This is a genomic window from Bacillus sp. 7_6_55CFAA_CT2 (assembly GCF_000238655.1).
In the GTDB taxonomy this organism is placed as follows: domain Bacteria; phylum Bacillota; class Bacilli; order Bacillales; family Bacillaceae_G; genus Bacillus_A; species Bacillus_A cereus.
The window spans coordinates 345,169-402,839 of the sequence record NZ_JH414708.1; the positions used below are offsets into that span (position 1 = coordinate 345,169).

A 57,671-nucleotide genomic window follows, 5' to 3' on the forward strand; every position below is an offset into this window, starting at 1 on the left:
AAATATCTACACCTTTAGACTCTGTATATTTTAAGAAATCAATTGCGCCTGGAAGGGCTTCAGCCTCAGCTTTGTTAATCCAATCATCCCATTTGTAAGGATAGCCTTTGCCTGTTTTTACGCTCATTGCTTGATGAGGACTGTTATCTAAAACAGTTTCGTCTAAATCAAGCACGATAGCAGGTTTTTTCTCTGTCCCTTTTGCAAGAATTGCATCAAGCTTTAATTGACCAATGTTGTACCCTTGGTAGTAAAGTGCTTTCGTTTCACCGGCTGTTTGATACCATAAATCAGCCATTAATTGTTGTTCTGTTAATTTTACTTTCTCTTCTTTTGCCACTGTTTTCTCTGGTGTTCCTGAACATGCTACAAGTGATGTAGATAGAACCGCTACAGATAATAAAGTGGTAATGCCCCTTTTCATCTTCATATGTATCCTCCTTGATGTTAGAAAATCATTTTATATTATATATTAAAATATAATATTTTTATATGAACATTTGCATATTGTCTTTTGTATATATAGTAGTATGTCCTATATTAGAAAGATGAGCAAAATAATAATAGTTGTTTTGACAATTTTTATTGTCGTAATGACAATTATAATTGACAAAAAGAACTTTGTTATTTACAATTTTAACTAAATAGAACAAATGATGGATTCATGACGATGTTTACATATAAGAGGATGAAGTGCGGTGCTATATTTTGTCTTGAATAAACATAGTCTTTGAAAGAGAGTACGAATGATACTAAAGGGGAGGCTTTATACTTGAGTTTACAAATTCAAAACTTAACGAAACAATTTGGGGAATCAAAAGCAGTTAACGGTTTGCAAATTTCGTTACCAAAAGGTGAAGTACTAGGGTTACTTGGACGAAATGGTGCAGGGAAAACAACAACAATCAAAATGCTTCTCGGATTATTAACGCCTAATGAAGGTTCGATTACATGGGATGGAAAAGCATTTGGAAATAGTGGTGTAACAATTGGGTATTTACCAGAAGAAAGAGGTTTATATACAAAAAGTAGAGTAATAGATCAGCTGCGATATTTTGGTAGATTAGAAGGAATGTCGAAGAAAGAAGTGGATCACGCTATTGATCACTGGTTAGAGCGTTTAGCGATACCAGAATATAAATTTAAAACGGCTGGAGAGCTTTCAAAAGGGAATCAGCAAAAAATCCAATTAATTGCTGCTCTTCTTCATAATCCGGAACTTCTCATTTTAGATGAACCATTCAGCGGCCTCGATCCAGTTAATGCTGGGATGTTAGCTAGTATTATTGAAGAACAAGTACAGAGCGGAAAGACGATTATTTTATCAAGTCATCGTATGGAACAAGTAGAGGCTTTTTGCCAACATGTATGTATTTTGAAAAAAGGTGAAGCAGTCGTAAAAGGACAGCTAAGTGATATTAAGAAAGAATACGGTTTCCGTAATTTAACGATTGAAGATACAGTAGAGAATGAAAAGGGATTAGAAGCTATACATGTATCGTATGAAAAACAACAAGGCCTTCTTTATGTGAAAGTACAAGACGATGCGGAAGCTCTCAAGATTTTGCAACAGTTGCAAGAGCAAGGTGTTAGCTTACGACAATTCAAAATGTTAGAGCCGACGTTAAACGAAATCTTTGTAGAGAGGGCGAAATAACGATGCGTAAATTTTCTCACGTATTTTCATTTTATTTTAGGGAAGCATTTTTATCTAAAAAATCATTAATTACGAGTGCGATTTTATTTTTAGTTGTGTTTGGGATTTTTGCATTTAATCATTTTACTTCAGGCGATGATAAAAATAAGGATAAAGATAAAATTGCAGTTGTAGTAGAGAGTTCCACATATAAAGTACAAAAAGATGAGCTAAATAAGCTATTGCCATCAGCAAAAATAACAATTGGTTCAAAGGATGATTTTGATAAACTGCATAAGCAAGTAGAAGAAGGCGATTTAGATGGTCTATTCCATGTGACGGAAAAGGATGGGGCTCCATCGATTACATATATGTATAATGGATTTCCAAGCCAAGCAACTTCTGCAATTATGGCAGGATATTTAAAGCAACAATATACGATGGTGACGATTGCCAAAAATAATGTTTCAACAGAAATTGCACAGCAATTACAAACAGAAATTCAAGTAAAGCAAGAAGCGATAAAAGATCGTACATCTTCTTTCGGAATTGCCTATTTCTTTACATTTGCTTTATATATGTTTATTGTAGCGTTCGGAAATACAATCGCAATGAATATTGCATCTGAAAAGGCGTCACGTGTAATGGAAGTAATGCTTCCGAAAGTGAAGCCTCTTACGATGATGTATGCGAAAATTTTAGCGGTTGTTTCAACGGCGTTATTGCAACTTGTCATATTGGCGTGTGGTTATCTTATTCCATATTTGTTAGGTTGGGTCGATTTAGAAAGTGCCTCACTATTTGGTATTCCAATTGACTTTACGAAATTAGATGCAAAGGTTATCAGCATGTTTCTTGTTTATTTCATTACGGGATATTTACTTTATGCGATGATGTATGCTGCTGCTGGAGCTGTCGTGTCTAAGACGGAGGATTTACAAGCTGTATCTTTCCCGGTAATGATTTTAATTATGGCTGCATTCTTTATTAGTATTAAATCATTAAGTGATCCGAATAGTACTATCGTCGTTGTAAGTTCTTACGTTCCATTTTTTACACCGATGGTTACCTTCTCACGTATTGTAGCTGGTGAAGCAGGTATGCTAGAAATTACGATAACATTAGCAGTCTTATTGGCGACAATTGCGGTATTAAATGCTGTTACAAGCCGCATTTACGTAAACGGCGTAATGAATTACTCAGATAAAGTGAAATTTAAAGATTTAGCGAAATTTATAAAGCGTCAATAATGAGAGAAAAGCATGATTTCCTATTGAAATCATGCTTTTTCTTTATGTATAAATTAAAAATAGTATATAATGATAAGAGTCGTCTTTTAATAGAATGAATAAAAAGGAGGGTGTGCAGATGGGGATTAGTAGTCGTTTTACAGTAGGTGTTCATATGCTGACATTACTTGCGATAGATCGAAACTCTCGCTGTACCTCTGAATGGATTGCCGGTAGTGTGAATACAAATCCAGTTGTGATTCGTCGCATTACAGGAATGTTGAAGAGAGCAGGACTTGTTGATGTACAAGCTGGTAAAGGTGGTACGACACTTGCTCGAGATTTAGAAGAAATTACATTACTTGATGTATATAAAGCAGTGGAAGTTGTAGAAGAAGGACAGCTATTTTCCTTCCATGAAAATCCCAACATTGAATGTCCAGTAGGAGCTAATATTCAATCAGTATTAGAAATTATTTTAATGCAAGCGCAAGAAGCGATGGAAAACGTACTTGCAAATGTAACGGTAGATCAATTAGTTACAAATTTAAAGTCTAAAATGAAAGAATAAAAAAAGCGAGCTTCCTCATAATGAGGGCTCGCCTTTTTTTATTCAGAAATATTGAAAATTCTATTTTTCAGTATTTAAAATGAATTTACCTACGATAGCTGCGAAGATACCACCAAGAATTGGTGCTACGATGAATACCCATAGTTGAGAAAGTGCTTCTCCACCAACAAATAAAGCTGGTGCGATACTACGAGCTGGGTTAACAGATGTTCCAGTTAACGGAATTCCTAATAAGTGAATTAAAACTAATGTGAAACCAATTACTAGTCCAGCTAAAGAAGAACTTCCTTTTTTACCTGTTACAGCAACGATAACTAAAATAAATACGAAAGTTAAAATGAACTCAACTAAAAATGCTCCAGATAAACCAAGAGTTCCGAAACCATTTTGTCCTAAATTATCTAAAGGTGTTTTAGCAGATTTTAAAATTGTTACTAACGTTGCAGTTCCTAATAAACCACCTAAAATTTGAGCTAATACATAATAACAAAGTTCCATAGCGTTCATTCGTTTGTTGATGAACATAGCTACTGATACTGCTGGGTTAATGTGACATCCAGAAATTGTTCCGATGCTATATGCCATAGCTACAATAGATAGACCGAAAGCCATAGCGATTCCTAATGTTCCAATTCCTTCAATTCCGCCGCCAGTGACAGCTACTCCAGTTCCGAATAATACAAGTACAAATGTACCAATAAATTCAGCGATTGCTTTTTTTAACATAATTTACCTCCTATTAATGCGCATGAAACGTATTATAACATAAGTTTTAGTATAAGCAGCCAATGAAATACTATTCTGATAAGGCGAAATAGGGGGACAATAAAAAAGAGTATGGTTCATCTCTATAGAACCATACCCTTTTTTATGCTGATTTTTTCTGTTTAACGACTGGAACAGAACGGTTTAAAATACTATTTGCAACCATTCCTAACATGATAATAATCATTCCGATGAGAGAAAGTCCTCCAGGGAGTAAACCATTTAAGAAAATGATTTCTCCAAGTACGGTAAAGACCATCGTTCCAGCTTGTGTTGCTTCAACAGCTCCAAGTAGAGCGAGGTTATCTTTTGCTAAGTCAGTAGCAAAGAAAAATGTCATCGTTGCAATAACGCCGGAACATAATGCTAACAAAAATCCTTGAAGTATTTGGTTGGATGTTGGAATGCCAGTAGTAGAAAATCCGTATATACCAAGCAAGATTGTTATAGGAAGACTTCCAATTGCCATTCCTAATACACGTTGGAACGTATCAAGGCGTCCACCAACAAGCTCCATCATTTTTCGGTTACCGAACGGATATAAGAAAGCGGCTAATACGACAGGTAAAAAACCTGAAATGAACTGAGTCATTGTAATATGGCCTGCGGCAGTTGCTTGCATACAAATTACACCAAGTAAAATAAATAATGCAACATATAAGCTACGAAGTGGAATTTTTCCACGTACAAGTTTCGTACCTGATTTTGTTTCTATTTTCACGAAAAATAGTGGTGATAGTAGTAAACCAGCTAAAATCGTAACTTGCCAAGTTCCAGCAACGAGCCAAGCTGGAGAAAAGACAGCTGCGAAACTTAATAAAGAATAAAAACCAATACCGGCAACAGAACCCCATCCAATCCATGCCAATGGATGTTTTTTTAACTCTTCCCATAATCCCCTAAAGTTTTTGCGAAATAAAACGATAAGGAATAAAATAGGAAGAGCAAATAAAAAACGGAAGGAAGCTGTCCAAGCCCAGCTCGTTCCAGATACATTCATTGCTCTATTAATAATAAAGGTTGCAGAAAAAAAGGCCGATGATAAAAGACCTAATAAAATTGCGCGCATGAAGTATAACACTCCTTTCGAAAATAAATAATTATGTATATTATGATATACTTTTAATTATTAAAAGTAAACTATTTTATACTTTAAGGTGGTTTTATATATGAAAGAAAATGAAGATATGCAAACGAAAGAAGTCATTCAACAAGTTGGGCAGTTATTGAGACAAATTCGAAATGAACAGAAATTAAGTTTAGAAGAATTAGCTCATAAAACAGGAGTTAGTAAATTAACATTAGGAAAGATCGAAAGAGGGGAAACAAATCCGACACTAGCTGTCATTTGGAAAATAACGAAAGGGTTATCAATTCCTTTATCCAGATTAATGGTTGTTGGAGAACCTGTAGCTGTTGCGCGCTGTGGAGAAGGATTTGCAGTAGATGAAGGACAAGCGTGGCATTTAGAAACGATGTTCCGTTATACGAAAGAAACAGGGATGGAAATGCACCGTGCTTGTTTACGATCAAATAGTATATATGAGCCAGAAGCTCATCATGAAGGTGCGATTGAGCTTGTAACGGTAATGAAAGGGAAAGTGTCTATTCAAGTGGAGAATGATGTATACGAATTAAATGAGTTTGATTCCATTCAATTTGAAGCGAATAAGAAGCATATTTATAAAAATGAAGAAGAAGAAGTGGCGGTATTACATTTAACGATGAAATATTCTTCATGAAAAAATCACCTATAGGCTTCTATAGGTGATTTGCTCTTCTTAAGTATGTGAAATGATGCCGTTAGTACGAACGGGGCATAAGTAATAAACAAATGAAATAAACTAAAAATCCTGTCCCAAAACATAAAACAGCAATAACCCAAATGATACGAATAAGAGTAGAGCTAATATCAAAATATTCTCCTAAACCACCACATATACCAAATAGCATTTTATCAGTTTCGGATTTACATAACTTTTTTGACATATTCCAATCAACTCCTTTTTATATCAAACTGCATACTTTTATTCTATATGGAAATTTATGAGAAGACTATGGGGTTGTATTACATTTTTTTGTGAGAAGTGATCGTATTAATTGTCTTAATTTTCAGTGGATATTAAACTTGTAGTTATGAGGTGATTTTTAATAAAGGGTGGGGAAATAGAGATGACAGTATATTGGTTGACTAACGTAATGCTTGAATCAGGATATACATATGAAGAAGAGAGAATTTCACAAACAGAAACAGAATTATGCAGTTTACTTATTGAAGATGGTCGAATTAAAAAAATTATAAAAGGGATTGTTCAAGAGGAAGATATAGTAACTTTTGATGCTAAGCACTTATTAATGTTGCCAGCTTTCAAAGAGATGCACATTCACATTGATAAAACATATTATAGTGGCCCATGGAAAGCTTGTATGCCAGCAGAAAGTATTTTTACACGTTTTAATGAAGAAGAAAAAATTTTACCAAAGCAATTAGCGACTGCCAAAAATAGAGCGGAAAATATGCTAGAGTTACTACTGCAAAATGGTGCAACGAATATTAGAACGCATTGTAATGTCGATCCGATTATTGGGCTTGGTAATTTGGAGGCGACGTTAGCGGCATTAGAAACATATAAAAATCGAGTATCTAGTAGAATTGTTGCGTTTCCGCAACATGGATTATTGCGCAGTAATTCTGTACAACTCGTGAAAGATGCGATGCGTATGGGTGCTCATCTAGTCGGAGGAGTAGATCCAGCTACAGTGGATAATGACATCGAAAAGTCATTACATACAATTATGGATATCGCAGTAGAATTTAATGCGGATGTTGATATTCATTTGCACGATGCGAATAATCTTGGAACGTTTACGATGAAGAGATTGGCAAGTTTAACAGAAGAAGCAGGATGGCAAGGCCGTGTAACGATTAGTCATGCACTTGGACTTGGTGGTGTTACTGATAAAGAGGCTGAAGAAGTGGCAGAAAGACTCGCAAATGTAAATATTGATATTACTTCAACAGTGCCAATTGGTAAACAAGTAATCCCAATTCCGTTATTAGATAAAAAAGGTGTTAAGGTTTCATTAGGCAATGATAGCATTACAGATCATTGGTCACCGTTTGGAACAGGTGATATGCTTCAAAAGGCGAATCGATTAGCAGAGCGTTTTGGGTGGAGTGACGAAAGATCTTTAGGAAAAGCACTCCGCTTTATTACAGGAGGAAAAGAAACGTTAAATAATGAAGGGAAGCGAGTATGGCCGAATGTAGGGGATGAAGCGAGCTTTGTTTTGACGAATGCGACATGCGCTGCTGAAGCAGTAGCGCGTCAAACAGAAAAACGTTTAGTCGTGTATAAAGGAAATATTGTTGTTGGAAGTTTAAATGAGGTGGAATTAAATAATCTTGTGTAGAAGGATCGTTTAAATATTTTGAGGAGGGTTCTAATGGTGAGTATAGAACTCTTCTTTTTTATTCTTACAATATATTTTTATAGGAAAGCTAGAAGGGATGAAAAAATTGGACAATCAACATAACCAAAATCATATTATGGGAACTTTGCAATGGTTTATATTTTTATTAGCAAATTCAATCGCACTACCAATTGTCGTTGGCGGATTATTTCATCTTACGACGGAAGAAATATTTTATTTAATGCAGCGTACGTTTTTTGTAGTTGGTATATCTTCTTTTTTACAAGGGTGGCTTGGGCATAGACTGCCAATTGCGGATGGGCCGGCTGGATCTTGGGTTGGTGTATTTACCGTACTTGCTTATGCAACGGCCGGACAGGATCAATTACATAGTACACTGCAAATTTTAGAATTAGGAATGATAATCTCCGGTGTTATTTTAATAGGATTAGGAGTAACTGGTTTTATAGGACGTATTTTATTTTTATTTACGCCGCTTGTGACAGGGACGTTTTTACTTTTATTATGTTTACAATTAAGTGGTGTATTTTTAAAAGGAATGTTAGGAATTACAGCTACTATTTCTCAAATCGACGGATTTACAGCAATGATCGCGTTTAGTATATTTCTGTTCGTTATTATACTATCTAATTTTGGAAAAGGCTTTGTCAAAAGTTATGCAGTTTTAATAGGATTAATTAGTGGGTGGATTATTTTTCTCATTGCAGGAAAAGTGACAATCCCATCTCAAGTAACTCATTTTGTGCAACTTCCACATATATTTGCTTGGGGACTTCCAAAATGGAATACAGGTATGGCTGTATCAAGTTTCGTTATGGTATGTATTTTAGTTTCGAATACGGTGGCAGCTATTATAGCAATTAATCAAGCAACTATTCATAAAGCGACTATTGAACAAAAACAGTTGAAAGATGGAACATGGGTTGGGGGGATTTCACATCTCATCTCTTCTGTATTTTCAACTGTAGGTGTCGTTCCGTTACCAGCAACGGCAGGATTTATACGTTTAACAAAACAAAAGTATATACGATCATTCTTAATGGCATGTGCATTACTAGTCGTAATGTCTCTTTTTCCAAGTATTATTCGTTACTTAGCATCTTTACCATCAGCTGTTGCATCGGCTGTTTTAATGGCTTCGTTCGTACAGTTAATTGGAATTGGATTTAATAATATAAAACAAGTGCCGATGAGTGAAAGGAATGTAACGATCTTAGGCGTTGCAGTATTATTTGGCAGCGGCGTAATGTTTTTACCGTCTGGAGCACTCCAATCCTTGCCGTCTATTATGCAATATATATTCGGTAATGGTTTATTTGTAGGTACGGTTGTAAGTATATTGCTAGAACAAATATGGCGCGTTGGAAAGTAAGTGGATAAAAAGAGTGTACGCACTGTATAAAAGTCTAAAATAACATAGGAAATAAAGCCCATTTTTATTCACCACCTGCACATTTCGTTCATACAATATCTTGACTAAATAAACACCCAACTTACACATACACAGCTCTGGCTTAAGCAAGGAGGGTTATACCAGTTGAAGGAAAAAGCGTATCAATCTAAACCTTTACTCACAAAGAGAGAGAGAGAAGTATTTGAATTGCTGGTTCAAGATAAAACAACGAAGGAAATTGCAGGTGAACTTTTTATAAGTGAAAAGACAGTTCGCAACCATATCTCAAACGCAATGCAAAAGCTAGGGGTTAAAGGACGTTCACAAGCAGTTGTGGAGCTTCTTCGTATGGGAGAGCTCGAATTATAAGAAAGCAGCCGACTTTTATATAAAAGTCGGCTATTTTTTGTTTGCTTCACTTGCTATATGAATGATAAGAACACTCCATACATAAATAGGTAATAAGGAGGGGATATGTTGAAAAGGATACTGTTAGTTTCAACAAGTGCTCATGATATGAATGGACACCCGACTGGTTTGTGGCTGGAAGAGCTCGCAGCTCCTTATCATGTATTTAAAAAGGCTAAGTTTGATGTTGATATTGTGTCAATAAAAGGTGGGAGAGTACCTATAGATAGAGTGTCTATTCCGAATGGTATACCTCGCGAATTCAAGCATGTAGCTTCTTTATTGCAAAATACGAGGCCGATTTCAAATGTTCATTTTTCGGATTATGATGCGGTTTTATTTGGTGGTGGGCACGGGGCGATTGTAGATTTTCCAGGTAATCCATATGTAGCAAATTTGATTGAGAATATGTATAACAATAACCGGATTGTAGCGGCTGTTTGTCACGGAGTAAGCTCTTTAGTCGGTGTGAAAAATAAGGATGGCTCGTTTTTGGTTGCGGGTAAGCGTATAACAGGTTATACAAACGATGAAGAAAGAGCTGTACATTTAGAAAAGCGCGTTCCGTTTTTGTTAGAAAGTAAGTTGAAAGAAGAAGGAGCTTTGTTTTATGTAGCCCCCAATTTTACGCCGCATGTAGTAGTAGATGGTCATTTAATTACAGGACAAAATCCACAGTCTAGCGTGGAAATAGGTAAGGCTATAAAAAGGGCTGTAAATAAATTATCTTCATTTTAATTTCTGCTCATTTCTTCTTATTAATGGGAATGTCTTCTTTTCAAAAAAAGATGGAGCAATGAATATGCACTTTATATAGAAGAAACCGACTTTCTTATAGAAGGTCGGTTATTTTTCTATCTTGCAAATTACGAAAAAAAGGAGCAAAATAAAAAAGGTCCTAGTCTATACATGGGCAAATGAAAATTTTCATACAGAAGCATTTGAAGTGAGCGAACTTAAAGTGTGTAAAATATAATGATAAACATAAAAGATGATGAATGAGAAAACGGGTGATGAAGTTGAATAGAGCAATCGGTGTTATCGATTCAGGAGTTGGCGGTTTAACAGTAGCGAAGGAATTAATTCGTCAGTTGCCGAAAGAGCGTATCATATATTTAGGAGATACAGCACGTTGTCCTTATGGTCCACGTTCTCGAGAAGAAGTACGTCAATTTACGTGGGAAATGACGGAGCATTTACTAGATTTAAATATTAAAATGTTAGTTATTGCGTGTAATACAGCAACTGCAGTTGTATTAGAAGAGATGCAAAAACAATTACCAATTCCAGTAGTAGGAGTTATTCACCCAGGATCACGTACAGCTTTAAAAGTGACAAACACGTATCACGTTGGGATTATTGGAACGATTGGAACGGTGAAAAGTGGTGCATACGAAGAGGCGTTAAAGTCTATTAATAACCGTGTTATGGTAGAAAGTTTAGCTTGTCCACCTTTCGTTGAACTTGTAGAGAGTGGGAATTTCGAAAGTGAAATGGCGTATGAAGTTGTAAGAGAAACGCTGCAACCACTGAAAAGTACCGATATTGATACACTTATATTAGGTTGTACACATTATCCGATTTTAGGACCTGTTATTAAAAAAGTAATGGGAGATAAAGTGCAACTAATTAGTTCTGGTGATGAAACAGCACGTGAAGTAAGTACAATCTTATATCATAGTAAAATGTTGAATGAAGGAGAAGAACAAAGCGATCATCTCTTCTTAACAACAGGAAAAATAGGCTTGTTTAAAGAAATTGCATCAAAATGGTTTGGTCAACCGATTGAAAATGTGAAGCATATTCATTTAGAAAAAGAATAATAGTAGAATTTATATAAGTGAGCTCCTGAGAAATCAGGAGCTTTTGTTTTATCTTGCTATTTGCTGGGTAGTAAGACCCCTGCTGATTAAAGTTTCAATTTATAAGAGGCACAGCTTGTTCTAAAACGTGAAACAGCTCGTATACATAATAGTACAAACTTAGATTTTAGGGGGGAATGGCATGCCTAAATCCACTTTTAAATGGGTTGTTGGTGCTACTGTGAGCGCTGTTTTACTAACAGGGTGTGGCTTTATAAATCAAGAGAAAGCAACTGAACAAATTGATCCGCCAAAACAAGTTACGTATACAGAGGGTGGGAAGAAAGAAGTAGCTAAAAAAGATAAGCAAGGGCAAATGGTAAATAGAGAACTATACCTTGTTGATAAAAATGGTTATGTTGTACCACAAACGTTAGCTATACCTACTCCGAAAGCAAATGAGACTGTGAAGCAAACGTTAGAATACCTTGTGAAAGATGGACCGGTAACGAATTTATTACCAAATGGGTTTCGTGCAATCATTCCGGCGAATACAACGATGACCTTAGATTTGAAAAAGGACGGAACGGCAGTTATTGATTTCTCTAAAGAAATGAAAAACTATGCGAAAGAAGAAGAGCGTCAAATCGTTGAATCTATAGCTTGGACGTTGACGCAATTTACAGAGATAAAACAAGTGCAGTTCCAAATAAATGGTGAGAAATTGGCAAAGATGCCGGTTGGTGGTACACCGCTTGGTGAAGGAGTGAGCCGTGCAAATGGTATTAACTTCGATGATGAACAAGTAGCAGATGTAACAAATACAAAACCAGTCACACTGTATTTTATGGCGCAAAATAATAATAAACAGCAATACTACGTACCAGTCACACGCCGCGTTGCAGAAGGTAAAGAAAATGACTATGCAGCAATTATAGATGAGCTTGTAAAAGGCCCGATCCATCAATCGCTCCTAAATGATTTTAATCCAGGCGTTAAGCTTATTACGAATCCGAAATTACAAGACGGAAATCTTACATTAAACTTTAATGAAAATATATTTGTAAACCCAGATAAAAATATGATTTCAAATTACGTATTGAAGTCGTTAGTTTTATCTTTAACAGAAAAGAAAGGTGTGAAAAATATTTCTATTGAAGTAAATGGAAAAGCAAATCTTATAGATGAAAAGGGCGGAAAGTTAATAAAACCTGTAGATCGTCCAGAAAACGTGAATACAGGTAGTTTTTAATCGTCAATAATTTGATATACTTAAGTAAGAAAGAGGAATTGCTTTTTGGGTTCCTCTTCTTTTATTGTATACATATCATACATTTAAATTTGGCTATACTAACAAGTAGTTATGAGGAGGTTATTTTTATGCGAGTAGATGGTAGAGAGAAAACAGAATTACGCCATATACATATTCATACGAATTATTTAAAACATCCAGAGGGATCTGTATTAATTGAAGTTGGGGATACAAAGGTGATTTGCTCAGCAACAATTGAAGAGCGTGTCCCGCCATTTATGCGTGGAGAAGGAAAAGGCTGGGTAACAGCTGAATACGCGATGATTCCGCGTGCAACAGAACAACGTACGATTAGGGAGTCAAGCAAAGGGAAAGTAACAGGACGTACAATGGAAATTCAACGTCTAATTGGACGAGCATTACGTGCGGTAGTTGATTTAGAAGCGCTTGGCGAGAGAACAGTTTGGATTGACTGTGATGTCATCCAAGCAGATGGTGGAACGAGAACAGCTTCTATTACAGGTGCATATGTAGCGATGGTATTAGCTTTCGAGAAATTATTACAAGCAGAAAAAGTATCTAAAATTCCAGTAAAAGATTATTTAGCAGCAACGTCAGTAGGAATTGTTGAAGAGCAAGGTGTTGTTTTAGATTTAAACTATGCAGAAGATTCTAAAGCAGACGTTGATATGAACGTGATTATGACTGGAAAAGGCCAGTTTGTTGAGGTGCAAGGAACTGGAGAAGAAGCGACGTTTAGTAGAGCGCAGTTAAATGAACTACTTGATGCTGCGGAACAAGGCATTTTCCAACTGATTGATATGCAAAAAGAAGCTTTAGGTGACATCGTATCTCATATAGAGTAGAGGTGGAAAGTATGAAACAAGTTGTTGTAGCGACAAAAAATATGGGTAAAGTACGTGAGTTTGCTGAGTTATTTGAGAGATTTGATTTAGAAGTGAAATCATTACACGATTTTCCGCATATTGAAGAAGTCGAAGAAACTGGTGAAACATTTGAAGAAAATGCGATCTTAAAAGCGGATAGTTTGAGTAGACAGTTGAATGCAATTGTAATTGCGGATGATTCAGGTCTTATTGTAGATGCGTTAAACGGGAAACCAGGCGTGTATTCAGCTCGTTTTGCTGGAGAGCCGAAAGATGATCAAGCGAATATTGATAAAGTTTTACAAGAATTAAATGAAGTAGCGTTTGAAAAGCGTAAAGCTCGTTTCTATTGTGCATTAGCAGTTGCTTTCCCTGAAGGTGATAAAAAGCCTGTCATTGTAAACGGGACATGTGAAGGATTTATTTTAGAACAACGCCGCGGAGAAAATGGCTTTGGATACGATCCGATTTTTTATGTGGAAGAATATAAAAAATCGATGGCGGAACTAAGTTCAGATGAGAAAAATGCTATTAGCCATCGTGGCCGTGCTCTTCGTAAATTAGAAGAAAAAATCCCGGAATGGTTTTTAGGAGAATAAGGGAGAGAGAATGATGAAAGCTTTAATCGTAAGTGATAGTCATAGCTCTGTGAAGGAATTACAGCAGTTGAAAGAGAAATATGAAGGGAAAGTAGATATCATGATTCATTGCGGTGATTCAGAGCTAACGCCTGCTCATGAAGAACTGCAAGGTTTCCGTGTTGTAAAAGGAAACTGTGATTATGCTAACTTTCAAGATGAAATTGTAACTGATGTAGATGGAATTCGCTTCTTAGTTGTGCATGGACATCGCCATAATGTGAAAATGACATTACAAACGCTAGCGTACCATGCTGAAGAAGTGGGAGCGCAAGTTGCATGCTTTGGACATTCTCACGTATTAGGTGCGGAATTAATCGAGGGCGTTTTATTTATTAATCCAGGCAGTATTTTATTACCACGTCAGCGTGTAGAAAAGACATTTTCTTTATTAGAAATGGATGAAAATCAAATGGAAGTTCGTTTTGAAACGTTAGACGGACAACTAGTTGAACAAGCAGTTTTTAAAAGAGGATAAGAAAATTTATCCTCTTTTAAAAAAGGTGTTGACTTTATGTGTGGTTATACATATAATAAATATTGTCGATAGGGCAACGGCGCTAACGAAGAAAAGAAAATAACATATGCGGGTGTAGTTTAGTGGTAAAACAAGAGCCTTCCAAGCTCTGGTCGAGAGTTCGATTCTCTTCACCCGCTCCATGTCCCAGTAGCTCAGCCGGATAGAGCATACGCCTTCTAAGCGTACGGTCGGGAGTTCGAATCTCTCCTGGGACGCTAAAAAAACCTTGTTATCTTTTGATAACAAGGTTTTTTGTTTGTCTAAAATTTGATGTTTGGGTTATAGGTGTAGTTCATTCTTAATATTTGCGACCTTTCCTTTGATATTAAGCAGTTGCATATGTACTTCTTTTTCTTAAATAAAAAGAGCGCCATTTATGCGCCCTATTCCTCTTATTTAATTTAAAGAATCAATAGGTTTATGATGGAACTCAAATCCAAATTCAGATTCTCTTAATTGTTTACTTACAATATTATAAAACTCTTTACCATTCTAGTACGATTGAGCAGCAGTTATCGGAACTTATTCTCGGTAGTGTGTTACAATTAATAGAAGCGGAAAACGAGAATCTCCAATTGACTGGACCTGTGATTGGTTAGATAGTTTAAGAAGGTCGTATAAAAAAGGGAGATGGCGCAAAGATGGCGAGATCAAATGAGAATGATTTAACGGAGAAATTGGCAGAAGGTCACCGAAAATATGGTGATGGCAATTTTACAGTACAGAACATCGGTGATGAAACTAACCCGAATTGGACTGTCGTAAAAAATGTGAGAAAGGGATCGGCAGGCATTCGCGAAGGAGAAGATATATTAAGACTGCGATCAAAATATATAAAATAGTACGGAAATGGGCGGAGCGGGAGTTCGAATCTCTCCTGGGGCGCTAAGAAAACCTTGTTATCTTTTGATAACAAGGTTTTTTGTTTGTTTTAAATTAGTTGTTAATAAACTTGTCAAAGACAAAACCATAATCTTTCACATTATATTGTTTCTTCGTATCAACGAGCCAGTTAAAGGCGATCTCGTTCATCTCTTTAAATTGCTCTGCTAAGTTTACTTGTGCGTTTGAAATACGGCTGAAAGCGTTAGATGCCATATCTAAACTTTTGTGTGCATATTGTAATGTAATATCGTTGTCGTATGAAATTTCTTCGATTTTAAGTAAAGCCTTATATAAATCTTTTAATTCTTCAATATGTTTTTTATGAACATCAATTGAGTAATGCTCATCGCCCATTTGAAACTTAATTTCTACATCTAAATCAATCGTTCCCGCAGTTTCAAGCGCTACGTTTTTGATTTGATATTTACTATAGCTAAAGCGGCGTAGTGTACGTTTTTTACTTGTTGCGCTTGTACCGTCTAAGTGAATTAACCCTTTGTTTGTGAAGCAATATTCATCTGATTTCGATTTAATTAGAAAGTAAATTTTCTCCCCATCTTCATGCATTACATAATCATCGGCATCGACCTTATCATAGTCTTTAGGTGTAATAACAGAACCTACATCGCTTAGTCCTAATACATCTGCGGCCATTTTTTTAAACATATATAATCCCCCTTGTAAATTAAATTCTTAATTGTACAAAAATATATTAACATGATTTTCATCCTTTGTTTTCTTGTAATACGAAAATATCTGAAGGTAAGTTAAGAAAAGTAATGAATAATTATTTTGATCCTAAATTATTTAGTAAATCTATTAGTTTAAGAGTGGATTCTCCGAAAAATAACAAAGAGAAAAAGTTAATTTTGCAAGTGATTATAAATAAATTCCGTGAAAGCACCTCAAGCGATATGAGGTGTTTTTCAATCTCTTTTTGAAATCTTACAATTCTGTAAGGTAACTGTAAGGTAGTTCGATGGTAAGAAATTGCTAATCTTTTATAATGAAGATAACAACGATAAAACGAGGAGGCAGAAATGATGAAAGGATTAGTTGTAACGGGCTTGACGGTTGCTTTTGGATTTGTAGCGTATGAGAAATTAACGTATGTAGTTGATGTTGTGAAACATTTGATTGCTTAGAGAAAACAGCCATGAGAGGGAAAGGGAATGAGTGAATGGATGGAATGGTTATTTGGAATTATAGGTACTTGTAGTGTAGTGTTATTGTTCTTTGTCCCAAGTGGTATACTTAGTTCGACAACAAGTTTGTTCTTCTTAAGTTTGTTTGCTTGTACGATGCTTATTATTATGTTTTTAATGAAGCGAAGTAAACCAATCTTCTATTTTAGCATGATTGTTATGGCAATTATTGTTCTCCAAATTATTACCCTTGTAATATACCCCACAATTATAAAAGCTTTCCATTAATGATGAATCCTCTGCGTTTGTTGCTGGGGATTTTTACTTGTACAATTTTAATTTTTAGTAGAGATTTATTTGTATTGGAATGTAAAAATTGAATATTTTCATATTTCAAACAAATAGTTTTGGGATGTTGTGTTCTCATTACGCATTTGATATATTTACTTTGAACATAATTAAAATCAAGAAAAAGAGGCGGACGTATGGATAAAAAAGAAAATACGGTCGTATTGTTTCCGCAGCTATCAGAGCGCTATGTTGATGAAGGTTTTTTAGCGCTGAAAGAGCGGAAGTTCGAAGATGCATTGCGCTGCTTTGAAATATTACGTCAGTATAATGCGGAAACGGAACAAACGGAATTAGCTTCAGTTATTTGTTTACTCGAATTAAAACGTATGGAAGAAGCGAAAGACAAATGTGAACAGTTGCTTAAAACAGGAGTTGTCTTATTTGGTGATATTCTTGAAACGTACGTGACTATTTTAGTTCAAACAAATGATTATGAAGGTGTTATTGAAACTGTTGAAAAGGTTTTACAAACGAAAGATATAATGCCTGATCAAAAGGAAAAATTAGCGCAGCTTGCTTTATTTGCAGAAGGTATGCTAAATGAGGGAGACGCATCGCTAGTGGATTCAAATTTTGAGTTGGATGAGTTTACTAATGAAATTTTTGGAGAAAACTTTGGACAGAAGCTAAGAGCGATTCAGCGACTTTCGTTAAAAGACTTAGATCTTGCATTACCTGTTTTAAAGAAATTTTTAATAGACGAAGAGCAACACCCCTATTTGAAAACTTCTATTTTGTATAAAATGATAGAAAGTCAGGTAGAAGAGGAAATAGAGGTAGAAAAGTTTGGGAATACGATTAAGGTAATTCCAGCATTTACAGGTCATAATGAGGAGCAATCCAATAACATTATACATAAATTATCAAGTCGATTAGAGCAAAATTATCCCGATATATTTGAAGCGATGGTTACATATTGGAAAGAATTGCAAATTAGCATTTTCCCATTCGCTCTATTAATGGATAAAGAAGAGATTTGGTCAGCTGTTTTAGAGAGAATTGGAAGAAAGCGTTTCGGATTGGCTATTGATGAAGAAGAGCTTATGGCAGCATACAATATCGAATTGGAAGAGTTTCATATTGCCTATCAATGGTTATTACGTGTTGAAAGAGAAGGATATTTGCCCGTATAATTATGAAAAAGAATCGTTCAGTTCTTGAAACGAGCATATTCTATGTTATAATGTAAGGGTTGCAAAAGGCAGAAAACTGCCTGTTTGTAAGAGAAGAGAAGTGTAATTCTCTTACTTAATATGTTTCATATTATTCTCGAACAAAATATACCGTAGTTGTCTTCTGGGCAATTAGTAGATTGGAACATTATATCTGAAAGCTTTTGCTAGAGGATTATTTGTGTATTTGTTATTTCAAAAAAGAGATAATGAAGATCTTAATCTATAGAGGTATGTGCATACATTATTATAGTTGGAGGGAAAGAATAAATGTCTACAAAATGGGAAAAATTAGAAGGTAACGTTGGCGTTTTAACAATCGAAGTTGATGCTAAAGAAGTAAACAACTCTATCGACGCTGCGTTCAAAAAAGTAGTAAAAACAATTAACGTACCAGGTTTCCGTAAAGGAAAAATGCCTCGTCCATTATTCGAACAACGCTTTGGTATTGAATCTTTATACCAAGATGCTTTAGATATCATTTTACCAAAAGCATACGGTGAAGCGATTGAAGAAGCTGGTATCTTCCCAGTTGATCATCCTGAAATCGACATCGAGAAGTTCGAAAAAAATGCTAACCTTATCTTCACTGCAAAAGTTACAGTGAAACCTGAAGTTAAATTAGGTGAGTACAAAGGTTTAGCAGTAGAAAAAGTTGAAACAACTGTAACTGATGAAGATGTAGAGAACGAATTAAAATCTTTACAAGAGCGTCAAGCTGAACTAGTTGTTAAAGAAGAAGGAACTGTTGAAAACGGTGATACAGCTGTAATCGACTTCGAAGGTTTCGTTGATGGCGAAGCATTTGAAGGCGGAAAAGGCGAAAACTACTCTCTAGCAATCGGTTCTGGTACATTCATCCCAGGTTTCGAAGAGCAAGTAATCGGTCTTAAATCTGGTGAGTCTAAAGACGTTGAAGTATCATTCCCAGAAGAGTACCATGCTGCTGAATTAGCTGGCAAACCAGCAACATTCAAAGTAACAATTCATGAAATCAAAACAAAAGAACTTCCTGAGTTAAACGACGAGTTCGCTAAAGAAGCAGACGAAGCGGTTGCAACTCTTGATGAATTAAAAGCAAAACTTCGCACAAACTTAGAAGAAGGCAAAAAGCACGAAGCTGAGCACAAAGTACGTGACGAAGTAGTAGAATTAGCTGCTGCTAATGCTGAAATCGAAATTCCAGAAGCTATGATCAACACTGAGTTAGATCGTATGGTTCGTGAATTCGAGCAACGTTTAAGCCAACAAGGTATGAACCTTGAGCTTTACTACCAATTCACAGGTACTGACGCTGACAAATTAAAAGAGCAAATGAAAGAAGATGCACAAAAACGTGTAAGAATCAATCTTGTTCTTGAAGCTATCATTGAAGCTGAAAACATCGAAGTTACTGAAGAAGAAGTAACTGCAGAAGTTGAAAAAATGGCTGAAATGTACGGTATGCCAGTAGACGCTATCAAGCAAGCTCTTGGAAGCGTAGACGCTTTAGCTGAAGATCTTAAAGTGCGTAAAGCTGTAGACTTCTTAGTAGAAAACGCTGCATAATAAAATAACAAGGCACGATTAAAATCGTGCCTTGTTTTATAAATATAGAAATATATTTATAAAACTTTTCGATGGAGAAGGAAAAGTTCCTTTACAAGTCGAATATACATATTTCAAAAGTTTTAAAAATTTTTTATTTGTACATAACTAGTCATATTATTTGTATTTCTCGCCACGTAGTGACATAATATGTATTTACATACGATACATTTATCGTGTACATACGAAGGCAAGAGGTTAGCACTTTGTAAGGGGTGTGAAAATATGTTTAAATTTAATGATGAAAAAGGGCAATTAAAATGTTCTTTCTGTGGTAAAACACAAACGCAAGTTCGAAAGTTAGTGGCAGGTCCAGGTGTTTACATTTGTGACGAGTGTATCGAACTTTGTACTGAAATTGTACAAGAGGAGCTTGCGAAGGACGAAGAAGTAGAATTCAAAGATGTACCGAAACCGGTAGAAATTCGTGAAATCTTAGATGAGTATGTCATCGGGCAAGATAGCGCGAAAAAAGCACTAGCGGTAGCGGTATATAACCATTACAAACGCATTAATTCTAACAGCAAAATTGATGATGTAGAATTAGCGAAGAGTAATATCGCACTTATCGGGCCAACAGGTAGTGGTAAAACATTACTTGCACAAACGTTAGCGCGTATTCTAAATGTTCCATTTGCAATCGCGGACGCAACATCTTTAACAGAAGCTGGATATGTTGGTGAAGATGTAGAAAATATCTTACTAAAATTAATTCAAGCAGCTGATTATGATGTAGAGAAAGCGGAAAAAGGAATCATTTATATTGATGAGATTGATAAAGTGGCACGTAAGTCCGAAAATCCATCAATTACACGTGATGTATCTGGTGAAGGTGTGCAACAGGCACTTCTGAAAATTTTAGAAGGTACTGTAGCAAGCGTTCCACCTCAAGGTGGTCGTAAGCATCCGCACCAAGAGTTTATTCAAATTGATACAACGAACATCTTATTCATTTGTGGTGGAGCGTTTGATGGCATTGAGCCGATTATTAAACGTCGCCTTGGTGAAAAAGTAATTGGATTTGGTTCTGAGAAGAAAAATGCTGATGTAAATGAGAAGCATGTTTTATCTCACGTATTACCAGAGGATCTTTTAAGATTTGGTTTAATTCCAGAGTTTATCGGTCGTCTTCCAGTTATTGCGAACCTAGAGCCACTTGATGAAGATGCTCTTGTTGATATTTTAACGAAACCGAAAAATGCACTTGTTAAGCAATTCCAAAAACTATTGGAGCTTGACGATGTTGAGTTAGAGTTTGAAGAAGGTGCACTAATCGAAATTGCGAAAAAAGCAATTGAACGTAAAACGGGTGCTCGTGGACTTCGTTCTATTATTGAAGGCTTAATGCTTGATGTAATGTTCGAACTTCCATCTCGTAAAGATATCGAGAAGTGTATTCTTACAAAAGAAACAGTAGCTGATAATGAGCCGCCAAAATTGGTGTTACAAGACGGTACTGTACTTGATACAAAAACATCTGCATAATGCGAAAGGGAAACAGCAATTTTTATAATTGCTGTTTTTCTTTATGTTTAGCTACGTTCCTCCGCGGAAATACTAAGAGATAAAATATTGCGGGAGGAAATAAATAATGAGCTGGACAAATATATTTTTAGTTGTTCAACTTGTTTTTGGTGTAATTGTCGGATTGTATTTCTGGCATTTACTTCGAAATCAACGAACACAAAAAGTTTCAATTGATCGAGAATCGAAAAAAGAATTAGAACAACTTCGTAAAATGCGTGAGATTTCTTTAACAGAGCCGCTAGCAGAAAAGGTGCGTCCTACAACCTTTTTAGATATTGTAGGGCAAGAGGACGGGATTAAGTCGTTAAAAGCGGCTCTTTGTGGTCCGAATCCGCAACATGTAATCATATATGGCCCACCAGGTGTTGGGAAAACAGCGGCAGCACGTCTTGTATTAGAAGAAGCGAAACGAAATCCTAAATCTCCATTTCGTACGAATGCAACATTTATTGAACTTGATGCGACAACAGCTCGGTTTGATGAACGTGGTATCGCAGACCCTTTAATTGGTTCGGTGCATGATCCGATTTATCAAGGTGCTGGGGCGATGGGGCAAGCAGGTATCCCGCAACCGAAAAAAGGGGCTGTAACAGATGCACATGGTGGTATTTTGTTTATTGATGAGATTGGCGAGCTCCATCCGATTCAAATGAACAAAATGTTAAAGGTGTTAGAAGATCGAAAAGTATTTTTAGAAAGTGCGTACTATAGTGAAGAAAATACAATGATCCCAACATATATACATGATATTTTCCAAAAAGGCTTACCGGCAGATTTTCGCTTAGTTGGAGCAACGACACGTTCGCCAGAGGAAATTCCTCCTGCTATTCGGTCACGTTGCTTAGAAGTATTTTTCCGTGAATTAGATACGGAAGAAATTCAAAAAGTAGCGAAAAATGCCGCGGAAAAAGTGGAAATGCAAATAGGTGAAAATGGTATTGAGATGATTGGGATGTATGCAAGGAATGGACGAGAAGCGATTAATCTCGTGCAAATCTCTGCGGGTATGGCGATAAATGAAGAACGTTCTTTCATTAAGGATGAAGATATAGAGTGGGTTGTTCACTCAAGTCAGCTTACACCGAAATATGAAAAGCGCATTTATCCGATTCCAAGGATTGGTCTTGTAAATGGTCTTGCTGTATACGGACCAAATACAGGTGCGTTATTAGAAATTGAAGTAACAGCAATTCCGGCGAAAGATAAAGGATCGGTAAATGTTACCGGAATTGTGGAAGAAGAAAGTATTGGTAGTCAAACGAAATCGATTCGTCGTAAAAGTATGGCGAAAGGCTCTGTTGATAATGTATTAACAGTACTTCGTTCTTTAGATGTGTTGCCAGAAGGATACGATATACATATTAACTTTCCAGGGGGTATCCCAATTGATGGCCCTTCAGCAGGAATCGCTATGGCAACAGGTGTATATTCTGCGGTGCACCGCACGTATGTAAATAATGAAGTAGCGATGACAGGTGAAATAAGTATACACGGAGAAGTAAAGCCTATTGGTGGCGTATACGCAAAAATAAAAGCTGCGAAAAAAGCGGGAGCTAAGAAAGTCATTATTCCTGCTGAAAATATGCAACCATTTTTGTATACGATCAAGGGAATTGAAATTATTCCTGTTCGTAAGTTAAAAGAAGTATTTGAGTTAACGTTTATGCAAGAAAATATGCATAGAGAGCTAGATGTACATACTCACGTAGACGAAACAGATGCACAATCTATGTAAAAATAAACAATAATAAAATTTGCCAGACTTCGTTTAAGTTTGTATGCTTAATCGGAGTCTTTTTCTTTTCGTGAGGTAGAAAAACAAGCTATTTACAATTGCGCGGAATCTCAGCAATTGCATCTAGGTGTATTGTAATATAAAATAGTTGAACAGGAGTTTAATTTATTATGGAGGTGCTATGTCTAGTATGAATACGAACGAAAGAATCGTGCCCCTCCTACCATTAAGAGGCGTTCTCGTATATCCAACGATGGTTTTGCATCTTGATGTAGGACGTGATAAATCGATACAAGCACTAGAGCAGGCGGCAATGGATGAAAATATCATCTTTTTAGCAATGCAAAAAGAAATGAATATCGATGATCCGAAAGAAGATGACATATATAGTGTAGGTACAGTGGCGAAAGTGAAGCAAATGTTAAAATTGCCGAACGGTACGCTTCGTGTCCTTGTGGAAGGTTTACATAGAGCAGAAGTAATAGAGTTTATCGAAGAAGAAAATGTAGTACAAGTGTCTATTAAAAAGGTAACTGAAGAAGTAGAAGATGATTTAGAAGAGAAAGCTTTTATGCGTACGTTACTGGAGCATTTCGAACAATATATTAAAGTTTCGAAAAAAGTTTCAAATGAAACTTTTGCAACGGTAGCTGATGTGGAAGAACCAGGGAGATTAGCTGATTTAATTGCTTCTCACTTGCCGATTAAAACGAAGCAGAAACAAGAGATTTTAGAGATTGTATCTGTAAAAGAACGATTACAAACACTTATTTCAATTATTCAAGATGAACAAGAGTTACTTAGCCTAGAAAAGAAAATTGGACAAAAAGTGAAACGTTCCATGGAGCGCACGCAAAAAGAATATTTCTTACGTGAGCAAATGAAGGCGATTCAAACTGAACTTGGCGACAAAGAAGGCAAGGGCGGAGAAGTAGAAGAACTTCGTGAGAAAATTGAACAGTCAGGAATGCCGGAAGAAACAATGAAGGCGGCCCTGAAAGAATTAGATCGTTATGAAAAGTTACCAGCAAGTTCTGCGGAGAGTGGTGTTATTCGCAATTATATTGATTGGTTATTAGCGCTTCCGTGGACAGAGGCAACAGAAGATATAATTGACCTTGCTCATTCGGAAGAGATTTTAAATAACGATCATTACGGTCTTGAAAAAGTGAAAGAGCGTGTACTTGAATATTTAGCTGTACAGAAGTTAACGAATTCATTAAAAGGACCTATCCTTTGTTTAGTAGGCCCTCCTGGGGTCGGCAAAACTTCGTTAGCGCGTTCAATTGCAACATCATTAAATCGTAACTTCGTCCGTGTATCTCTTGGTGGTGTGCGTGATGAATCTGAAATTCGTGGTCACCGTCGTACATATGTTGGAGCAATGCCAGGACGCATTGTTCAAGGTATGAAAAAGGCGAAAACAGTTAATCCAGTCTTCTTATTAGATGAGATTGATAAAATGTCTAACGATTTCCGTGGAGATCCATCAGCGGCATTACTTGAAGTATTAGATCCAGAACAAAACCATAACTTCAGTGATCATTACATTGAAGAACCATATGATCTATCAAAAGTTATGTTTGTAGCAACTGCTAATACACTTTCAAGTATTCCGGGTCCATTACTTGACCGTATGGAAATCATTTCGATTGCTGGCTATACAGAACTTGAAAAAGTACACATTGCTCGTGAGCATTTGTTGCCGAAACAATTAAAAGAACATGGCTTACGAAAAGGTAATTTACAAGTGCGTGATGAAGCGCTTCTTGAGATTATTCGTTATTATACACGTGAGGCTGGTGTTCGTACGCTAGAGCGCCAAATTGCAAAAGTTTGCCGTAAAGTAGCGAAGATTATCGTTACAGCAGAACGTAAACGTATCGTTGTGACAGAGAAAAAGATTGTTGATTTACTTGGTAAACACATATTCCGTTATGGGCAAGCTGAAAAAACAGACCAAGTTGGTATGGCAACAGGTCTAGCTTACACAGCAGCAGGCGGCGATACACTTGCCATTGAAGTTTCTGTAGCGCCAGGAAAAGGGAAACTAATTTTAACAGGGAAACTTGGGGATGTTATGAAAGAATCAGCACAAGCTGCGTTTAGTTATATACGTTCTCGTGCAGAAGAGCTTCAGATCGATCCGAATTTCCATGAGAAAAATGATATTCATATTCACGTTCCAGAAGGAGCAGTTCCAAAAGACGGACCGTCAGCAGGTATTACGATGGCAACGGCACTTATTTCTGCGCTAACAGGTATTCCTGTAAGTAAAGAAGTGGGTATGACAGGTGAAATTACACTTCGTGGTCGTGTATTACCAATTGGTGGTTTAAAAGAAAAAACATTAAGTGCTCACCGCGCAGGCTTAACAAAAATTATTTTGCCAGCAGAAAACGAGAAAGATTTAGATGATATTCCAGAGAGCGTAAAAGAAAACCTTACGTTTGTGCTTGCATCTCATTTAGATGAAGTATTGGAGCACGCATTAGTAGGAGTGAAACAATGAAAGTAACAAAAGCAGATATTGTAATTAGTGCTGTTAAACCAGAACAATATCCAGACAGTGATTTACCAGAAATTGCATTAGCAGGTCGTTCAAATGTGGGGAAGTCTTCCTTTATTAATAAAATTTTAAATCGTAAAAAGTTAGTGCGTATTTCTTCTAAACCAGGAAAAACGCAAACGCTGAACTTTTTCTTAATCAATGAGATGATGCACTTTGTTGACGTTCCAGGTTATGGATATGCAAAAGTATCTAAATCGGAGCGCGCTGCATGGGGGAAAATGATTGAAACGTACTTTACAACTCGTGAGCAATTAGACGCAGCTGTATTAGTAGTTGATTTACGTCACCAACCAACAAGTGATGACGTGATGATGTATGATTTCTTAAAGCATTATGAAATCCCAACAATTATTATTGCGACGAAAGCCGATAAAATTCCGAAAGGGAAATGGCAAAAGCATTTAAAAGTTGTAAAAGAAACGCTTGCTGTTGAAATTGGCGATGAAATTGTTCTATTCTCTTCTGAAACAGGACTTGGAAAAGAAGAAGCGTGGAAAGCAATTCATAAATTTACAAAAACAAAAAACGCGTGACGAATGTCGCGCGTTTTTGTTTTGCTAAATTTTTTAGCGTACGTTTAATGTAACTTCAATATTTCCTCGTGTTGCTTTCGAATAAGGGCATACACCGTGAGCCGCTTCTACAAGTTCTTGTGCTTCGCTATGTGAAACGCCAGCCACATGTACATCAAGTACAGCAGATAGACCGAAACCACCATCTGTATCTTTTCCGATAGAAACGTGAGCAGTTACTTCTGTACTTTCTACTTTCACACGTTTTGTACGAATGACAAGTTGTAATGCACTATCGAAACAAGCTGCATAACCAGCTGCAAATAGTTGTTCTGGATTTGTTGCTTCTCCGCCTGCACCACCTAGTGCTTTCGGCATTTTTACATCAAGATTTAATATGCCATCATCTGAAACTACTTTCCCATTTCTTCCACCTGTTGCTGTTACTGAAGCAGTATATAATTTATCCATATTTATTCCCCTTTTCCATCATTAATTGTTTTCATTGTGTCAATTAGTTTATTTAGTTGAATTAATAAAGAGCGATATTCTTGCTCTGTAATTCCTAAGTTTGTAGCCATCGTTGTCGGTAATGAACAAGCCTTTTCCTTTAAATCTTTGCCTTGTTCTGTTAATTCAATACAAACTTTTCGCTCGTCTTCTTTGGAACGAACACGTTTTACAAGTTTTAATGATTCCATGCGTTTTAACATAGGTGTTAACGTACCAGAATCTAAAAATAGACGTTCTCCAATTTCTTTTACTGTTAGTCCATCTTGCTCCCATAGTACGAGTAAAGTAATGTACTGGGGATACGTAATACCCATTTCTTCTAAATAAGGTCGATAAAAACGAGTAACCTCTCTAGAGCAGGCGTAAATAGAAAAACAAAGTTGGTTATCTAGATGCAAAGAGTCTTCTGTCATAAATAACTCCCTTCCAATTAAATTGTGCACAATTTAATTTTATAAAACCAATATAACGAAAAAGAAATACAATGTCAAATACATTGTATTGAGAAAGTCTTTGTTACATTTTGGAACAATCATACATATTTTCCTTCATGATGAAAGAAGATAGGGAAGATGATGTTATAATTTATATGGAATAGTTTCCATCACTTGATTATGAGGGCTTTTTTTGGTAACGTACAAATAGAGTTATTAATTTATAATCATTATAAAGTAGAAGTTTTTTTATTAGTGTTACTGAATCTCCTTTATTACATACGGAGAATAATTAAAAAATAATCAGTTGTTCACACGATTGTCAGATTCATAAGAGGAAAGTTGTATTATGATAGTAGATAAAGTGATAAAACGGGTGAAGGGGGACATGCTGCGTGCATATTCTTGTTGTTAGTGTAAATTATCGAACAGCCCCTGTAGAATTTCGTGAGAAACTCACATTTCAGGCAGCAGAACTAGAGCGAGCGATGACTACATTACAAAATCAAAAGAGCGTGTTAGAGAATGTCATTGTATCAACTTGTAATCGCACTGAGATTTATGCTGTTGTCGATCAATTACACACGGGACGGTATTATATTAAGAAGTTTTTAGCTGATTGGTTTCAGCTTGAAATAGAAGAAGTCGCGCCATATTTAACTATTTTTGAACAAGATGGTGCAATAGATCATTTATTCCGCGTAACGTGCGGTTTAGATTCTATGGTAGTCGGAGAAACGCAGATTTTAGGTCAAATAAAAGATAGCTTTTTAGAAGCGCAACAAGTTAAAGCAACAGGCACAATTTTTAATGAATTGTTTAAGCAAGTCATTACATTAGCAAAACGTGCCCACTCAGAAACAACAATCGGGGAAAGTGCGATGTCTGTTAGTTATGCTGCTGTTGAGCTTGGAAAGAAAATATTTGGCGAGTTAACAGATTGTCATGTGCTTATTCTTGGTGCTGGTAAAATGGGCGAACTTGCACTGCAAAACTTATATGGAAGTGGTGCTCGTAAAGTAACAGTTATGAATAGGACGCTTTCGAAAGCAGAAGTAATGGCTGAGAAATATATGGGACATGCAAAATCATTAAGCGAATTACAATGTGCATTATTAGAAGCAGATATTTTAATTAGTTCAACTGGTGCATCGGAGTATGTCATTACGAAAGAGATGATGACAAAGGTAGAGAAAATGCGCTCTGGTCGCCCTTTGTTTATGGTTGACATTGCAGTGCCACGTGATATTGATCCAGCGATTGATGAGCTAGAAGGTTCTTTCTTGTATGATATTGATGATTTACAAGGAGTAGTGGAGGCAAACCGTGCTGAGCGTTTGAAAGAAGCAGAGAAAATTCAATTTATGATTGAAGAGGAAATTGTTCTATTTAAAACGTGGTTAAGTACACTTGGTGTTGTTCCATTAATATCAGCTCTTCGTGATAAGGCACTTGCAATTCAAAGTGAAACGATGGTAAGCCTAGAGCGAAAAATACCAAACCTTAGTGATCGTGAGAAAAAAGTCATTAGTAAGCATACGAAAAGTATTATTAATCAATTATTAAAAGACCCAATTTTAGTAGCGAAAGAAATAGCTGCTGAAGAGGGAGCTAGCGAAAAATTAGCGTTATTTGCGAAGATTTTCGATTTAGAAACGGAAGACGTAGAGAGTTGTGCGGAAGAAGTAGAACATAAAAAAGTGTGGACACCATCCGTTCCATCTTTATAATTTGGAAGGATGATCGGATGAGTTTTTTAAATAACAGTATTATTTATCATATTGCAATTATTTTATATGCTTGTAGCATTAGTTTATATTTTATAGATTATTTCCAAAGTAACCGAAAGGCGAACCGATTTGCTTTTTGGTTACTTGCGATTGTATGGGTCCTGCAGTCTATTTTTATGTTGCTTAGGGCTACAGATTCAGAAACGAATCCAATTTTAACTTTATTATCAGGGATTTATTTTTATGTTTGGTTATTGATTACGATGTCGTTAGTCATTAATCGATTTATGAGAATCGACTTTTTAGTCTTTTTTACAAATGTTGTTGCATTTGGCGTAAGCGCTTTTTCTATTTTTACACCGCTCGGAAAGATGTCGCCAGTACTTGCGGAACAATTAGTTTCAGAACTTGTATACGTGCATGTCGGTATGGCAATTATTTCTTACGCAACGTTTACTGTATCGTTCATTTTTTCTATTATGTACTTATTACAATATCGCCTATTAAAAAAGAAAAAATGGAATGCGAGATTAAGAAGGTTAGGGAATTTACCGAAGCTAGAATCTATGTCTTACGGATTAAATTTATTTTCTGTTCCATTTTTCTTACTAGCAATTTTATTAGGATGTATATGGGGATATACAAAATTGGATAATTTCCATTGGTATGATACGAAAGTAATCGGATCTTTTGTCGTTCTATTTGTGTATTGCACAGGTTTATATTTACGAGCGGCAGATGTGTTGCAAGGTAAGAAAATTGTACAGTGGAATATCGGATCGTTTCTCGTAATGCTAGTAAACATTTTTCTATTAAGCAGTTTATCCAATTTCCACTTTTGGTATTTATAATGAGGAGAGAGAATTATGCGCAAAATTATTGTAGGATCACGAAAGAGTAAACTAGCATTAACGCAAACAAACTGGTTTATTGATCAGTTAAAAGCCCTAGGTCTACCATATGAATTTGAAGTGAAAGAAATTGTCACAAAAGGTGATGTTATTTTAGATGTTACTCTTTCAAAAGTAGGCGGCAAAGGCTTGTTTGTAAAAGAGATTGAACACGCGCTACTTACGAAAGAAATCGATATGGCTGTACATAGTATGAAAGATATGCCAGCCGTACTTCCAGAAGGTTTAATGATTGGTTGTACACCAAAGCGTGTTGACCCTCGTGATGCTTTTATCTCAAAAAATGGAGCATCGTTTAAAGAGTTAGCGGAAGGTGCTATTTTAGGTACGAGTAGTTTAAGACGTAGTGCACAGCTACTCGCTGCGAGACCAGATTTACAAGTTAAGTGGATTCGCGGGAATATCGATACACGTTTACGTAAATTAAAAGAAGAAGATTACGATGCGATTATTTTAGCGACAGCTGGATTACAAAGAATGGGCTGGGATGATGAAGTTATTACAGAACATTTAGATGAAACGTTATGTGTACCTGCTGTAGGACAAGGTGCATTAGCGATTGAGTGTCGTGAGGATGATAAGGATTTATTGCAATTGTTAGCGCATATTAATGATACGATAACAGAAAGAACAGTGGCAGCGGAGCGAGTATTTCTTCATAAACTTGAAGGTGGATGCCAAGTTCCAATTGCTGGATATGCAACCCTTACAGAGAACGATGCAATCGAATTAACAGCTCTTGTTGGCTCTATGGATGGCTCTGTTTTATTAAAAGAGACAGTAGTGGGTACTAATCCTGAGGAAGTAGGATTAGAGGCCGCGGACCGTTTAATTAAGCAAGGCGCCCAAGAACTCATTCTTGCTGCAAATAAGGAGCAACAATAAATATGAACGCTCTCGCTGGAAAAACGGTATTGATTACACGTGCCCAGCATCAAGCGAAACAAATGAGTGTAGCAGTGAAAGAAAAGAGCGGAATTCCATTGGAAATTCCGCTTTTGCGTATGGAAGGTATGTCTCATAGGCAAATTCAACATATTGAAGAGCAGCTACATTCATACGACTGGGTTATTTTTACGAGCAGAAATGGTGTAGCTTTTTTTCTAGATAGTTTAAAAAAGAAACTACCACTAACCATTAAAATCGCTGCGGTAGGTGTGAAAACAAAATTAGAGTTAGAAAAAAGGGGCTATCAAGTTCATTTTGTTCCGACTTCATTTGTTGCAGAAGCATTTGCAGAAGAGTTTCTAAAAGAATTAAGTGGAAATGAACGTATTTTATTTCCGAAAGGGAATTTAGCAAGAGAGGTAATTCCGGTTGCACTTCGGGAAATTGGTGTTTCTCTAGATGAGCTAACCGTATACGGTACGAAAGTGAATATAGAAAAAAAGCAAGAGCTTATAGCGGCATTGAAGTTAGGGAAAGTAGACATTATTACATTTACGAGCCCTTCAACTGTTACTAGTTTTGTTCGTTTACTTGAGGGTACAAACTGGAGAGAATGGACAAAAAAATGTACAATTGCTTGTATAGGACCTATTACGGAAAAAGAGGCAAGTCTTTATTTTCCGTCTGTTATTGTGCCGAAAGAGTACACTGTAGAAGCATTACTACAATGTGTTTGTGAATCTATAAAATGAAAGAATGGGGATAGAAATCTATGAACTCTTTACAATTTAATCGTCATCGTCGTTTAAGACAAAGCGGGGGCATGCGTGCGCTTGTGCGTGAAACGTTTTTACATACGGAAGATTTTATTTACCCTATTTTTGTATTAGAAGGTGAAAATGTTCGTAATGAAGTTCCTTCTATGCCAGGCGTATATCAAATGTCTTTAGATTTATTGCAAGCTGAAATGCAAGAAGTTGTTGATTTAGGTATTCGTTCTGTTATTGTATTTGGTTTACCTGCTGAAAAGGATGAAGTTGGATCATCAGCATATTGTGATCATGGAATTGTACAACGTGCTATTCAGCAAATTAAAGGTGATTTCCCTGAGCTAGTAGTAGTTGCAGACACATGTTTATGTCAATTTACAAGCCATGGTCATTGCGGTGTAATTGAAGATGGTATTATTTTAAATGACGAGTCTCTTGCAGTTCTTGCGAAAACAGCTGTAAGTCAAGCAAAAGCAGGAGCGGACATTATTGCGCCATCAAACATGATGGACGGCTTTGTAACAGCAATTCGCCATGCATTAGACGAAAATGGTTTTGGACACGTGCCAGTTATGTCGTACGCTGTGAAATATTCATCAGCATTTTATGGACCATTCCGTGATGCTGCGCACGGTGCACCGCAATTTGGTGACCGTAAAACATATCAAATGGATCCGGCAAACCGTATGGAAGCATTCCGTGAAGCAGAATCAGATGTAATGGAAGGTGCAGATTTCTTAATCGTAAAACCAGCTCTTTCTTACTTAGATATCGTTCGTGATGTGAAAAATAACTTTAATTTACCAGTTGTCGCTTATAATGTAAGTGGTGAATATTCGATGATTAAAGCGGCAGCGCAAAATGGTTGGATTAATGAAAAAGAAGTTGTTCTTGAAAAATTAATTAGTATGAAACGTGCAGGAGCAGATTTAATTATTACGTATCATGCAAAAGATGCAGCAAGATGGTTACAAGAAGGAGGCGCTAAATAATGAAAAAGTTTGATAAGTCAATTGCAGCGTTTGAAGAGGCGCAAGACTTAATGCCTGGTGGCGTAAATAGCCCGGTTCGTGCCTTTAAGTCTGTTGGGATGAATCCGTTGTTTATGGAGCGTGGAAAAGGCTCTAAAGTATATGATATCGATGGGAATGAATACATCGACTACGTATTATCATGGGGTCCTTTAATTCATGGTCATGCAAATGATCGTGTTGTAGAAGCGTTAAAATCTGTTGCTGAAAGAGGTACAAGCTTCGGTGCACCAACAGAAATTGAAAATAAATTAGCAAAACTTGTTATTGAGCGCGTGCCATCAATTGAGATTGTGCGTATGGTTAACTCTGGAACGGAAGCGACAATGAGTGCACTACGTTTAGCTCGTGGTTATACAGGTCGTAATAAAATCTTGAAATTTATCGGTTGTTACCACGGTCATGGTGATTCGTTATTAATTAAAGCTGGTTCTGGTGTGGCGACTTTAGGTTTACCAGATAGTCCTGGTGTACCAGAAGGTGTAGCGAAAAATACGATTACAGTAGCTTATAACGATTTAGAAAGCGTAAAATACGCGTTTGAACAATTCGGTGATGATATTGCTTGTGTAATTGTAGAACCAGTAGCAGGAAATATGGGGGTTGTTCCTCCGCAGCCTGGATTTTTAGAAGGTCTTCGTGAAGTAACAGAACAAAACGGTGCATTGCTTATTTTTGATGAAGTAATGACAGGGTTCCGAGTAGCTTATAATTGTGGCCAAGGTTATTATGGCGTAACGCCTGATTTAACATGCTTAGGTAAAGTAATCGGTGGTGGTTTACCGGTAGGAGCATACGGTGGTAAAGCGGAAATTATGCGCCAAGTTGCGCCAAGCGGACCGATTTACCAAGCTGGTACTTTATCAGGTAACCCACTTGCAATGGCGGCAGGTTATGAAACGTTAGTACAGTTAACGCCAGAATCATATGTAGAATTTGAGCGTAAAGCTGAAATGTTAGAAGCTGGATTACGTAAAGCAGCTGAAAAACATGGCATTCCGCACCATATTAACCGTGCAGGCTCTATGATTGGTATTTTCTTTACAGATGAACCCGTTATTAATTACGATGCAGCAAAATCTTCAAACTTAGAATTCTTTGCGGCTTACTATCGTGAAATGGTAGAACAAGGTGTATTCTTACCGCCATCTCAATTCGAAGGTTTATTCTTATCGACAGCACATAGTGATGCAGATATTGAAGCGACGATTGCAGCAGCTGAAATTGCAATGTCAAAATTAAAAGCGTAATGTATTAGAGAAAATCGCTCTCCATAAGGGGAGCGATTTTTTTTATTCATAAAGTAAGCTTTCTGCACATAAATCTGTAATGACATATAGTTTGGGAGGGGGAAAAGAAGTGGCTGCAGATCATTCATTACGATTTTCATTAAAAGAATCTGTGTGGTTCCAAAAAGGACAGGAAGTCGAAGAACTTTTGTCAATTTCGTTAGATCCAGACGTTGAGATAGAAGAGCTTGATCATGAAGTAATCGTGAGAGGACAATTAGATTTAACCGGAGAGTATGTTGCACGAAAAGATGATTCGGCGTATTCATTAAGAGAACTATCGCCAGCAAAGTCAATTGATTATGTAGAAACAAGAGAAGATGGGGTTAATGAACTTGTTCATTCCTTTCCACTTGAAATATCAATTCCGAGAAATCGAGTGAAAGTAATTGAAGAGCTATATGTATCAATCGAGGAATTTGATTATGAATTAAAGGAAAATGGTTGCTTACAATTATTAGCGGATATATCTATTACCGGTTTGTGTGATGAAGAGAGAGGCGAGGATGAAGTTGAAGAGGAAGAAACGGTGTATGCTGAGTTAGAAGAAGATTCAGCGCAAGAGGATGAAAATAGACCGGCGCCGCATGTAGAAGAACCAGCATATAAGGAATCAGATGAGTGGGAAGATTACGCATTTGAACCGTTCCAATTAGAGGAAAGAAAAGAGCAGGAATTAGAAGAAGAGAAAATAGAAGAACATGAATTTGTGGAACGTGAAGAGGAGCAAGAAACAACGCCGCAATTTGAACTGTTCGGACGAAAAGATTTCAAGAAAGAAAAAGCGAAAAAGCAGGAAGAACAAGAAGAAGAGTACTCACAGCGAGATGAAAATGCGCTTTATTTAACAAAACTATTTACGAAAGAACCGGAAGAAGAATTTACAAAGTTAAGAATGTATTTCGTGCAAGAAGGGGATACAATTGAATCTATTGCAGACCGTTATGAAACGTCTGTACAAAATTTATACCGTGTCAATCAAACAGAAGATATATTTTTAAATACGGGGCAAATTATTTATATTCCCGTTTCAAGGGTAAAGACGAAATAAGGAAGTGAGTGTTTTCACTCACTTCCTTTCTTAGAGGCTATGTTTTGAATAGAAAGGGTTATTCGTATGGATATTGAGTTGCGAAATCACTATGAACCTATTGTGAGGCAATATAGATTGGATACGCAGCATATGGAAGAGCACGGAAATGTAATGAAAATTTATACGAATCAAGGTCCATATGCACTCAAGAAAATAGAAGGCAGAAAGTTAGAGCGGAATAACTTTCTGCATCATATTCAATATTTGAAGGAGAAAGGTTTTTCAAATTATGTACCTATATATCATGCGACGGATGGAAGTTATATTTTAAGTGACGGGACGTATAATTATTATTTAATGCCTTGGTTAGAACGTGCAGAAGGAAACGGTGAGGACAATGATCAATACCATAAAATGTTTCAGACACTTGGAACGTTGCATCAAAAAACTGTGAAGGAAGAAACGTATACGGAAGAAGATTTAGAAAAACATTATACAAGTATATCCGATCGTTGGGAAAATGATGGTGAGATGTTAGAAGAGTTTCTCGTAGAATCTGAATCAAAATGGTATATGTCCCCGTTTGAATTGCAATATTGTACGTACTATCATCATGTAATGAGAGCGCGTGAATTTGCAACGAAGCAATTAAATGAGTGGAACGATGCGATGAAAGAAAAAGAGAAAACGCGTATTACTTTTGTGCATGGTAATGTGTCACTTAATCATTTTTTATTTGACTATGAGCGGAATGGCTATTTTATTAGTTTAGAAAAATCGAAGTTTGCAACGCCTGTGCAAGATATAGTAGGTTTTTATTCACGGTCTTTAAACACATATCCAATCGCAAGAAGTGATCGGTTTGAATGGTTTCAAATGTATCAAAAAAATTTCCCTTTTACGAAAGAAGAGCAACTACTTATGTTTGCGTATATGACGTATCCATCGCAATTTATTCGGCAAATCCAGTCCTATAAGAAAAGAAGAGATAATCGCAACGAGGAAAATGAACTGCGCGGAGTAAAGAGTTTGCAACAATCGCATTGGCTCGTTAGCAATATAGAATATTTCCTGTCACAATTACAAGCTGCCCAGCAAGGGAACGGATAAAGTAAAGGCATTCCCCGCTGATGATTAGCCTTCACCAATTGGGCGTTTACGGGCACCAGGGCTCCCATCTAACTTCTTTGCTTCAGTTGAGTTTTGAGGTGGAGGTCTTACTGCCCGCAAATAGCGGGGGAAAGAAGATAAGTAGAGGATTCTACTTATCTTCTTTTTTTTGCACGAAAAGCTGTAGTTTTAAATTTATCTTGACGAATAAGGTTTCGTTTTTTACACTATTGTATATAATAATTAACAATCATATAAATGCCTTGAAGGGGAAGAGTATAACATGAAACGTCTTCAGAGAGGAGAATCATTAGCTGGGAGATTCTCTAGATAGTTATGTTAGAAGGTAGCCCTGGAGCATCTTTTCTGAACGGAATAGTTCTTATTAGGAAAAGACGGATTTGTCCGTTATCAAATTAAGAGTATAAGCAAATTATGAATTTGTTTGTAAATAAAGGTGGTACCGCGATGTCCCTCGTCCTTTTTGGATGAGGGACATTTTTTATTTTAAGGAGGGAAAATAATGTCAAACACGGAAAAGAATTTACCAACTAAATATGATCATATGTCCGTTGAAGAAGGCCTTTATCAATGGTGGCTTGAAGGCAAATATTTTGAAGCAACAGGAGACGAGAAGAAACAGCCATATACAATTGTAATTCCACCTCCGAACGTAACTGGTAAGTTACACTTAGGTCATGCTTGGGATACAACTCTTCAAGATATTTTAACTCGTACGAAGCGTATGCAAGGATACGATGTGCTATGGCTTCCAGGAATGGACCATGCTGGTATCGCAACACAAGCGAAAGTAGAAGGAAAACTTCGTGAAGAAGGTATTTCACGTTACGATCTTGGCCGTGAAAAATTCCTTGAAAAAGCTTGGGAGTGGAAAGAAGAATACGCTTCTCACATTCGTCAACAATGGGGAAAAGTTGGTTTAGGACTAGACTATTCTCGTGAACGCTTCACATTAGACAAAGGTTTATCAGATGCGGTTAATAAAGTATTCGTTCAATTATACGAAAAAGGCTTAATTTACCGTGGTGAATATATCATCAACTGGGATCCAGCAACACGCACAGCTCTTTCTGATATTGAAGTAATTCATAAAGAAGTTCAAGGTGCATTCTACCATATGAACTATCCGTTAACAGATGGTTCTGGTCACATTCGTCTTGCGACAACTCGTCCAGAAACGATGCTTGGTGATACAGCAGTAGCAGTTCATCCCGAAGACGATCGTTACAAACATTTAATCGGAAAAACAGTTACACTTCCAATCGTAGGCCGTGAGATTCCGATTATTGCTGATGAGTACGTAGAAAAAGATTTCGGAACGGGCGTTGTAAAAATTACACCAGCTCATGACCCGAATGACTTTGAAGTAGGTAACCGTCATGACTTACCACGCATTTTAGTAATGAACGAAGATGGAACAATGAACGAAAAAGCTGGTAAGTATAACGGTATGGATCGTTTCGAATGCCGTAAAGAATTAGTGAAAGACTTACAAGAAGCTGGCGTATTAGTAGAAATCGAGCCACATATGCATTCAGTAGGTCATAGTGAGCGTAGCGGTGCAGTTGTTGAGCCTTATTTATCAACACAATGGTTCGTAAAAATGGCTCCACTTGCTGAAAAAGCAGTAGCGCTTCAACAAAAAGAAGAAGAAAAAGTAACGTTCGTACCAGAGCGTTTTGAAAACACATATTTACGCTGGATGGAAAATATTCATGACTGGTGTATTTCTCGTCAATTATGGTGGGGACACCGTATTCCAGCTTGGTACCATAAAGAAACTGGTGAAGTATACGTAGGTACAGAAGCACCAGCAGATATTGAAAACTGGAATCAAGATAATGACGTACTTGATACATGGTTCAGTTCAGCGTTATGGCCATTTTCAACACTTGGTTGGCCAAATGAAGATTCAGCAGACTTCAAACGTTACTATTCAACAGATGCACTAGTAACGGGTTATGATATCATCTTCTTCTGGGTATCTCGTATGATTTTCCAAGGTTTAGAGTTTACAGGAGAGCGTCCATTTAAAGATGTATTAATTCACGGTTTAGTTCGTGATGAGCAAGGTCGTAAAATGAGTAAATCTCTTGGTAACGGTATTGATCCAATGGATGTTATCGAGAAGTACGGTGCAGATGCAATGCGTTTCTTCTTATCAACAGGAAGTGCACCAGGTCAAGATTTACGTTTCAGCATGGAAAAAGTAGAATCTACTTGGAACTTCATTAATAAAATTTGGAACGCATCACGTTTCGTATTAATGAACATGGATGATATGAAGTATGAAGAAATCGATTTAACTGGTGAAAAATCAGTAGCAGATAAGTGGATCTTAACTCGCTTAAACGAAACAATCGAAAGCGTAACACGTAACATGGATAAATATGAGTTCGGTGAAGCTGGTCGTTCATTATACAACTTCATTTGGGACGATTTCTGTGATTGGTATATTGAAATGGCGAAACTTCCACTATACGGTGAAGATGAAGCAGCTAAGAAAACAACTCGTTCTATTTTAGCTTACGTATTAGATCAAACAATGCGTCTATTACACCCATTCATGCCATTCGTAACAGAGAAAATTTGGCAACATTTACCGCATGAAGGCGAGTCTATTACAGTAGCTGCGTGGCCAACAGTTCGCGAAGATTTACAAGATACGGAAGCTGCGGCAGAAATGCATCTTCTAGTTGATATCATTCGCTCTGTTCGTAACATCCGTGCAGAAGTAAATACGCCAATGAGCAAAAAAGTTCAAATGCAAATTAAAGCAAAAGATGAGGCTGTACTTGCTCAACTTACGAAAAACAGCTCTTACATTGAGCGTTTCTGTAACCCAAGCGAATTAACAATTCAAACGGACTTACAAGCGCCAGAAAAAGCAATGACTGCAATCGTATCAGGTGCAGAGTTATTCTTACCGTTAGCTGATCTTATCAATCTTGATGAAGAGAGAGCTCGTCTTGAGAAAGAACTTGAGAAGTTCGATAAAGAAGTAGAACGTGTACAGAAGAAACTTTCTAACCAAGGTTTCGTAGCGAAAGCTCCTGCAGCGGTTATTGAAGGAGAGCGTGCGAAAGAGCAAGATTACCTAGAAAAACGCGAAGCAGTTCGTCAACGTCTAGCAGATCTTGAAAAGTAAAAATGTTTTTAGAGACTCACTATATTGGTGAGTCTCTTTTCTTTGCGTATAATAGAACTATGAAAGTTGTCTTTTGAAAGGGGAAAAATATACGTGATACATACATACGAAGAAGCGATAGGGTGGATCCATAGCCGATTGAAATTTGGAATTAAGCCAGGATTAGAAAGAATGAGATGGATGTTAGAAGAACTTGGAAATCCAGAGCGTCATATAAAATGTGTTCATCTTGCTGGTACAAATGGAAAAGGTTCAACGTTAACATATATGCGTTACATGTTAGAAGGCGCGAAATATAAGGTAGGAACGTTTACCTCTCCTTACATCGAATCATTTAATGAACGCATTAGTGTGAATGGAACACCAATTGCAGACGAAGAGATTACTGAACTTGTAAAGATGGTAAAACCAGTCGTTGAAAAACTAGATGAAACGGATTTAGGGGAAGCGACAGAGTTTGAAATTATTACTGTTATGGCGATTTGCTATTTCGGTAAAGTCAATTTCTGTGATGTTGTTTTATTTGAAACAGGGCTTGGTGGACGTTTTGACTCTACCAATGTTATACACCCTGTCCTCACGATTATTACGAATATCGGTCACGATCATATGCATATTTTAGGAAATACACTAGGGGAAATTGCATATGAAAAGGCGGGGATTATTAAGTCTGGCGTGCCGGTAATTACTGGTGTACAAGATGAAGAAGCTTTGCAAGTCATTCAAAATGTTGCAAAGGAAAACCATGCAAACTTATACGAACTTAGCAAGCATTTTACAGCGTTACATAAACAGTCTAATGAAGATGGGGAACAGTTTGATTTTACTTGTCCTTTTTCCGCATTTGAAGATTTGCAAATCTCAATGAAAGGCATTCATCAAGTAGGAAATGCAGCGTTAGCACTTATGGCAGTAATGTATGTAAAAACATATTTATCATTTTTAATTGAAGAAGAGGAAATAAGAACGGGATTACTGGAAGCATATTGGATTGGGCGCTTTGAAAAGTTGCAAAGTAACCCGGATATTATTATAGATGGTGCTCATAATCCAGAAGGTATCGAAAGCCTTGTGAAAACAGTAGAAGCGCATTACAAAGATAAAAATGTAATAGTGTTATTTACTGCCCTTGGTGATAAACAATTACATAACATGGTAGGCCAATTAGAAACCATTGCAGATGAAATTATTTTTACAACATTCGCCTTTGATCGTGCTATTTCTGCTGATAAGCTTGCATCATATTCACAGAAAGAATCAAAATTAGTTTTTGAAAATTGGAAAGAGGCAATTGATACAAAAGTTGAAATGATAGCAGAAAATGATGTTTTTATCATAACGGGTTCTCTTTATTTCATTTCTGAAGTACGAAAATATATTCGCGAGAAAAACTAGATAGTCTTTGCTATCTAGTTTTTTTGTTCTACAAATGAAGTCAAATGCATACATATAAGATAAATATATAGGGTTATTTGGCGAATTCCTCTGACAAATATCTCGTTTTTTTATGAAATGAATATGATATGATGCGGACAACGATAAGAGGTGAGGTGTGAGTGTATGGACAAGCAATCACGAACGATCTCAGTGAAAGTGAATGGAACAGAAGCGAAGTATGAGGAAAAAAAGAAAGATGAATTTGAATGGATGGTAGTAGAAAGTGAACGACCGAAAAATGTTGTTCCGTTTCAAAAAGCGAAATCAATGTCTGTGGAAAAATACCGAAAGAAGTGGAGTAATACATTAATTGTAATCGTTGCAACTGCAATCATTATCGGTACGGCGTTTGGAATGGGGATGCTTCATTTACTTACTGGACAAGGAACGACAGGAGGAAGTGAAGTGACAGCTTCAAGGCCGACTGGAAATGGAGAATCAAAGGTGGGTGGAACGGCAGAACAAACACCAGCACCGAAAGAAGAAAAACAAAAAGCACAGACAGGAACGTCATTGGATCCGATGAAATTATTTTTTGTTCAAGGGGGGCTTTATTCTTCTGAAGAAAAGGGACAGGCAGCTCTTGAAGAATGGAAAGGCAATGGGGGCATTGGTGCTTTGAGACCGAGCGGTGATAAGTATGCAATAGTTGTTGGTATTGCTAGCGATGAACAGTCTATAAATCAATTAATGACTAAGTATAAAAATGATGGTGTCTCCGTTTTAAAAAAGAGCTGGGATATAACAGATAAAGCATTGCTGAAAGATGATAAAGAAGTAGGGACATTTTTAACAAAAGTGCAGCCATTATACACTCATTTAGCAAAATATGCTTCTAGCGTACAAGTTGGTGGAAAAAGCAGCCCAAAAGATATAGAAGCAATTGAAAAAGAATGGAAAAAGGTTGAAAAAGAAGGGGAAAGTATGAAACGAGAAGAAGCAAAGAAACTGTATATGTATACGTCGGTAGCTGTACAAACAGTAAAAGATGGAAAGGTGGATAAGGAATCTTTGGCGAAATTAAATCAAGTTATTATTGATGGTTTACTCTCGTATGAAAAAATTGTTTCGTAGAAAGTGAAATGATAGGATAATAAAATGAGTAAGAAAGAAGTACATGTACTTCTTTCTTTTCTTTTGAATTTAGAGCAAAGTGCTTTCTCTATGACGGGAATATAATCGTATGCAATAAAGAAGTTTTATTTTAGTTAGAGAAATTAATATTTCTTTCATTTGTGGGCAAACTATTCCTTTGATACGATTAATATAAATTGTTCTGCTTCATGTGAGAAAGGAAGGAGAAAATATGAGAAAAATAATTTTAGCTTCAGGATCACCTCGGAGGAAGGAATTACTTGAGTTAGCTAGTGTGCCATTTGAAATCGTTGTAAGTGAAGTAGAGGAAACAATTGGTGCATATTCATCGCCTTCTGATATTGTAATGTCACTTGCCTTGCAAAAAGCATCAGCGGTGGCAGAAAATAATAGTGATCACATTGTGTTAGGTGCGGATACAATTGTTACATATGAGTCGCGTATTCTTGGTAAGCCTTCTAATGAGGATGAGGCGAAAGAGATGTTACAATTACTATCAGGGAAAACACATGAAGTGTATACAGGTGTTGCGATTATAGCAAAAGAAAAAACGGTTACTTTTTATGAGCGTACAGAAGTTACATTTTGGGAGTTAACAGAAGAGGAAATTGATACATACGTCGCGTCGAAAGAACCTCTTGATAAAGCCGGTAGTTATGGGATTCAAGGTAAAGGATCTATTTTCGTTCAAAATATTCAAGGGGACTACTATAGTGTAGTTGGCTTACCAATTGCACGTCTCGTTCGGGAATTAAAACAATTTGATATTGATGTAACCCATGCGTAAAATTGCATGGGGTTTTCTTTGAGAGAACAAATAAAGGGGTGGAGAGATGAACGGTATTCGTGATGTTGTAAGAGAAGAACAGCCACGGGAGCGTTTATTGTTAGAAGGTGCTGGAAGTTTATCAAATCGAGAGCTTCTCGCAGTGTTACTCAGAACAGGTTCTAAAGAAGAAACAGTTTTAAAGTTGTCAGATAAAATTTTACACCAATTTGATGGCTTACGTATGTTGAAAGATGCAACATTAGAAGAGCTAATTAGTATACATGGTATTGGGATTTCAAAGGCATCGCAACTTATGGCAGCCTTTGAACTAGGCAGAAGAATGGTACGTTTAGAATATCAAAATAGATATAGTATTCGAAGTCCAGAAGATTGTGCGAAATACATGATGGAAGAAATGCGTTTTTTACAACAAGAGCATTTTGTTTGTTTATATTTAAATACAAAAAATCAAGTTATACATAGGCAAACGATCTTTATTGGAAGCTTAAACACGTCAATTGTACACCCGAGGGAAGTTTTTAAAGAAGCCTTCCGTCGTGCAGCAGCCTCTATCATATGTCTTCATAACCATCCCTCAGGAGATCCCACGCCGAGCCGTGAAGATATTGAAGTAACCAAACGCTTAGTAGAATGCGGCCAGATTATCGGAATTGAAGTGCTTGATCATATTATAATAGGTGACCATAAATTCGTGAGTTTAAAGGAAAAAGGTCATATTTAAGACTATGCTTTTTACTTATTTTGTTTTATAATGTGATTTATGAGTTTTTTGTAGAAATTTATCTACAAAAAGGATAAAGATATAAAAAACGTACTGTTTTTATAATATAAATTAAGAAAAAATGAGTCCGTGAAAACAAGAAAGGAAGATAAATAATATGTTTGGATTTGGTGGATTTACTCGCGATCTTGGAATAGACTTAGGAACTGCGAACACGCTTGTATATGTAAAAGGAAAAGGTGTAGTTTTACGTGAACCTTCAGTAGTGGCGTTACAAACTGATACGAAACAAATCGTTGCTGTAGGTAGCGACGCAAAACAAATGATTGGTCGTACACCAGGGAACGTTGTGGCACTTCGCCCGATGAAAGACGGTGTAATTGCTGATTACGAAACAACTGCAACAATGATGAAATATTACATTCAACAAGCTCAAAAATCAAACGGTTTCTTCTCACGTAAGCCGTATGTAATGGTATGTGTACCATCTGGTATTACAGCTGTAGAAAGACGTGCAGTAATCGATGCGACTCGTCAAGCGGGTGCTCGTGATGCTTATCCTATCGAAGAGCCATTTGCAGCAGCAATTGGTGCAAACTTACCTGTTTGGGAACCAACTGGTAGTATGGTTGTTGATATCGGTGGTGGTACAACAGAAGTTGCAATTATTTCTCTAGGTGGTATTGTAACAAGCCAGTCAGTCCGTGTTGCTGGTGATGATATGGACGATTCAATCATTCAGTACATTAAGAAAAGCTATAACTTAATGATCGGTGAAAGAACAGCTGAAGCATTAAAATTAGAAATTGGTTCTGCAGGCGAGCCCGAAGGTATCGAGCCTATGGAAATTCGCGGTCGTGATTTAGTAAGTGGTTTACCAAAAACAGTACTAATTCAGCCAGAAGAAATTGCAGATGCATTAAAAGATACAGTAGATGCGATTGTAGAATCAGTTAAAAATACGTTAGAAAAAACTCCACCTGAATTAGCAGCTGATATTATGGACCGCGGTATCGTATTAACAGGTGGCGGGGCATTACTACGTAATTTAGATAAAGTAATTAGTGAAGAAACGAAAATGCCAGTTCTTGTTGCAGAAGATCCATTAGATTGCGTAGCAATTGGAACAGGTAAAGCATTAGACAATATCGATCTTTTCAAAACTGCTGCTCGATAATATTGCAAAATAAAAATCAGTGAAATTAAGAGGGTGTGAACGTGCCACAGTTTTTCTTAAACAAAAGATTAATTGTTTTGTTGGTTAGTATTATTCTTCTCGTGGCATTGATTGGAATCTCATTGAAAGAACGGAACAGTTTAACATGGCCAGAGCAGTTTGTTAAAGATACTGTCGGTGTTGTAGAACGTGTATTCCAAAAGCCAGCGAAATACGTAGCTGGATTCTTCGAAAATGTAGAGGATGTAAAGCGCACGTATGAAGAGAATAAAGAATTAAAAGCAAAATTAGATAATTATGCAGGTCTATCAGGGAAAGTAAAACAATTAGAAGATGATAACAAGAAGCTACAAGAGCTAACTGGTAAAAAAGAGTTAAATAGCGGGTATACTGAAATTCCAGCTACTGTTGTTTCTCGTAATCCAGATAAATGGTACGATTTAATTGGAATTGATAAAGGGGCACAGCAAGGAATTAAAAAAGATATGGCTGTAGTAACTTCACAAGGGTTAGTTGGAAGAGTGAAAAGTGTATCTCAGTTTACATCATCAGTAGAATTACTAAGTTCTATGAGCCGAACAAATCGCGTTTCTGCTATTGTACAAGGGCAAGAGAAAATCTTTGGATTGATTGAAGGTTATGACAAAGAAAAGCAATTACTTCTTTTCACAAAGATTGGCTCTGATGCACCGGTAGAGAAAGATCAACTAGTTGTAACATCTGGACTGGGTGATATTTTCCCGAAAGGTCTTGTAATTGGAAAAATCGTTGAAGTTCAGCCGGATGCATATGGCTTAACAAAAACAGCTTATGTAAAACCTGCCGCTGATTTAAATGACGTAGAGCATATTACGGTTGCTAAACGTGCAACACCTTCAGCGCCATTAGAATAGGAGGAGAAGAAGAGATGATGAAGATATTAAAAAGAGCAGCTCTTCCTCTTTTGCTCCTTTTTGTGTTTCTATTTGAAAATATGTTTGCTACTGTTGTTCCAACGGATGTGTTTTGGAAAGACAGCATAGCAGCACCGCATTTCTTTATAATCGTATTATGTTTTATTACAGTGTATTATAGTCCGGTCCAAGGGATTTATTACGGACTATTATTTGGCTTCTTATTTGATACCGTATACACAGAACTTGTCGGGATATATATTTTTGCTTATCCGATTTTAGCTTATTTAGTATATAGTGTGATGAAAGTACTACAATTGAATTTATTTATTGTTGTTTCTATCATATTAGCTAGTGTTGTAGCACTAGAGTATTATGTGTATGGATTCTTAACTTTATTAGGACGTACTCATATGCCAGCGTATGTCTTTTTCACAGATCGTCTCCTTTCTACTTTATTGTTAAATGCTATTTTCTTATTGATAGTTTGTTTCCCACTGAGACGATATATAGTGCGTCTTTCAAAAGCGATGGAAGAAAAAGAAAAAAGGATTTTCTAATTTTATGTCGAATTGAATCGGTGGGGTGAACTTTAGTGGAAGAAAAAAAGCAACAAAATGTAACGATAAAAGGGACAAAAGATGGGATAACGCTTCATTTAGATGATTGTTGTTCATTCTCAGAATTATTGGTGGAATTAGACGAAAAACTTTCTACACATTACTACGATGGTGATGGACGCTCTCTAATTGAAGTGCATGTGAAAGTAGGAAATCGTTATTTAACAGAAGTCCAACAAGAAGAGATTCGTACGTTAATTCGTAATAAAAAGAATCTTGTTGTGGATTCAATTGAAAGTGATGTTATCACTAAAGCAGAAGCAATAGCTTGGAAAGAAGAAACAGAAATTGTCCCTATTTCCAAAATTGTTCGCTCTGGACAAGTTTTACATGTAAAAGGAAATTTGTTGTTAATTGGAGATGTTAATCCAGGCGGAACGGTTATCGCTGGGGGGAATATTTTTGTCGTAGGATCATTAAGAGGAATTGCACATGCTGGGTATTATGGGGATTCGGATGCTGTAATCGCTGCATCTGTTATGAACCCGATGCAACTTCGAATTAGTGATGTGGCAATGCGGGCTCCGGAAGAGAAAGAAGACGGAGCGGAGGCGGCAGAATGTGCGTATATTAATGAGAACAATCACATTGTTGTCGATCGCCTGCAACTTCTCACTCATCTTAGACCTAATTTAACAAAGTTAGAAAGGGGAATTGTATAGCTGTGGGAGAGGCAATAGTAATTACATCTGGAAAAGGCGGAGTAGGTAAAACTACTACATCTGCGAACATTGGTACGGCCCTAGCGTTATCTGGAAAGAAAGTGTGCTTAATTGACACAGATATCGGTCTTCGAAATTTAGACGTAGTAATGGGGCTGGAAAATCGTATTGTATTTGATCTTGTTGATGTCGTTGAAGGGCGTTGCCGTTTACCTCAGGCTCTTATTAAAGACAAACGTTTTGATGATCTTTATTTATTACCTGCAGCACAAACGAGTGATAAATCAGCGGTAACACCTGAACAAATGGATGAATTAATACAAGTATTACGTCAAGATTATGATTACATATTAATCGATTGTCCTGCGGGGATTGAGCAGGGATTTAAAAATGCGGTAGCTGGTGCGGATAAAGCAATCGTTGTTACGACTCCAGAAGTATCCTCAATGCGCGATGCGGATCGTATTATTGGGCTTTTAGAAAAAGAGGATATTGAACCACCGAAACTTGTTATTAACCGTGTACGTAGTCATATGCTTCATGAACAGGATATGTTAGATGTTGATGAAATTGTACGTACATTGTCAATCGAGCTTCTTGGTGTTGTCGAAGATGACGATGAAGTTATTCGAGCTACAAATACAGGTGAACCTGTGGCGTTGCAACCAAGCGGAAAAGCAGCGTTGGCTTATCGTAATATTGCAAGACGCTTGTTAGGTGAGAATGTACCATTACAAGCATTTGAACAAGAAAAGGTATCGGTATTTGCAAAGGTGAAAAACTTCTTTGGAATCCGTTAAGAGCACTTCGCACATATGCGAGGTGCTTTCTTTTTTCTTCACACGAATATCTTTCTTTCTTAGCTCATACATATGTACAAACTGTATACAACTGTTTCTAATGAAATTAGCTTAACGAAAGAAAGGAGACAGTATGAAGAATAGACGCGTAGAAGAAATTAAAAAGCGGATTGCAAAAAGGAAGGCCGAGCAAGAAAGGATGGAGGAAGAGCAGTATTTTAACGGAGGGAATTTTGATAGTGAAGCGGTATTTATTGAAGATGGAGAAAAGGAAATGCATCCTTTATTTCGAAAGGAAGTCTTTTTCTTCAAAGTTTTATTATCAGCAATATTAGTTCTTTCGGTTGCTATTTTATATAAGAATGCTCCTTCTTCATTCAATGGAGCTAAAGCTGTTACAGAAAAAGTGATGAAAGAGGAATTTCAGTTTGCTACTGTAGCGAAATGGTACGAAAAGCAATTTGGAAAACCGCTCGTATTCTATTCGCCGAACGAGAAAAAAGAAGGAAGTATTCAGCAAAAAGATTATGCAATTCCTGCTTCTGGAAAGGTAATGCAAGGGTTTCAAAAAAATGGCCAAGGTGTATTTGTCCAAACAGCTACAAATGCAAAAGTGGAGTCAGTAAATGAAGGGTTAGTTGTTTTTGCAGGCAAGAAAGAGGAACTTGGAAATACAGTTCAAATTCAACATGCAGATGGTACGGAGTCATGGTATGCAAACTTAAACGATATGTCAGTGAAATTATATGATTACGTTTCAAAGAAACAAAAAATTGGAACGGTAAGTAATGATACAAATGATAAAAATGGAAAGTTTTATTTCGCGATAAAAAAGAATGAAAAATTTATTGATCCGATCCAGGTGATATCATTTGATTAAATATAGGGACGTTTTAACGAAAATTTCCGTGCATCCATTATTTTGGGTTATTATTGTCATTGGTATTTTTACTGCGCGTTTTAAAGAGTTACTACTGTTATTTTGTATTGTTCTTATTCATGAACTTGGGCATGCTTTTGCAGCAGCACACTATAATTGGCGTATAAAAAGAATTCAGCTTTTGCCGTTTGGTGGCGTTGCCGAGCTTGAGGAACATGGTAATAAGTCATTGAAAGAGGAACTTGTTGTCGTAATTGCAGGACCGATTCAACATGTTTGGATGATGCTGGTAGGTTACATGTTGTTCGAAGCCGGTTGGCTGAATACAGATTTATATTATTTCTTTATGTGGAATAATATAATTATTTTAGCATTTAATTTACTCCCTATTTGGCCGTTAGATGGCGGGAAAGTATTGTTTAATGTATTATCATATCGTTTCCCTTATTTACAAGCACATGAAAAGATGATGCAATTGTCATGTGTTTTTTTTGGTGTAATATTAGGATGGCAGTTACTCTGGAATAGTAACAATATTATGATGTGGGTACTACTCATATTTTTAGCAGTGTCATTATATCAAGAGTGGAAACAAAGACGGTATGCATTTATGCGTTTTTTATTAGAACGTTATTATGGAAACAAAAGAGGAATCGAAAAGATTGCACCTATTGAAGTGCAAACGGAAGATCGTTTATATACGATCTTCACAAAATTTCGTAGAGGATATAAGCATTCTATTATCGTCCGTGGAAAATATAAAGAGCATTACACATTGGATGAAAATGAATTGCTCTATGCATATTTTACTGAAAAACGAACAACTTCATCAGTTGAAGAATTAATCGGTTAGTGTTGACGATAGCACTAACCTTTTATTATTGTAAAAGCAAAGAAGATTATAAAGTGAGGAAATAATTTTGAAAACGTTATATGTGAATTACGCTGGTTCGGAAAAGCGGGTTGCAATTGAAGAGAAGAAAAAAATTGTTGAGTTTTTATGGAAACGTAATGAAGAGCAAGAGATTGTTGGGCATATTTATGTTGGACGTGTCGTAAGAACAATTGCTGGAATGAATGCAGCTTTTGTAAACATCGGTTTAGAAAAACATGCTTACCTTTCATACGATGATGTACCATCTTCTTATCGTATACATGAAGGGCAAGCGATACTCGTACAAGTTGTAAAAGAGGCAATTGATACGAAAGGGCCTAAATTGACAGCGAATATAGAATTTACCGGGAAATATGTCGTTTATATGCCGTTTGATGAGATGCGCGCTGTTTCTCGAAAAATAAAAAATAATAAAAGAAGACAACAGTTACTCCAAATTGAAATAGAGGGAACGGGGGGATACATTTTCCGTTCTGCTTCTGAAAAAGGAGCAATTGAAGAAATACAAGCTGAAATGCAAGAGTTACAACAGTTGTATGAAGAGTTAAAAAGAAAAGAGGGCCAAGGAAAGGCGCCGTTATTACTTCATCGACCGGCGACCTTTTTAGATCGTGTATTTCAAGAGAACCCAATTGAAACCATTGAAAAAGTAGTTGTAGATACAAGAAGTATAGTAAAAGAATTAGAAGACAAAATTGGAAAAGAAAAAGTATCTTTTTATAATGAAAAGTCTTCGATGTTTAACCATTTTGGAATAGAGCGTGAAATTGAGAAAGCACTTCAAAAAATTGTTTGGCTTTCAAATGGTGCTTATTTAATTGTAGAACAAATGGAGACGATGACTGTAATTGATGTGAATACGGGCAAGTTTACGGGAAAACAAAATTTACAAGATACAGTACTTCGCACAAATGAGATGGCAGCTGAAGAAATTGCACGCCAATTAAGACTTCGTGATATTGGTGGTATGATATTAATTGATTTTATTAATATGAAAAAAAGAGAAGATAAAGAAAAGGTAAGAGAATGTCTTATAGCTGCTATGCAAGATGACCGCACATATACAAGGGTGCTCGGCTTTACGGAGCTAGGGATTTTGGAAATGACACGTAAACGTAAAAAGCATTCTTTACGGGACGTATTATTAAAAGAGTGTGTACCTTGCAAAGCGACGGGTTATGTGATGTCGCATGAAACAATTGCGTATGAGTTAGAGAGAGAACTAATCACATATGGCAATATAGAAGATGAAGCGGTATTAATCGCTGCGCCTAAAGAACTGCAAAAACAGTTTTTGCAAAAAGAATTACAAAAAATATTCCATTTGAAATTTATTTCAAAGATGATAATATCGAAAAGTATGCTATCGTTCGTTTTGGAAGTAAAAAAGAAATTGTAGAGCGGAAAAAATAGTTAGCAGAACATTTATTGACAACCGTCTATGATTCATGATAACATCTTTATGTTATAGTTTATAGCACCTAAACGGCTATATGCTACAACCGCACAAGACAGGTTCCCTAAAGGCATTTATGTCTACCTCGTTTTTGGCGAGTCTTAGTAATTAAGAGGAGGTGCAAGTATGTACGCAATTATCGAAACAGGTGGAAAACAAATTAAAGTTGAAGCTGGTCAAGCAATCTACATTGAAAAATTAGATGTTGAAGCTGGTGAAACTGTTACTTTTGACAAAGTTCTTTTCGTTGGTGGCGAAAACGTTAAAGTTGGTAGCCCAGTTGTAGAAGGTGCAACAGTTACTGCGAAAGTTGAAAAACAAGGTCGCGCTAAGAAAATTATCGTTTTCAAATACAAAGCGAAAAAGAACAATCGTAAGAAACAAGGTCATCGTCAACCTTACACTAAGCTAGTTGTTGAAGCTATCAACGCTTAATTCTGGTTAACATGATTAAAATTACGATAAGTCGCACGAAATTAGGAAGTATCCAATCATTTAAAATGACTGGACATGCCGATTATGCGCCACATGGACAAGACCTTGTCTGTGCTGGAACTACAGCGGTTGTGTTTGGTTCTATAAATGCAGTGGAAGAACTTTGTAATGTGCAAGCAACTATTGAACTCGGAAGTGATGGCGGATTCTTAACGTATGAATTGCCTAATGATTTAGACGTTCATACAGCAGAAAAAGCACAAACGCTTTTAGAAGGATTAGTTGTTTCGCTTAAGACGATCGAACTTGATTACGGAAAGTATATCCGTTTAATAGAAAAAGTGCAGGAGGTGTAACGTATGTTAAGATTAGATCTTCAGTTTTTCGCATCTAAGAAAGGTGTAGGTAGTACAAAGAACGGTCGTGACTCTCAGTCAAAACGTCTTGGTGCTAAACGCGCAGATGGTCAAACGGTTACAGGTGGTTCAATTCTTTACCGTCAACGCGGTACAAAAATTTATCCAGGTGTTAACGTTGGTCGTGGTGGCGATGACACTTTATACGCGAAAGTTGACGGCGTAGTACGCTTTGAGCGTCTTGGTCGTGACCGCAAACAAGTGAGCGTATATCCTGTTGCTCAAGAAGCATAAGAACTCACGGAAAACTCTAACCTGAGTGCAGGTTAGAGTTTTTCTATATTAAGGGGTATCTAAATGAATGAAAAATGGACAATTATAGATGCATTGCGCCATTCAAGACATGATTGGCTCAATCGTATGCAGATGGTGAAAGGAAACCTTTCCCTTGGAAAAGTGGAAGAAATTCATAGTCTCATCGATCGTTTTGTCCAAGAAGCGAGACAAGAATCCAATCTGATGGGGCTATCAATGCCTTTATTTTCAGAGTGGATTTTAACATATAATTGGAAACAGCAGCCGTGCTTATTGGAGTACGAAGTATTAGGGAAATTACATAACTTATCTCACTTAGATGAGACTGTATGTACATGGACGAATCAATTTTTCTCGATGCTTCAGCATAGTTTAGACGTATATGTTGAAAATTATGTTTGTATCACAATTGAATGTGACGCGGATAATGCTCGTTTCTTTTTTGATTTTCGTGGTAAGCTAACGAGTGTAGAAGAACTACAGAATTGGCTTGCGATCCAAAACAATAAATGGTATTCCATTTCTTATACAGTGCGAGACGAAGAAGTCTCAGTTATATTACAACCAATTGAAAAAAGTGTGGTGAAATAATGTTTGTAGATCAGGTTAAGATATATGTAAAAGGCGGCGACGGTGGTAATGGTATGGTTGCGTATCGTCGTGAGAAGTATGTACCAAAAGGTGGCCCAGCAGGTGGCGACGGTGGTAAAGGTGCAGATGTTGTTTTCGTAGTTGAGGAAGGCTTACGTACATTAATGGACTTCCGCTACCAACGTCATTTCAAAGCTGATCGCGGTCAGCACGGAATGAGTAAAGGTCAGCACGGACGTAAGTCTGAAGATTTACTTGTAAAGGTTCCGCCAGGAACAGTAGTAAAAGATGAAAAAACTGGTCAAATTCTTGCCGATTTAGTAACGCATGGACAAACTGCTGTAATTGCAAAAGGTGGCCGCGGTGGCCGTGGTAACTCACGTTTTGCAACAGCTACGAACCCAGCGCCAGAAATCGCTGAGAACGGGGAACCAGGTCAAGAGCGTGATGTTATTCTAGAACTTAAAGTACTAGCAGACGTTGGACTTGTTGGATTCCCAAGTGTAGGTAAATCTACATTATTATCTGTTGTATCATCAGCGCGTCCGAAAATTGCAGAGTATCATTTCACAACAATCGTTCCAAATCTTGGTGTTGTTGAAACGGGTGATAACCGCAGCTTCGTTATGGCTGACCTTCCAGGACTAATTGAAGGCGCACATGCTGGCGTCGGACTTGGACACCAATTCTTACGTCATATTGAGCGTACACGTGTAATCGTGCATGTTATTGATATGTCTGGTTTAGAAGGCCGTGATCCATATGAAGATTACGTAACGATTAATAATGAATTAAAAGAATACAATCTTCGCTTAACTGAGCGTCCACAAGTTGTTGTTGCAAACAAAATGGATATGCCAGATGCAGAAGAAAACTTACAAGCATTTAAAGAGAAAGTGGGAGACGAAGTAAAAATCTTCCCAATCTCAGCTGTAACAAGACAAGGTGTTCGTGACTTACTGTTTGAAGTAGCGAACTTAATAGAAACAACACCAGAATTCCCAATACATGAAGTTGCGGATGAGTCTGATACAAGTGTAATGTACAAATTTGATACTGAAGGTGTTAAATTTGAAATTACACGTGAAAGTGATGGCACGTTTGTTATCTCTGGTTACGATATTGAGAAGACATTCAAAATGACAGACTTCTCACGTGATGAATCTATACGTCGTTTCGCTCGTCAAATGCGCGGAATGGGTATTGATGAAGCGCTTCGTGCACGTGGTGCGAAAGACGGAGATATTGTAAAAATTCTTGAATATGAATTTGAATTTATCGATTAAGACTGCCGAAATACGGCAGTCTTTTTTTATATCGTAAAAATCGGATTTATATAGGAAAAAATCCCCACTAATTAAATTTTCAATTTATAATAAAAAGGGGAGTGGTTTTAGAAGAATTTTTTTATGGGGAGAAAATGAACATGTATAAAATATTAATTGTAGAAGATGATGAGAAAATCGCGGGAATATTAGAAGAGCATTTAGAAAGATATGGCTATCAATCATTTAGAGCAAGTGATTTACGTCAAATAAAAGATGAGTTTGTAAAAGTGAATCCTCATCTCGTGTTACTTGATATTAATTTACCGTACTTTGACGGTTTTTATTGGTGTCGTCAAATTCGTACTGTATCGAATGCACCAATTATTTTTGTTTCTGCAAGAACAGGAGAAATGGATCAAGTAATGGCGATTGAAAATGGCGGCGATGATTATATTACGAAGCCATTCCATTTAGATATCGTAATGGCAAAGGTGAAGAGTGCACTTCGCCGTGGTTACGGAGAGTATGCTTCTGCCGCTGAGAGTGATTGTTTAGGTGTAAATGGACTGTTGTTATTCCCGTCTCAGCATATTGTTGAGTGGCAAGGACAACAAACTGAACTGACAAAAAATGAGTTTTACTTATTAGAGTGTTTAATGAAACAGGTGAATCAATATGTAACGCGCGAAGAACTGTTAGAAGCTCTATGGGATGAAGTAGCATTTGTGGATGATAATACATTAACCGTAAATGTAAAGCGTGTAAGGAAGAAACTAGAGGAGTTAGGCATTAAAAATGCAATTGTAACGAAACGTGGATATGGTTATGCGCTTTTTACGGAGTGGGGCGAAGGGCATGAAGGTTAAAAATTACCTTATGGACCGCTTTTCTTTAATTCTTTCTTATATTGTTAGCCTTTGTTTATTTGGGCTCGTTTTACAGCTGCAAAGTCTTTTAGAAAAGAAATCCATTGATTGGAGTACGTGGTTATATGGACTTTTATTAGGAACAGTTGTGTTTACTGTATACCTCATTTACGATTACCGAAAACGGAGTGTGTTTTTAAAGAGGATCGAAAAGTATGTTACTGGTGGAAATACATTACATGACTCTTTACTTATTGATGAATCTTATACATCAGAGCAAGAAATGGTCGTTGAATCTTTTACGTTATTAAGACAGCAATATATGAATGAAGTTCATAAACAGCATGCGAAAGAGCAACAGCAAATGATATTTATGAACCAATGGATTCACCAAATGAAAACACCAGTATCTGTTATTGAATTATTGCTGCAAAAGTTTGGCAAAGAGCATCGTGAGGCAAGGGCAACAGTTGAAAGTATTCGTGAAGAAAATAACCGTATACTAAATGGTTTAGATTTAGCGTTACATATGGCAAGACTAGAGCAGTTTGCGAAAGATTATAAGGTAGAAGTAGTAAATGTTATAGATGTCGTGCGAGGGATTATTAATGAAAATCGGAAATCCTTTATTCAATCGTCTGTATTTCCGAAAGTGATGTTTGAAGAAGATACTTGTATGGTTGCATCTGATAGAAAATGGCTGAGTATTGCTATAGGTCAAATTGTTGTAAACGCAATCAAGTATACAAAAATTTCAGCGGCAGAGAAAAAAGAAATTCAATTTCAAATTGAAGAGAAAAATCAAAAGGTGTTATTACATATTAAGGACAATGGAATTGGTATTCCAGAGCAAGACGTAAAGCGCATATTTGATCCATTTTTTACGGGAATAAATGGACGTAAAACGAGAGAAGCGACTGGGATGGGCTTATATATTACGAAGGAAATTTGCGATAATTTACATCATGGAATGTATGTCCAATCGGCTGAAGGAGAAGGGACAACATTCACGTTCCAATTTGCAAAAGATGAAGAATATCATACATTGATGAGAAAAATGACAAAACTGTAAGATAACAAAACGTTTTGTAAGGGAAATCACTCGTTTCTTTTTCTTATTTTTCTTATAGTAAATGTAAGAAGAAAACACGTAGGGGGATTAGAAATGAGTGTTCTTGAAGTAAAAGGATTAACGAAGGTGTACCAATCAAAAGGTTCAGTAGCGACGACTGCTTTAAACGATATAAATTTTAAAATAGAAGAAGGCGAATTTGTAGGGATTATGGGTCCTTCAGGAAGTGGGAAAACGACGCTTTTAAATTTATTAGCAACAATTGATAAGCAAACTTCAGGTCATGTGCTTGTAAATGGTGAAGAAATTAATCAAATGCGTGCTGCAAAATTAGCGGAGTTTCGCCGTACACATTTAGGGTTCATCTTCCAAGATTTTAATTTACTTGATACGTTATCCATTAAAGAAAACATTATTTTACCACTTGTAATGGCGAAGAAATCTGTAAATGAAATCGATGCGAAAGTACTGGAAATTGCGAAGTTTTTAAACATCGAAGAAATTTTAAATAAAAAAGTATACGAAGTATCTGGGGGACAACAACAACGTGCAGCAGCAGCGAGAGCAATCATTCATGAACCGACGTTAATTTTAGCAGATGAGCCAACTGGAAACTTAGACTCGAAGTCAGCAAAATCGCTAATGGGCGCTCTGCAAGATTTACACGAGCAAAAGAAAGTAACGATTGCAATGGTTACGCACGATCCAGTAGCGGCTAGTTATTGTGAACGTATCCTTTTCATACGCGATGGAGAAATTTTCTCGGAAATACATAAAGGAAGAACGAAACAAGCCTTTTTCCAAGAAATTCTGGACGTACTTGCGATGCTAGGAGGAGAATATCATGAACTTTCGCCAGCTCGCGCTTAATAACGTAAAAGGAAATTGGCGTAACTATAAAGCGTTTCTTATAAGTAGTTGTTTATCGATTGTCGTATTTTTCATGTATGCTTCTTTTATTTATCATCCAGATGTCGTAAGCGGTAATATTAGTATGAGAAAGATGATCACAAAAGGATTAGAATCGATGAATTATATTGTGGTCATCTTCTCGGCACTCTTTATTTTATATGCAAATTCAACGTTTTTACGAGCAAGAAAAAAAGAGTTTGGTCTACTAACATTAATAGGCGGAACGAAATTGCAGCTCGGCCGAATGATTATATTAGAGCAACTGATGTTAGGTAGTATTGCAATTGTAGTTGGTATTGGGGTTGGGATGCTTTGTTCAAAATTATTTTTCCAAGCGTTAAGCGTATTATTAAAAATAGATAAGACACTTCCACTTGTTTGGAATAGTAAAGCAGTTCTTATTACAGCTGGTGTATACTTTATTCTATTTTTAATCCTATCATTGTTTAGTGTTTGGACAGTAGGACGCTTGCAAATTATTGATTTATTAAGAGAGGCAAGAAAGCAAAAAGTAGAGCCGTTTGCATTTACATGGTTATGTGTAGTTGGTATAGGATGTATTATTGTTGCATATGTACTTAGCTTCCAAGTAACGTTTCTGAATTTCCTCATCCTCTTTTTACCGGTGGTAGGACTGACAATTGGCGGAACGTATTTACTATTTACACAAGGTAGTACAGTTGTATTAAAAGCATTACAAAAAAGAAAGCAATCTTTTTATACGTACCCAAATATGTTCGTCCTTAGCAACCTTATTTATAAAATGAAAGATAATGCTCGTTTTCTATTTGTAATTTCTATCATTACGGCGGTAGTATCTTCAGCGGTGGGTACACTGTACGTATATTTTGAAAATATGAGTGCGAAAACGGTAGAACTTACACCACATGCTATTTCATATGAGGAAAAGGGGTTAAATACGCATAACCTTATTAATGAAGAAAAGGTACAGGAGCTTGTGAAGAGACACGGGTTTGAAGATGCGCGAAAAGTAACATACGTTAAACTACCGGCAACACAGAAAATAACGTTGTTTAATAGTGAACATGAAGTACCGATGACGATTATTTCAGAAAAAGAATATAATGCAGAAGTGCGCAAACAAAAGAGAGAGCAACCTACAGAAGTTCATAATGCACCAGGTAGTGCAACGATGGTTATGGTTGATATGTCAAATGAACTGATGAAGATAGATCGTACGAAACCGTATGAATTTATAATTGACGGACAAAAGCAGTCTGTTCAATTAAATAATCCAACGCAGTATTCTGTTTTTAATGATAGTGAATATCTCATTGTAAATGAACAAGATTTTGAGAAATATGCAAAACTCGTACCAGATGAAGAAAAGACGAAATATTACGGTTATTATATTGAGGATTGGAAAAGTACAGAAAATCTTGTATTAGATTTGAAAAATGAAATTGTACCAGAAAAGCAAGGGGAATTGAGAAATTCAGTGTTTGCGTATAAGGATATAAGAGAAGGTGGAGCAATTACAATGTTCATCGGTTTCTTCGTAGCGGTACT

At 36.6% G+C, this 57,671-nt stretch carries 57 protein-coding genes, 2 tRNA genes, 1 pseudogene and 2 other annotated features (2 of these 62 only partly in view); of the genes and pseudogenes, 53 read left to right on the forward strand and 7 right to left on the reverse strand.

All coding sequences use genetic code 11. The features are described 5' to 3' along the window. Positions 1–430: the 5' portion of a 5'-nucleotidase, lipoprotein e(P4) family gene (locus tag HMPREF1014_RS01925; protein WP_000782768.1), read on the reverse strand. Its footprint begins 398 nt before the window's first position; the window shows 430 of its 828 coding nt (coding positions 1–430); it begins with the start codon at positions 428–430; the stop codon falls past the left edge of the window. Positions 431–772: 342 nt separating this feature from the next. Here HMPREF1014_RS01925 and HMPREF1014_RS01930 point away from each other — a divergent pair, with 342 nt between their 5' ends. From HMPREF1014_RS01930 to HMPREF1014_RS01940, 3 genes are all read left to right on the forward strand, one after another. Beyond that, the gene (locus HMPREF1014_RS01930) at positions 773–1,657 is read left to right on the forward strand and encodes an ABC transporter ATP-binding protein (protein ID WP_000058117.1); all 885 of its coding nucleotides are present in this window, start codon (positions 773–775) and stop codon (positions 1,655–1,657) included. A gap of 2 nt (positions 1,658–1,659) precedes the next feature. After that, positions 1,660–2,886, forward strand: a complete 1,227-nt coding sequence (locus HMPREF1014_RS01935) for an ABC transporter permease (protein ID WP_001224977.1) — start codon at positions 1,660–1,662, stop codon at positions 2,884–2,886. Between the two features lie 118 nt (positions 2,887–3,004). Further along, positions 3,005–3,436, forward strand: coding sequence for an Rrf2 family transcriptional regulator (locus HMPREF1014_RS01940; RefSeq protein ID WP_000512998.1), 432 nt, complete (start codon positions 3,005–3,007; stop codon positions 3,434–3,436). Positions 3,437–3,496: 60 nt separating this feature from the next. On the opposite strand, the gene HMPREF1014_RS01945 is transcribed toward HMPREF1014_RS01940, so the two are convergent. Continuing rightward, positions 3,497–4,162, reverse strand: coding sequence for an aquaporin (locus tag HMPREF1014_RS01945; RefSeq protein ID WP_000913213.1), 666 nt, complete (start codon positions 4,160–4,162; stop codon positions 3,497–3,499). A gap of 142 nt (positions 4,163–4,304) precedes the next feature. Then, positions 4,305–5,270 carry a DMT family transporter gene (locus HMPREF1014_RS01950; protein WP_001201626.1) on the reverse strand — a complete coding sequence of 322 codons (966 nt, stop codon included), beginning with the start codon at positions 5,268–5,270 and terminating at the stop codon, positions 4,305–4,307. 100 nt (positions 5,271–5,370) lie between these two features. On the opposite strand from HMPREF1014_RS01950, the gene HMPREF1014_RS01955 reads away from it, so the two are divergent. Further along, positions 5,371–5,943, forward strand: coding sequence for a helix-turn-helix domain-containing protein (locus HMPREF1014_RS01955; RefSeq protein WP_000661924.1), 573 nt, complete (start codon positions 5,371–5,373; stop codon positions 5,941–5,943). 61 nt (positions 5,944–6,004) lie between these two features. Here HMPREF1014_RS01955 and HMPREF1014_RS01960 read toward each other — a convergent pair whose 3' ends face one another. Then, positions 6,005–6,190: a PspC domain-containing protein gene (locus HMPREF1014_RS01960; protein WP_000038411.1), complete on the reverse strand. Its 186-nt coding sequence runs from the start codon at positions 6,188–6,190 to the stop codon at positions 6,005–6,007. 183 nt (positions 6,191–6,373) lie between these two features. On the opposite strand from HMPREF1014_RS01960, the gene HMPREF1014_RS01965 reads away from it, so the two are divergent. The 12 genes from HMPREF1014_RS01965 to HMPREF1014_RS02020 all read left to right on the forward strand — a co-directional run bounded on the left by HMPREF1014_RS01965 (position 6,374) and on the right by HMPREF1014_RS02020 (position 15,378). Next, positions 6,374–7,615 carry an amidohydrolase family protein gene (locus HMPREF1014_RS01965; RefSeq protein ID WP_000219555.1) on the forward strand — a complete coding sequence of 414 codons (1,242 nt, stop codon included), beginning with the start codon at positions 6,374–6,376 and terminating at the stop codon, positions 7,613–7,615. A gap of 97 nt (positions 7,616–7,712) precedes the next feature. After that, positions 7,713–9,008 (forward strand): purine/pyrimidine permease, encoded by a 1,296-nt coding sequence (locus tag HMPREF1014_RS01970; protein ID WP_002062437.1) that lies wholly within the window; start codon positions 7,713–7,715, stop codon positions 9,006–9,008. A gap of 165 nt (positions 9,009–9,173) precedes the next feature. Continuing rightward, positions 9,174–9,398: a spore germination transcription factor GerE gene (gene gerE / locus HMPREF1014_RS01975; protein WP_000659484.1), complete on the forward strand. Its 225-nt coding sequence runs from the start codon at positions 9,174–9,176 to the stop codon at positions 9,396–9,398. Between the two features lie 105 nt (positions 9,399–9,503). Beyond that, a complete protein-coding gene (locus HMPREF1014_RS01980; protein ID WP_002098044.1) occupies positions 9,504–10,175 on the forward strand; it encodes a type 1 glutamine amidotransferase domain-containing protein in 672 nt (223 codons plus the stop codon). Positions 10,176–10,450: 275 nt separating this feature from the next. Continuing rightward, positions 10,451–11,260: a glutamate racemase gene (racE, locus tag HMPREF1014_RS01985; RefSeq protein ID WP_000774005.1), complete on the forward strand. Its 810-nt coding sequence runs from the start codon at positions 10,451–10,453 to the stop codon at positions 11,258–11,260. Between the two features lie 181 nt (positions 11,261–11,441). Next, entirely contained in the window at positions 11,442–12,491 is a 1,050-nt protein-coding gene (gene gerM, locus HMPREF1014_RS01990; RefSeq protein WP_001126741.1) for a spore germination protein GerM, read from the forward strand. Positions 12,492–12,619: 128 nt separating this feature from the next. Then, the gene (gene rph, locus HMPREF1014_RS01995) at positions 12,620–13,357 is read left to right on the forward strand and encodes a ribonuclease PH (RefSeq protein ID WP_001261765.1); all 738 of its coding nucleotides are present in this window, start codon (positions 12,620–12,622) and stop codon (positions 13,355–13,357) included. Positions 13,358–13,368: 11 nt separating this feature from the next. After that, entirely contained in the window at positions 13,369–13,977 is a 609-nt protein-coding gene (locus HMPREF1014_RS02000; RefSeq protein ID WP_000815944.1) for an XTP/dITP diphosphatase, read from the forward strand. Between the two features lie 13 nt (positions 13,978–13,990). Next, positions 13,991–14,494, forward strand: coding sequence for a metallophosphoesterase (locus HMPREF1014_RS02005; protein WP_000645507.1), 504 nt, complete (start codon positions 13,991–13,993; stop codon positions 14,492–14,494). A 108-nt stretch (positions 14,495–14,602) separates the two neighbouring features. After that, positions 14,603–14,676, forward strand: a tRNA-Gly gene (locus tag HMPREF1014_RS02010). 1 nt (position 14,677) lies between these two features. Next, positions 14,678–14,751, forward strand: a tRNA-Arg gene (locus HMPREF1014_RS02015). A 426-nt stretch (positions 14,752–15,177) separates the two neighbouring features. Further along, positions 15,178–15,378: a hypothetical protein gene (locus tag HMPREF1014_RS02020; protein WP_000124460.1), complete on the forward strand. Its 201-nt coding sequence runs from the start codon at positions 15,178–15,180 to the stop codon at positions 15,376–15,378. 94 nt (positions 15,379–15,472) lie between these two features. On the opposite strand, the gene HMPREF1014_RS02025 is transcribed toward HMPREF1014_RS02020, so the two are convergent. Further along, positions 15,473–16,087: a PH domain-containing protein gene (locus HMPREF1014_RS02025; protein ID WP_000473868.1), complete on the reverse strand. Its 615-nt coding sequence runs from the start codon at positions 16,085–16,087 to the stop codon at positions 15,473–15,475. Positions 16,088–16,605: 518 nt separating this feature from the next. Between HMPREF1014_RS02025 and HMPREF1014_RS02035 the strand changes: the two genes are divergently transcribed. The 7 genes from HMPREF1014_RS02035 to ysxC all read left to right on the forward strand — a co-directional run bounded on the left by HMPREF1014_RS02035 (position 16,606) and on the right by ysxC (position 26,043). Continuing rightward, positions 16,606–16,854 carry a hypothetical protein gene (locus HMPREF1014_RS02035; protein WP_001983650.1) on the forward strand — a complete coding sequence of 83 codons (249 nt, stop codon included), beginning with the start codon at positions 16,606–16,608 and terminating at the stop codon, positions 16,852–16,854. A 197-nt stretch (positions 16,855–17,051) separates the two neighbouring features. Continuing rightward, positions 17,052–18,050 carry a hypothetical protein gene (locus HMPREF1014_RS02040; protein ID WP_000358287.1) on the forward strand — a complete coding sequence of 333 codons (999 nt, stop codon included), beginning with the start codon at positions 17,052–17,054 and terminating at the stop codon, positions 18,048–18,050. A 309-nt stretch (positions 18,051–18,359) separates the two neighbouring features. Continuing rightward, a complete protein-coding gene (tig, locus tag HMPREF1014_RS02045; protein ID WP_000105215.1) occupies positions 18,360–19,637 on the forward strand; it encodes a trigger factor in 1,278 nt (425 codons plus the stop codon). A gap of 264 nt (positions 19,638–19,901) precedes the next feature. Continuing rightward, positions 19,902–21,161 carry an ATP-dependent protease ATP-binding subunit ClpX gene (gene clpX, locus HMPREF1014_RS02050; protein ID WP_000472289.1) on the forward strand — a complete coding sequence of 420 codons (1,260 nt, stop codon included), beginning with the start codon at positions 19,902–19,904 and terminating at the stop codon, positions 21,159–21,161. A 106-nt stretch (positions 21,162–21,267) separates the two neighbouring features. Further along, on the forward strand, positions 21,268–22,938 hold the full coding sequence (gene lonB / locus HMPREF1014_RS02055) for an ATP-dependent protease LonB (RefSeq protein ID WP_000119179.1): 1,671 nt from the start codon (positions 21,268–21,270) through the stop codon (positions 22,936–22,938). Positions 22,939–23,119: 181 nt separating this feature from the next. Further along, positions 23,120–25,450, forward strand: a complete 2,331-nt coding sequence (gene lon, locus HMPREF1014_RS02060) for an endopeptidase La (protein WP_000097284.1) — start codon at positions 23,120–23,122, stop codon at positions 25,448–25,450. Next, positions 25,447–26,043 (forward strand): ribosome biogenesis GTP-binding protein YsxC, encoded by a 597-nt coding sequence (gene ysxC, locus HMPREF1014_RS02065; RefSeq protein ID WP_000869116.1) that lies wholly within the window; start codon positions 25,447–25,449, stop codon positions 26,041–26,043. Before lon ends, ysxC begins: the two co-directional genes overlap by 4 nt. A 33-nt stretch (positions 26,044–26,076) precedes the next feature. Here ysxC and HMPREF1014_RS02070 read toward each other — a convergent pair whose 3' ends face one another. Both HMPREF1014_RS02070 and HMPREF1014_RS02075 read right to left on the reverse strand, forming a co-directional pair. Continuing rightward, on the reverse strand, positions 26,077–26,493 hold the full coding sequence (locus HMPREF1014_RS02070) for an organic hydroperoxide resistance protein (RefSeq protein ID WP_000359781.1): 417 nt from the start codon (positions 26,491–26,493) through the stop codon (positions 26,077–26,079). Positions 26,494–26,495: 2 nt separating this feature from the next. Continuing rightward, positions 26,496–26,948, reverse strand: a complete 453-nt coding sequence (locus HMPREF1014_RS02075) for a MarR family winged helix-turn-helix transcriptional regulator (RefSeq protein WP_000133916.1) — start codon at positions 26,946–26,948, stop codon at positions 26,496–26,498. A gap of 416 nt (positions 26,949–27,364) precedes the next feature. On the opposite strand from HMPREF1014_RS02075, the gene hemA reads away from it, so the two are divergent. The 30 genes and pseudogenes from hemA to HMPREF1014_RS02225 form a co-directional block, all read left to right on the forward strand. Beyond that, on the forward strand, positions 27,365–28,699 hold the full coding sequence (gene hemA, locus HMPREF1014_RS02080; RefSeq protein WP_000547867.1) for a glutamyl-tRNA reductase: 1,335 nt from the start codon (positions 27,365–27,367) through the stop codon (positions 28,697–28,699). Positions 28,700–28,716: 17 nt separating this feature from the next. Continuing rightward, positions 28,717–29,550 carry a cytochrome c biogenesis protein gene (locus HMPREF1014_RS02085; protein WP_000008991.1) on the forward strand — a complete coding sequence of 278 codons (834 nt, stop codon included), beginning with the start codon at positions 28,717–28,719 and terminating at the stop codon, positions 29,548–29,550. Between the two features lie 15 nt (positions 29,551–29,565). Beyond that, entirely contained in the window at positions 29,566–30,495 is a 930-nt protein-coding gene (hemC, locus tag HMPREF1014_RS02090; protein WP_001226402.1) for a hydroxymethylbilane synthase, read from the forward strand. A gap of 2 nt (positions 30,496–30,497) precedes the next feature. Next, positions 30,498–31,250 (forward strand): uroporphyrinogen-III synthase, encoded by a 753-nt coding sequence (gene hemD / locus HMPREF1014_RS02095; RefSeq protein ID WP_000992348.1) that lies wholly within the window; start codon positions 30,498–30,500, stop codon positions 31,248–31,250. Positions 31,251–31,270: 20 nt separating this feature from the next. Next, the gene (gene hemB / locus HMPREF1014_RS02100) at positions 31,271–32,260 is read left to right on the forward strand and encodes a porphobilinogen synthase (RefSeq protein WP_001087065.1); all 990 of its coding nucleotides are present in this window, start codon (positions 31,271–31,273) and stop codon (positions 32,258–32,260) included. Next, complete coding sequence (gene hemL / locus HMPREF1014_RS02105) at positions 32,260–33,549, forward strand: glutamate-1-semialdehyde 2,1-aminomutase (RefSeq protein WP_000712943.1); 1,290 nt, start codon at positions 32,260–32,262, stop codon at positions 33,547–33,549. The genes hemB and hemL overlap by 1 nt, the downstream gene beginning before the upstream one ends. A gap of 79 nt (positions 33,550–33,628) precedes the next feature. Next, positions 33,629–34,639, forward strand: coding sequence for a stage VI sporulation protein D (gene spoVID, locus HMPREF1014_RS02110; protein WP_128267123.1), 1,011 nt, complete (start codon positions 33,629–33,631; stop codon positions 34,637–34,639). Between the two features lie 66 nt (positions 34,640–34,705). Continuing rightward, on the forward strand, positions 34,706–35,731 hold the full coding sequence (ysxE, locus tag HMPREF1014_RS02115) for a spore coat protein YsxE (RefSeq protein ID WP_000350658.1): 1,026 nt from the start codon (positions 34,706–34,708) through the stop codon (positions 35,729–35,731). Positions 35,732–35,985: 254 nt separating this feature from the next. Continuing rightward, positions 35,986–36,217 (forward strand) — a binding site (T-box leader). 37 nt (positions 36,218–36,254) lie between these two features. Next, entirely contained in the window at positions 36,255–38,900 is a 2,646-nt protein-coding gene (locus HMPREF1014_RS02120) for a valine--tRNA ligase (protein WP_000072250.1), read from the forward strand. Positions 38,901–38,993: 93 nt separating this feature from the next. Next, positions 38,994–40,295: a bifunctional folylpolyglutamate synthase/dihydrofolate synthase gene (locus tag HMPREF1014_RS02125; protein WP_000582068.1), complete on the forward strand. Its 1,302-nt coding sequence runs from the start codon at positions 38,994–38,996 to the stop codon at positions 40,293–40,295. A gap of 165 nt (positions 40,296–40,460) precedes the next feature. Further along, positions 40,461–41,411: a hypothetical protein gene (locus HMPREF1014_RS02130; protein WP_000361012.1), complete on the forward strand. Its 951-nt coding sequence runs from the start codon at positions 40,461–40,463 to the stop codon at positions 41,409–41,411. Between the two features lie 232 nt (positions 41,412–41,643). Continuing rightward, on the forward strand, positions 41,644–42,219 hold the full coding sequence (locus HMPREF1014_RS02135) for a Maf family protein (RefSeq protein WP_001226291.1): 576 nt from the start codon (positions 41,644–41,646) through the stop codon (positions 42,217–42,219). Between the two features lie 46 nt (positions 42,220–42,265). Then, positions 42,266–42,943: a DNA repair protein RadC gene (gene radC, locus HMPREF1014_RS02140; protein WP_001013391.1), complete on the forward strand. Its 678-nt coding sequence runs from the start codon at positions 42,266–42,268 to the stop codon at positions 42,941–42,943. 157 nt (positions 42,944–43,100) lie between these two features. Beyond that, the gene (gene mreB, locus HMPREF1014_RS02145; protein ID WP_000466736.1) at positions 43,101–44,120 is read left to right on the forward strand and encodes a cell shape-determining protein MreB; all 1,020 of its coding nucleotides are present in this window, start codon (positions 43,101–43,103) and stop codon (positions 44,118–44,120) included. A gap of 41 nt (positions 44,121–44,161) precedes the next feature. Continuing rightward, positions 44,162–45,013, forward strand: a complete 852-nt coding sequence (gene mreC / locus HMPREF1014_RS02150; RefSeq protein ID WP_001135488.1) for a rod shape-determining protein MreC — start codon at positions 44,162–44,164, stop codon at positions 45,011–45,013. A 14-nt stretch (positions 45,014–45,027) separates the two neighbouring features. Continuing rightward, positions 45,028–45,573, forward strand: a complete 546-nt coding sequence (gene mreD, locus HMPREF1014_RS02155; protein ID WP_000975766.1) for a rod shape-determining protein MreD — start codon at positions 45,028–45,030, stop codon at positions 45,571–45,573. A gap of 35 nt (positions 45,574–45,608) precedes the next feature. Next, positions 45,609–46,295 carry a septum site-determining protein MinC gene (gene minC, locus HMPREF1014_RS02160; protein ID WP_000391525.1) on the forward strand — a complete coding sequence of 229 codons (687 nt, stop codon included), beginning with the start codon at positions 45,609–45,611 and terminating at the stop codon, positions 46,293–46,295. Positions 46,296–46,297: 2 nt separating this feature from the next. After that, the gene (gene minD / locus HMPREF1014_RS02165; protein WP_000503309.1) at positions 46,298–47,095 is read left to right on the forward strand and encodes a septum site-determining protein MinD; all 798 of its coding nucleotides are present in this window, start codon (positions 46,298–46,300) and stop codon (positions 47,093–47,095) included. Between the two features lie 133 nt (positions 47,096–47,228). After that, a complete protein-coding gene (spoIVFA, locus tag HMPREF1014_RS02170) occupies positions 47,229–47,975 on the forward strand; it encodes a stage IV sporulation protein SpoIVFA (protein ID WP_000797471.1) in 747 nt (248 codons plus the stop codon). Beyond that, a complete protein-coding gene (spoIVFB, locus tag HMPREF1014_RS02175; RefSeq protein ID WP_000599054.1) occupies positions 47,968–48,828 on the forward strand; it encodes a stage IV sporulation intramembrane metalloprotease SpoIVFB in 861 nt (286 codons plus the stop codon). The genes spoIVFA and spoIVFB overlap by 8 nt, the downstream gene beginning before the upstream one ends. 67 nt (positions 48,829–48,895) lie before the next feature. Then, positions 48,896–50,283, forward strand: a pseudogene (locus HMPREF1014_RS02180) (Rne/Rng family ribonuclease). A gap of 77 nt (positions 50,284–50,360) precedes the next feature. After that, positions 50,361–50,438, forward strand: a sequence feature (ribosomal protein L21 leader region). Between the two features lie 14 nt (positions 50,439–50,452). Further along, positions 50,453–50,761, forward strand: a complete 309-nt coding sequence (gene rplU, locus HMPREF1014_RS02185) for a 50S ribosomal protein L21 (protein ID WP_000270907.1) — start codon at positions 50,453–50,455, stop codon at positions 50,759–50,761. Between the two features lie 11 nt (positions 50,762–50,772). Continuing rightward, positions 50,773–51,117 carry a ribosomal-processing cysteine protease Prp gene (locus HMPREF1014_RS02190; protein WP_002001054.1) on the forward strand — a complete coding sequence of 115 codons (345 nt, stop codon included), beginning with the start codon at positions 50,773–50,775 and terminating at the stop codon, positions 51,115–51,117. Between the two features lie 3 nt (positions 51,118–51,120). After that, positions 51,121–51,411 (forward strand): 50S ribosomal protein L27, encoded by a 291-nt coding sequence (gene rpmA / locus HMPREF1014_RS02195; RefSeq protein ID WP_000944958.1) that lies wholly within the window; start codon positions 51,121–51,123, stop codon positions 51,409–51,411. Positions 51,412–51,474: 63 nt separating this feature from the next. Continuing rightward, positions 51,475–52,023, forward strand: coding sequence for a sporulation initiation phosphotransferase B (locus HMPREF1014_RS02200; protein ID WP_001003583.1), 549 nt, complete (start codon positions 51,475–51,477; stop codon positions 52,021–52,023). Further along, positions 52,023–53,309 carry a GTPase ObgE gene (gene obgE / locus HMPREF1014_RS02205; RefSeq protein ID WP_000497127.1) on the forward strand — a complete coding sequence of 429 codons (1,287 nt, stop codon included), beginning with the start codon at positions 52,023–52,025 and terminating at the stop codon, positions 53,307–53,309. Before HMPREF1014_RS02200 ends, obgE begins: the two co-directional genes overlap by 1 nt. Before the next feature lie 140 nt (positions 53,310–53,449). Further along, a complete protein-coding gene (locus HMPREF1014_RS02210; protein ID WP_001986640.1) occupies positions 53,450–54,157 on the forward strand; it encodes a response regulator transcription factor in 708 nt (235 codons plus the stop codon). Continuing rightward, positions 54,147–55,229 carry a HAMP domain-containing histidine kinase gene (locus HMPREF1014_RS02215; RefSeq protein ID WP_000865401.1) on the forward strand — a complete coding sequence of 361 codons (1,083 nt, stop codon included), beginning with the start codon at positions 54,147–54,149 and terminating at the stop codon, positions 55,227–55,229. The genes HMPREF1014_RS02210 and HMPREF1014_RS02215 overlap by 11 nt, the downstream gene beginning before the upstream one ends. Positions 55,230–55,322: 93 nt before the next feature. Beyond that, positions 55,323–56,099: an ABC transporter ATP-binding protein gene (locus tag HMPREF1014_RS02220; protein ID WP_000114529.1), complete on the forward strand. Its 777-nt coding sequence runs from the start codon at positions 55,323–55,325 to the stop codon at positions 56,097–56,099. Further along, positions 56,074–57,671: the 5' portion of an ABC transporter permease gene (locus HMPREF1014_RS02225; protein ID WP_001011406.1), read on the forward strand. The gene runs 325 nt beyond the window's last position; 1,598 of the gene's 1,923 nt are visible here — the first part of the coding sequence; its start codon is at positions 56,074–56,076; the stop codon falls past the right edge of the window. Before HMPREF1014_RS02220 ends, HMPREF1014_RS02225 begins: the two co-directional genes overlap by 26 nt.

Coding starts and splice junctions, on each gene's coding strand:
- HMPREF1014_RS01935 (WP_001224977.1), top strand. CDS start 1,660: ATGCGTAAATTTTCTCACGTATTTTCATTTTATTTTAGGGAAGCATTT.
- HMPREF1014_RS01940 (WP_000512998.1), top strand. CDS start 3,005: ATGGGGATTAGTAGTCGTTTTACAGTAGGTGTTCATATGCTGACATTA.
- HMPREF1014_RS01945 (WP_000913213.1), bottom strand. CDS start 4,162: ATGTTAAAAAAAGCAATCGCTGAATTTATTGGTACATTTGTACTTGTA.
- HMPREF1014_RS01950 (WP_001201626.1), bottom strand. CDS start 5,270: ATGCGCGCAATTTTATTAGGTCTTTTATCATCGGCCTTTTTTTCTGCA.
- HMPREF1014_RS01955 (WP_000661924.1), top strand. CDS start 5,371: ATGAAAGAAAATGAAGATATGCAAACGAAAGAAGTCATTCAACAAGTT.
- HMPREF1014_RS01960 (WP_000038411.1), bottom strand. CDS start 6,190: ATGTCAAAAAAGTTATGTAAATCCGAAACTGATAAAATGCTATTTGGT.
- HMPREF1014_RS01965 (WP_000219555.1), top strand. CDS start 6,374: ATGACAGTATATTGGTTGACTAACGTAATGCTTGAATCAGGATATACA.
- HMPREF1014_RS01970 (WP_002062437.1), top strand. CDS start 7,713: ATGAAAAAATTGGACAATCAACATAACCAAAATCATATTATGGGAACT.
- HMPREF1014_RS01980 (WP_002098044.1), top strand. CDS start 9,504: ATGTTGAAAAGGATACTGTTAGTTTCAACAAGTGCTCATGATATGAAT.
- racE (WP_000774005.1), top strand. CDS start 10,451: ATGAAGTTGAATAGAGCAATCGGTGTTATCGATTCAGGAGTTGGCGGT.
- gerM (WP_001126741.1), top strand. CDS start 11,442: ATGCCTAAATCCACTTTTAAATGGGTTGTTGGTGCTACTGTGAGCGCT.
- rph (WP_001261765.1), top strand. CDS start 12,620: ATGCGAGTAGATGGTAGAGAGAAAACAGAATTACGCCATATACATATT.
- HMPREF1014_RS02000 (WP_000815944.1), top strand. CDS start 13,369: ATGAAACAAGTTGTTGTAGCGACAAAAAATATGGGTAAAGTACGTGAG.
- HMPREF1014_RS02005 (WP_000645507.1), top strand. CDS start 13,991: ATGAAAGCTTTAATCGTAAGTGATAGTCATAGCTCTGTGAAGGAATTA.
- HMPREF1014_RS02020 (WP_000124460.1), top strand. CDS start 15,178: ATGGCGAGATCAAATGAGAATGATTTAACGGAGAAATTGGCAGAAGGT.
- HMPREF1014_RS02025 (WP_000473868.1), bottom strand. CDS start 16,087: ATGTTTAAAAAAATGGCCGCAGATGTATTAGGACTAAGCGATGTAGGT.
- HMPREF1014_RS02035 (WP_001983650.1), top strand. CDS start 16,606: ATGGAATGGTTATTTGGAATTATAGGTACTTGTAGTGTAGTGTTATTG.
- HMPREF1014_RS02040 (WP_000358287.1), top strand. CDS start 17,052: ATGGATAAAAAAGAAAATACGGTCGTATTGTTTCCGCAGCTATCAGAG.
- tig (WP_000105215.1), top strand. CDS start 18,360: ATGTCTACAAAATGGGAAAAATTAGAAGGTAACGTTGGCGTTTTAACA.
- clpX (WP_000472289.1), top strand. CDS start 19,902: ATGTTTAAATTTAATGATGAAAAAGGGCAATTAAAATGTTCTTTCTGT.
- lonB (WP_000119179.1), top strand. CDS start 21,268: ATGAGCTGGACAAATATATTTTTAGTTGTTCAACTTGTTTTTGGTGTA.
- lon (WP_000097284.1), top strand. CDS start 23,120: ATGTCTAGTATGAATACGAACGAAAGAATCGTGCCCCTCCTACCATTA.
- ysxC (WP_000869116.1), top strand. CDS start 25,447: ATGAAAGTAACAAAAGCAGATATTGTAATTAGTGCTGTTAAACCAGAA.
- HMPREF1014_RS02070 (WP_000359781.1), bottom strand. CDS start 26,493: ATGGATAAATTATATACTGCTTCAGTAACAGCAACAGGTGGAAGAAAT.
- HMPREF1014_RS02075 (WP_000133916.1), bottom strand. CDS start 26,948: ATGACAGAAGACTCTTTGCATCTAGATAACCAACTTTGTTTTTCTATT.
- HMPREF1014_RS02085 (WP_000008991.1), top strand. CDS start 28,717: ATGAGTTTTTTAAATAACAGTATTATTTATCATATTGCAATTATTTTA.
- hemC (WP_001226402.1), top strand. CDS start 29,566: ATGCGCAAAATTATTGTAGGATCACGAAAGAGTAAACTAGCATTAACG.
- hemD (WP_000992348.1), top strand. CDS start 30,498: ATGAACGCTCTCGCTGGAAAAACGGTATTGATTACACGTGCCCAGCAT.
- hemB (WP_001087065.1), top strand. CDS start 31,271: ATGAACTCTTTACAATTTAATCGTCATCGTCGTTTAAGACAAAGCGGG.
- hemL (WP_000712943.1), top strand. CDS start 32,260: ATGAAAAAGTTTGATAAGTCAATTGCAGCGTTTGAAGAGGCGCAAGAC.
- spoVID (WP_128267123.1), top strand. CDS start 33,629: ATGACATATAGTTTGGGAGGGGGAAAAGAAGTGGCTGCAGATCATTCA.
- ysxE (WP_000350658.1), top strand. CDS start 34,706: ATGGATATTGAGTTGCGAAATCACTATGAACCTATTGTGAGGCAATAT.
- HMPREF1014_RS02120 (WP_000072250.1), top strand. CDS start 36,255: ATGTCAAACACGGAAAAGAATTTACCAACTAAATATGATCATATGTCC.
- HMPREF1014_RS02130 (WP_000361012.1), top strand. CDS start 40,461: ATGGACAAGCAATCACGAACGATCTCAGTGAAAGTGAATGGAACAGAA.
- HMPREF1014_RS02135 (WP_001226291.1), top strand. CDS start 41,644: ATGAGAAAAATAATTTTAGCTTCAGGATCACCTCGGAGGAAGGAATTA.
- radC (WP_001013391.1), top strand. CDS start 42,266: ATGAACGGTATTCGTGATGTTGTAAGAGAAGAACAGCCACGGGAGCGT.
- mreB (WP_000466736.1), top strand. CDS start 43,101: ATGTTTGGATTTGGTGGATTTACTCGCGATCTTGGAATAGACTTAGGA.
- mreD (WP_000975766.1), top strand. CDS start 45,028: ATGATGAAGATATTAAAAAGAGCAGCTCTTCCTCTTTTGCTCCTTTTT.
- spoIVFA (WP_000797471.1), top strand. CDS start 47,229: ATGAAGAATAGACGCGTAGAAGAAATTAAAAAGCGGATTGCAAAAAGG.
- rplU (WP_000270907.1), top strand. CDS start 50,453: ATGTACGCAATTATCGAAACAGGTGGAAAACAAATTAAAGTTGAAGCT.
- HMPREF1014_RS02190 (WP_002001054.1), top strand. CDS start 50,773: ATGATTAAAATTACGATAAGTCGCACGAAATTAGGAAGTATCCAATCA.
- rpmA (WP_000944958.1), top strand. CDS start 51,121: ATGTTAAGATTAGATCTTCAGTTTTTCGCATCTAAGAAAGGTGTAGGT.
- HMPREF1014_RS02200 (WP_001003583.1), top strand. CDS start 51,475: ATGAATGAAAAATGGACAATTATAGATGCATTGCGCCATTCAAGACAT.
- obgE (WP_000497127.1), top strand. CDS start 52,023: ATGTTTGTAGATCAGGTTAAGATATATGTAAAAGGCGGCGACGGTGGT.
- HMPREF1014_RS02210 (WP_001986640.1), top strand. CDS start 53,450: ATGTATAAAATATTAATTGTAGAAGATGATGAGAAAATCGCGGGAATA.
- HMPREF1014_RS02215 (WP_000865401.1), top strand. CDS start 54,147: ATGAAGGTTAAAAATTACCTTATGGACCGCTTTTCTTTAATTCTTTCT.
- HMPREF1014_RS02220 (WP_000114529.1), top strand. CDS start 55,323: ATGAGTGTTCTTGAAGTAAAAGGATTAACGAAGGTGTACCAATCAAAA.